Below are 57,671 nucleotides of genomic sequence, written 5' to 3' on the forward strand. Positions count from 1 at the left end.
TGAAATATCAAAACTAATGGTGATTGAAAGATATGAACATGTCATGCATATCGTTAGTGAAGTAAAAGGAAAAATTAGAAAAGATATATCTCCAATGACTACTATAGCAAGTCTTTTACCAACTGGGACAGTATCAGGAGCACCTAAACTAAGAGCTATTCAACGCATATATGAATCCTATAAATATAAAAGAGGCGTATATAGCGGTGGCGTTGGTTATATCAATTGTAATCAAAATTTAGATTTTGCATTGGCAATACGAACCATGTTGATTGATGACGACACTGTTAATGTCGAGGCAGGCTGTGGTGTTGTGTACGATTCTATACCTGAAAAGGAACTTGAAGAAACACGACTTAAAGCAAAAAGCTTATTGGAGGTAACACCATGATATTAATTATAGATAATTACGATTCGTTTACGTATAACTTGGTTGATATAGTTAGTCAAATTGATGAAGTGATTATTAAATATCCAGATGATAAAGATGTATTGAACTATTTAGAGAAAATTGATGGGGTAATCATTTCTCCGGGTCCTGGTCATCCTTTAGATGGCGATGAATTGGTAAAAATTATCGATAAATATCATACTTTACCAATTTTAGGTATTTGTTTAGGTGCTCAAGCATTAACGTGCTACTACGGTGGCAAAGTTATTCAAGGAGAGAAAGTCATGCATGGAAAGGTAGATACACTTGAAGTTAAAAACGAGTCAGAACTCTATTTGACGATACCACACCAATTCAAAATTATGAGATATCATTCACTTGTAAGTGAGATAAAATCTTTTCCTAAGAATTTAATCATTACGGGGAGTACATCAGATTCAATACAATCCTTCGAGGACAAACAACATCTTCATTTCGGTATACAATATCATCCAGAATCATTTGCTACTGAGTTTGGTTCACAAATTATTAACAACTTCATTCGTATTGTAAAAGAAAGGGTGAATTTGAGTGGGATTACTAAAACAATTGGATAATGACATAACTTTAACGCAATCAGAGACAACACAATTCATAACCTATCTAACTAATCCTGAAATTGATGTGGAAGACAAGGTCGACTTATTAACGCGATTTACGAAAAAGGAAATTAAACAACAAGAATTAACCTATGTCGTCAATAGTTTAATTCAAACCATGTATCCTAATCAACCAACATATGAAGGAAGTATGTGTGTATGCGGTACAGGAGGGGATAAGTCAAACAGTTTCAATATTTCTACAACAGTGTCTTTTGTAGTAGCAAGTGCTGGTATTCCAGTCATTAAACACGGAAATAGAAGTATAACATCCCATTCAGGAAGTACTGATTTGTTAAGTCAATTGGGAATAAAGACGACAAAAGTTTCAGAAGTCCCATTACAAATTGAAGAACAGGGATTGGCATTTATTAGTGCAATGGAATCTTATCCAATAATGAAATATATCCAACCTGTTAGAAAAATGATTTCTATACCGACCATTTTTAATATAGTTGGGCCAATTATCAATCCATTTAAATTGACCTATCAAGTGTTAGGAGTGTACGACCCAAGTCGATTGTACATGATAGCACAAACATTGAAAGATTTAGGGCGACGGAGAGCAATAGTGTTACATGGAGCAAATGGTATGGATGAGGCTACGCTTTCAGGAGACAATGAAATTTATGAATTAAATGAAAATGGAGACATAACGCATTATTTTGTAAATGCTAAAGATTATGGTTTAAAGATTGCAAGTAATCAGGATTTACAAGGAGGCAGTCCAAGAGAAAACAAAATGATTACATTAGATATTTTAAGTGGAGATGATAAAACTTGTAGAAGAGATGTTGTTTTGTTAAATACTGCACTTGCGTTATATGTTTCTGAAAAAGTAAATACGATAGCATCTGGAATAAGTTTAGCTACGTTCTTAATTGATAGTGGTAGAGCGATGGAACAATTTATGAGGATGAGAGGTGATATCTGTGACGATATTAAGTGAAATAGTGGATTATAAAGAGCAATTATTAAAAGACGGCTATTATCATGATAAATTACAAAATTTGAAAGAGGTTAAACATAAAAATAAATCACGATTAAAGGATGCTTTAATTAATAATGACAATTTAACATTAATTGCTGAAATCAAATCGAAGAGTCCATCTGTAAAAGCTTTTCAACAAACGAATATAATTAAACAAGTAATTGATTATGAACGTTATGGAGCAAATGCTATCTCCGTATTAACAGACGAACGTTATTTCGGTGGTAGCTTTGAAAGATTACAGCAAATATCAGAAAAAACACAATTACCTGTTTTATGTAAAGATTTCATCATTGATCCGCTTCAAATTGATGTTGCACAAAAAGCAGGTGCTTCAATTATTTTACTCATTGTAAATATACTTACCGATGAAAAGTTACGACAACTCTATCAATATGCAAGTTCTAAAGGACTAGAAGTGTTAGTAGAGGTACATGATGGTATTGAATTACAACGTGCCTATCAATTAAATCCACAAATCATTGGGGTAAACAATCGTGATTTAAAATCATTCAACACCGATGTTAAACATACTAATCAAATACTTAAGTGTAAGAAAGAGAACTATTTATATATATCTGAAAGTGGAATTCATTCACAACAAGAGGTTAAGCAAATAGTAAAAAGTGGGATCGATGGCTTATTAGTTGGTGGAGCCTTAATGAATTGTAATGAGTTAGAACATTTTATACCCTTACTCAAATTAAAAAAGGTGAAACAATGATTTTAAAATTTTGCGGTATAAAAACTAAAGTAGAAGCATTAAGCATTCGACCACTCAATATAAACATGGTGGGATTTATACACTATCCCAAAAGTAAACGACATTTGGATATTGAACAAATAAATAAACTATCTAGATTGTTGCCAGACGAAATAGATAGAGTAGTCGTATTAGTCAATCCAACATTGAAATTAATAAAGAAAATTATTAATGTTACTAATATTAATGCTATCCAACTCCATGGTGAAGAGACGATTGATTTTATCAAACAATTCCGTTTAAATTTTAAGAATATTAAGATAATTAAAGCTTTACCAGCTACTCAAAATATAATAAATGATATCGATCAATTCAAAGAGCATGTTGACTTATTTATTATAGATACGCCATCAGAGCAATATGGTGGGACTGGACAATCTTTTGATTGGACATTGCTTAAGGGATTAGATCAATCTATACCGTTTTTAATTGCTGGAGGTATTGACGTTGATAAGATAAAACAAATTGAAACAATGAAGTTGAATCACTTAGGTTATGACATTTCAAGCGGCATTGAAACGGATGGTATGAAAGACAAAAATAAAATGTTAACTGTGATACAACAAGTGAAGGGAGAATCATAATATGTATAATATACAAACTGAAGCAGATGAATTAGGTTTTTTCGGAGAATATGGTGGGAAATATGTTCCAGAGACATTAATGCCAGCAATTATTGAATTAAAACAAGCGTATAACAAGGCTAAACAAGATCAATCATTTCAAGATGAATTAACTTATTATTTGAAAGAATATGTAGGTAGAGAAACCCCATTGACTTATGCAAAATCATTTAGTGAAGCGTTGGGTGGAGCTCAAATATATTTAAAACGTGAGGATTTGAATCATACCGGCGCACATAAAATTAATAATGCGATAGGGCAAGCTTTATTAGCAAAACGTATGGGCAAAAATAAACTAGTTGCTGAAACGGGCGCGGGTCAGCATGGTGTAGCAAGTGCCACAGTAGCTGCGTTATTTGATATGGAATTAATCGTATTTATGGGAAGAGAAGATATCAAACGTCAACAGCTTAATGTATTTCGTATGGAATTATTAGGAGCTAAAGTTGAAGCAGTGGATGAAGGTCAAGGAACACTTTCTAATGCGGTAAACAAGGCATTACAGTATTGGGTAAGTCATGTTGCAGATACACACTATTTACTAGGTTCGGCATTAGGACCTGATCCTTTTCCAACGATGGTCAGAGATTTTCAAAGTGTTATAGGTCAAGAAATTAAAGAACAATTACTTCAAAAAACTGGTCGATTACCAGATGCAGTTGTTGCATGTATAGGTGGAGGGTCTAATGCAATAGGGACTTTTTATCCTTTTATTAAAGATAAGGTCAAATTATATGGTGTAGAGGCTGCAGGACAAGGGATTGATACTGCTAAGCACGCACTTGCAATTGGAAAAGGACGTCCGGGCGTACTTCATGGTTCAAAAATGTACTTAATTCAAGATGAATATGGACAAGTAGAATTAGCACACTCTATATCTGCAGGTTTAGATTATCCAGGTATAGGTCCTGAACATTCATATTATCACGATATTGGACGTGTGCAATATAAACATGCCACTGATACAGAAGCAATGGAGGTGCTCATCCGGTTCAGCAAAATGGAAGGAATCATACCTGCCATTGAAAGTGCACATGCACTTAGTTATGTTGAAAAGATAGCACCTAAAATGAATAAAGATGAAATTTTAGTAGTTACTATTTCAGGTCGCGGTGACAAGGATATGGAAACAATTAGACACTATATGCAAACAAGAGGTGAATCACATGACTAAATTATTTATTCCATACATTATGGGAAATAAGTTATTTATTAAAAATATGAAAATCTTAGATGAGAATGGTGCTGATATAATAGAAATTGGTATACCATTCTCTGACCCAGTAGCTGATGGTCCCATAATAATGGAAGCAGGCAACCGAGCTATCAAGCAAGGCGTGACAATTAATTACATTTTTAATGAATTATCCAAAAATAAAGATGAAATTAATTGCAAATATGTACTAATGACTTATTTCAATATCATTGTTTCTTATGGAGAAGAAGCTTTTTTTAAAGAATGTGAAAAAGTAGGTGTTTACGGCGTAATTATTCCGGATTTGCCTAACGAATTAACTCAAAAATTAAAGCATAAAATATCCAAATTTGATGTTAAAGTAATATCTCGCATATCAATGACTGCAAATGATGACCGTATAAAAGAAATCGTTAAGCATGCTGAAGGGTTTATATACACTGTAACTATGAATGCAACAACAGGCAAAAATGGAACGTTTCATCCTCAATTAAAAGATAAACTAAAACATCTAAAAGCACATACGGATATACCTGTAGTTGCAGGTTTTGGCATCAGAACTAAAGAACATATAAAGGATTTAGCTACTTTTGCTGACGGCGTAGTCATTGGTAGTGAAATTGTAAAACGCTTTTGTCAAGATAATAAAGAGGATACGATTCACTATTTGAAACAAGTAAGAGAAACGCTAGATACACTTTAGGTATAAGATGTACCTTGGTGGATATGTAATTTATAAAGGAAGTTCACTAGAGATTAAGACAATGTTTGATGTCTTAATCTCTATTTATTTATTTTGCAAAATATTTCAAACTAACAAATGGTTTGTATTTTAGTTTTGTTAATATCTATTGTATACTTAATGAAACTGGATAAATAAATTTTTGGTTGAAGATAAAGATATTATTGAAAATTATAATTTAAATTTTGAACTAAAAAGTAGATAAAGATTCTTTGAAGTAGGAGCAATAAATAATGAAGTTTACAAATTTAACAGCTGCAGAGTTTGGCAATTATACAGATAAGATGCCATATAGTCATTTCACACAAATGACTGAAAACTATGAGATGAAAGTTGCAAATAAAACAGAAACTCACTTAGTTGGTATAAAAAATAAAGAAAATGAGGTCATTGCAGCCTGCATGTTGATAGCAGTACCAGTCATGAGATTTTTCAAGTACTTTTATTCTAACCGAGGACCTGTAATTGATTATGATAATAGAGAGCTCGTTCACTTTTTCTTTAATGAGTTAACAAAGTATTTAAAACAGCATAATTGTCTTTATGTTCGAGTTGACCCTTATTTACCATACCAATACTTAAATCATAATGGTGAAATTACAGGTAATGCTGGTAATGATTGGTTCTTTGATAAGATGAAGCATCTCGGATTTGAACATGAAGGCTTTAATAAAGGTTTTGATCCGATTAAACAAATCCGATATCATTCTGTTTTAGATTTAAAAAATAAAACATCTAAAGATATATTAAATGGAATGGATAGTCTACGTAAACGTAATACTAAAAAAGTTCAAAAAAATGGTGTGAAAGTTAAGTTCTTATCAGAAGAAGAACTTCCAATCTTCCGTTCATTTATGGAAGATACAACCGAAACGAAAGAATTCCAAGATAGAGATGATAGTTTCTATTATAATCGCTATAGACATTTCAAAGATCGCGTGCTTGTACCACTAGCTTATATTAAGTTTGATGAGTACATCGAAGAATTACAAAATGAACGTGAAACTTTAAATAAAGATGTTAATAAAGCTTTAAAAGATATTGAAAAACGACCAGACAATAAAAAGGCATTTAATAAAAAAGAAAATCTTGAAAAACAATTAGATGCCAATCAACAAAAATTAGACGAGGCTAAAAAATTACAAGCCAAACATGGTAATGAATTACCAATTTCAGCAGGTTTCTTCTTTATTAATCCATTTGAAGTTGTTTATTATGCAGGTGGAACTTCTAATAAATATAGACATTTTGCAGGCAGTTATGCTGTTCAATGGACAATGATTAACTATGCAATTGATCATGGTATTGATAGATACAATTTCTATGGTATTAGCGGTGATTTCAGTGAAGACGCTGAAGATGTTGGAGTCATTAAATTTAAAAAAGGTTTCAATGCAGACGTAATTGAGTATGTTGGAGACTTTGTGAAACCTATTAACAAACCTATGTATTCAGTGTATAAGACACTCAAAAAGATTAAAAAATAGATTTAATTAAGAGGGGAATAGACGAATATGAAATTTACAGAGTTAACAGTTAAAGAATTCGAAAACTTTGTACAAAACCCATCATTAGAAAGCCATTACTTCCAAATGAAAGAGAATATTCAAACACGTGAAAATGATGGCTTTGAAGTAGTGTTACTAGGTGTAAAAGATGAAAGCAATAAAGTACTAGCTGCTAGTCTTTTCTCTAAAATTCCGACCATGGGAAGCTATGTATATTACTCAAATCGAGGCCCAGTAATGGATTATTCTGATTTAGGCTTAGTTGATTTTTATTTACGTGAATTAGAAAAGTATTTACATCAACACCAATGCTTATACGTTAAAATTGATCCATATTGGATTTATCAAATTTATGATAAAGATATTAATCCACTTGAAGATAGAGAGAAAAATGATGCTGTAGTTAATTTATTTAAATCACATGGATATGAACACCATGGATTCACTACTGAATATGACACATCAAGTCAAGCAAGATGGATGGGTGTTAGCTTTCTAAAAGGGGAAACACCTGCATCATTAAGAAAACAATTTGATAGCCAACGTAAAAGAAATATTAATAAAGCGATAAACTACGGGGTAAAAGTAAGATTCCTTGGTAGAGATGAGTTTCATATATTCTTAGATTTATACCGTGAAACAGAAGCAAGAACAGGTTTCGTATCAAAAACAGACGAATATTTCTATAACTTCTTTGATACTTATGGAGATAAAGTGCTTGTTCCACTTGCATATATTGATTTAGATGAATACATAAAATCATTGCAAGACGCTTTAAATGATAAAGAAAACCGTCGTGATCAAATGATGGCAAAAGAAAATAAAAATGATAAACAACTTAGAAAAATTGCAGAATTAGATAAGCAAATTGAACACGATAAAAAAGAACTCTTACAAGCAAGCGAATTACGTCAGACAGATGGCCAAATCTTGAATTTGGCATCAGGAATTTTCTTTGCAAATTCATATGAAGTGAATTACTTCTCTGGAGGTTCATCTGAAAAATATAATAATTATATGGGACCATATATGATGCATTGGCATATGATGAACTATTGCTTCGAACATGGATATGATCGATATAATTTTTATGGTTTATCTGGTGATTTTACAGAGAACAGTGAAGATTATGGTGTTTATCGCTTTAAAAGAGGATTTAATGTTTACATTGAAGAGCTAATCGGAGACTTCTATAAACCTATAAACAAGGTTAAATATTGGTTGTTTAATACACTTAATACAATTCGCAAAAAAGTAAAAAAATAAATTGATGTTATTAAAGGCTGTGACATGGTGGATGTCACAGCCTTTTTTTATCGTAACTCGTGATAGAGACAAGTTACAATACAGTGTAGGTAAATTCTAAGTTGATTTTCATGTTGCCCCCTACAATTTAATATTACCACACGTCTGATTTTTAGCAATAATATTACAAAATAAATTTATTTTGTTAAATTTAAAATGTTTACATTATTATTCTTTAGCAAATTTAGTTAAGACTAACAATTTATATAAATAGATACCAAGATTAATACGAAAAAGTTACGATTCATTCAAATGTAATAACTAAACCTAATATCTAAAATTGAGATTATTACATTTACTTAAGTCTATATAATAAGAGTTCTTGATGACTCGCTTTATGTAGATGATATTAATAATTGTTGTAGTACTTAAATTAGTTAACAATTAGATTTGACAAAGATTAAACACATTATTATAGGATTAATATCTCTAAACGTATAGACATATATATAACCATGTGTATTTATGGGTTTTAAATTAATTAACTTAGGATGAACAAATTATTTAAGCTAAATATTGTAAGATAACAATCAATCATACGTAACAATAATAAAACATGTTCAGAAATCGTCCTGACAGCGTATTAATTTAAAGGTTTTATGTAGATAATTATTTGTGCTTCATTTTAGTTTACATAATATATATTATAGGAAGTTATCCATGGTAACTCAGGGGACCTATCTTACTACCTACTATGTCTGATTATATATACATTTACTATCTATTCAGCAGCAATAATTCATTTAAATATCTGGCTATATATAGTTATTTATGCTTAACTCTAAATATACTAATATATAAAGGAGTTAGGTATGAATATCGTGTTGGATATTGATGGAATAATTTGCTTTGATGGTCGTCAAATTGACTGTAAAATTACCGACCAACTTTTTAGTTTACATAATATAGGACATAAAATTATTTTTGCTTCAGCTAGACCAATTCGTGATTTATTACCTGTACTACCTAATAAATTTCATAAATTTGTACTTATTGGTGGTAATGGTTCCATTATCTCAATTAATGGTCGTATAAAGACACTTGCAACTATTTAGTCTGAATCATTTAATGTGATAAAATATGTCATTAATCAATATAACTTGAATCACATTGTTGATGATGATTGGAATTATGCAGCACGTGTTGATGCTACAAATACAATTTATAAACGCCTAGATCCTCAACTATTAGCACAAAAATTAACTATTAATGAGATTACTTCACCTATTAAGACGATTTTATTGAACATAGATGAAAAAGACTTTGACGAAGTTGTAACATATCTAGCTATCAATGCACCTAGTCTTCAGTTGGTTATTTTGTAAATAATGAATCAATGGATGCATCTATTTTAAAAAATAATAAAAATATCCGTTGTATTTATGCAAATACGGAAGCGCTATGTTTATCTTTAGATGAATTAAGCAAAGATTACTAAAATAGCTACATTTATAATGAAAGCTAGTTCTGCTGGAAATTCTATTACTTATGAGTATTTAAACAAAGTAAACCCAGATAAACTATTTGTAATTGATCGTATTCAAAAAGTAAATGATAAGTCGTTACCTTCTACATTAAATAACGACCTTATAAAAAATTTAAAAGCTATTAAGAACAAACAAGTATATCAATTTGAATCTAACGCATGATATTTTTCTGAGGGTGGAATTGAAACTACCATTGAGCAATTAGACAAAATTGAAAAAGCTTTTAAAAATAATTAGTGAAGTGCTTTTAATCCCCTCACTTTAGAATAGAAAAAAGCGTTTGAAACATTTTAACATGCAAGTATGCATATACGTTTCAAATGCTTTTTTTATTATCTTCTACGACGACGGATTGTTTCGTCATCATCTTCATATTTACGAATTTCTTTTTCTAGTTGTTTCTTTTTACGTTCACGACGCCAATTTCTTGTGAAATACCATAATAAAAAGCTGATAATTAAACTGATAATGGCTAGAAAAGCAGCATATCCTAGTAATGGTTGAAATGAGATGTCATAAAAATTAGGAATAAAAAATGCTAAGACAGCTAACGCAACAAATGTAATTACTGCGGATACAAACCATTTCTTAAGTACTAAAGCACAGAAGACAGTTAAAATTATCATTGCAACTATTGTAATCCATAAATAGTTCGGCATATCAAAAATAGTCATGTATATCTCCTATCATAATAAAGATCTTTCTTTTAAATACTATACAATAATATGTAATTAAATTATACCCCTTTGCCTATAAGCATAACTCGACCTTGAGGCTTAATAATGAGTTTGAAAATGATATTGTGTATAATGATTGTGAAATGATTTTTAAGGGAGTGGAATTTATGACGTCAGGTTTACCATTTAGAAAAGATGTTCCAGAACTAGAAAAATGGAATTTAAATGATTTGTTTGATAGTGATGAACAATTTTATGACGCTTTAGATAATGTACTAAATCAAGCGAAGTCAATTAATCAACAATATAAAGGGAAAATTTCAGATGCTAAGATGATAAAAAAAGTATTATCAGAATTTGAAAATATTCTTATTCAACTTGATCGTCTTGGTAATTATGTGGAACTAAGACTAAGTGTTGATACTTCTAATACTGATGCACAAACATTAAGCGCAAAGTTATCGACAAATTATGGTAAGATTTCAAGTCAGTTATCCTTTGTAGAATCTGAAATATTAATGTTATCTGAAGAGATTATTAAAGAAGCAATAGAAGAATCTGATGTGCCTCACTACTTAGAGAAATTAATTGAAAGTAAGCCATATCAATTGTCACCTGAAGTGGAACAAGTAATGGCGAGTTTATCGCCTACTTTTCAAAGTGCATATGAATTATATGGCACAACGAAAATGCTTGATATTGTCTTCGAATCATTTGAACATAACAATGTGACATACCCTATGGATTACGCAACATTTGAAAATGAATACGAGGATAATGCTGATCCAGAATTTAGACAAAAAAGTTTTAAAAGCTTTAGTGATGCTCTGAAAAAATATCAACATACTACTGCTGCGACTTACAATCAACATGTGCAACAAGAAAAAATTGAGGCTGACTTAAGAGGATATGATTCTGTCATAGACTATTTATTACATGATCAAGAAGTTACACGAGAAATGTATGACAGACAAATCGACGTAATTATGAGTGATTTAGCACCTGTAATGCAAAAATATGCTAAATTATTACAACGTATACACGGTTTAAATAAAATGCGCTTTGAGGATTTAAAGGTTTCTGTTGATCCAAGCTATGAACCTGAAATATCAATCGAAGATTCTAAACAATATATTCATGGTGCTTTAAATGTACTGGGCGAAGATTATATACAAATGATTGAGCAAGCATATAGTGATCGTTGGATAGATTTTGCACAAAATAAAGGAAAAGACACAGGTGCTTACTGTGCTAGTCCTTATTATACACATTCATATGTATTCATTTCATGGACTGGAAAGATGACTGAAACGTTTGTACTAGCACACGAATTGGGACATGCAGGTCATTTTACATTGGCACAACAACATCAAAATTTATTAGATTCTGAAGCTTCAATGTACTTTGTAGAAGCACCATCTACCATGAATGAAATGTTAATGGCAAATTATCTATTCAGTAACAGTAAAGATCCTAAATTTAAACGTTGGGTAATTGGATCTATTTTATCACGCACATATTATCATAATATGGTAACTCACTTGTTAGAAGCTGCTTACCAACGTGAAGTATATCGCAAAGTTGATAATGGTGAGTCACTTACAGCACCCGTGCTTAATAAGATTATGAGAGACGTTTATGAACAATTCTTTGGCGATGCTGTTGAATTAACAGATGGAACTGAATTAACATGGATGCGTCAACCACATTACTATATGGGATTATACCCTTACACTTATTCTGCTGGTTTAACAATTGGTACGGTCGTTTCACAAAAAATTAAACAAGAAGGACAACCAGCTGTAGATGCATGGCTTGAAACTTTAAAAGCAGGTGGAAGTCAATCTCCTATTGAATTAGCAAAAATTGCAGGAGTTGATATTACTACTGATGCACCACTTAAAGCTACTATTAAATATATCTCTGATTTAGTTAATGAAGCGGAACAATTAACAGATGAAATTGAGCAACAAGACTAATTAAACTATGTATATATATTTTGATTAATAGTAAAACCCTGATAATAACTGATTTAATCAGTCTTATCAGGGTTTAATTGTTTGATTTTGGGTTATTTAGGATTTGATACTATATTATTTTTCATAATGTTCACCAGTATAGAAATAATAAACGCTCTCTGCAATATTTCTAACATGGTCTCCAACTCTTTCAAGATTTCGTGCAGCTAAATGTGCTTGGCCAGCTACAAAAGGGTCATTATCTATTAAATATGTTGTGTTAACTATATTTGCATAAAGATCATCAATATCTTTATCACGCTCAATAATTTCTTTAATTAACGTTATATCCTCTTGTTTCGTAGCTGTATTAAGATCTTGCAACATTAGCATTGCTAATTTCCCCATCGTTTTTAATCGAGTCAATACATAGTGATCTGTAATCTTTACTCGAAGACGAATATGCGCTATATGTGCTGCGTTATCTCCCATGCGTTCAAAGTCTGTGGAAATTTTTAAAGCTGCCATCATCATTCTTAAATCTGTAGCAATAGGTTGTTGCTTTGTAATTAACATAATAACTTTTTCATTAATATCATAATCTAAGTTATTGATTATTTTATCATTCTCAATGACTTGTCTTGCGAAATTTTTATCCTCTTCACTTAACGACACTAATGCATGTTCGAGATTAAAATAAACACGAAGACCAAGGTGACGAATATCCTTAATTAATTCACCTAATTGACCTTCGTATTTATGTCTAATAATGGTCATCATTATAGAATATTAACCAAAACGTCCTGAGATGTAGTCTTCTGTTTGTTTATCAGAAGGATTAGAGAAGATTTTATCAGTGTCGTCGTATTCGTTAACATAACCATTAAGGAAGAATGCAGTTTTATCAGATACACGTGCAGCTTGTTGCATGTTGTGTGTAACCATAATAATAGAGTAATTTTCTTTTAATTCTTGAACAAGTTCTTCAACTCTTAATGTAGAGATTGGGTCTAAAGCTGATGTAGGCTCGTCCATTAAAATAACATCTGGTTCAATAGCTAAACATCTAGCAATACAAACACGTTGTTGTTGCCCACCAGATAAACCGTAAGCGTTTGTGTGTAATCTATCTTTTAATTCATCCCAAATTGCCGCGCCACGTAATGATTTTTCTACGATTTCATCTAATAATTTTTTATCTTTAATACCGTGAGTTTTAGGACCATAAGTGATATTATCGTAAATTGATTTTGGGAATGGGTTTGGTTGTTGGAATACCATACCTACATTTGTTCTTAATTTTTCTTTAGAATAGTTTTCATCAAAAATATTTTGGTCACGGTATAGAATTTTACCAGCAGTTTTTACTGAAGGTACTAATTCTACCATACGATTTAATGTTTTAATATAAGTTGATTTACCACAACCAGATGGTCCAATAATAGCAGTTACATTATTTTCTAAAATATCTAAATTAATGTTTTGTAACGCATGTGTATCTCCGTACCATAAATCTAAGTTTTGTGTTGAATAAACTACTTTTTTATTGCTATCTGATTCTTTATTGTGTTTAACTTCATTTGATGAAACTACTGTTGAAATTGATTCTTGAGATTGATCAGTATGTTTTGCTAACTCTTTATCTTTAACATTTGTATTTGCCATAATTAAAACTCCTTTATATCTGTAGGATTGAAACGATAGTTATGCTCTATTAAAAACATGATATTATCGATTCAACCTTCACTCCCTAAATTATGTTGTATTTGATTGGATTAATATTTTCTAGAGAACTTGTTACGTAAGAAAATGGCTACTGCGTTCATTAGTAATAAGATTACAAGTAATATAATAATTGCTGCTGATGCAACATTTTGGAATTCAGCTTGAGGCATTTTAGCCCAAGTGTAAATTTGAGTTGGTAATGCTGTGAACATAGACATAATGCTTGTTGGTGTTGCTAATAGAATAGTTGGTATACCAATTAAGATTAATGGTGCTGTTTCTCCTAATGCGCGTGATAGTGATAAGATGAATCCAGTCAAAATACCAGGTAAAGCAGCCGGTAATACGACACGACGAATAGTTTGCCATTTATTTGCACCTAAGCCATAAGAAGCTTCGCGAACAGAATTAGGAACTGCTCTGATTGCCTCCTGACTTGATACGATAATAATCGGTAGAATTAACAATGACATTGTTAAAGCGGCAGCAATAACGCTATTTCCTAATGCTAATGCTTGAATACCGCCACCACGAACGAATAATGTTAATCCAAGTAAACCGAATACGATAGAAGGTACACCAGCTAAGTTAGAAATACTAATTTTAACGAAACTAGTAAAGAAATTGTCTTTAGCGTATTCTTCTAAATAAATCGCTGTACCTACACCAAGAACGATAGAGATTGGGATAATACTTATCATTAACCAAATTGTCCCTGCTAACGCACCTTTAATACCTGCTTGTGAAGGTGTAGAAGAAGAGAAATTTGTAAAGAAATCTGGTGTAAGATAGCCAACACCTTTAACAAATGTTTGTATCAATAATGCTGCAAGTACTAATAAAGCTATTACAATACATGTAAAGAATAACCATTTATTTAATTTATTTGTTTTACCACGATTTGAGATATTTTTTTCTACTTTGTTTTGGTCAATTAGTGATTTAGCTTTAGGATTTGTAGTAGCTGTCATATTAATACTCCTCTCTGAAGCGTTTCGAAATCCAATAAGAAATTAAGTTCATTATCAATGTGAAAATAAATAATGTGAAACCTACTGCATAAATACTGTAGTACATATCAGAACCGAATGTAGCATCTCCAGTTGCAACTTCAACAATATAACCAGTCATAGTTTGAATTGAATTCGTTAAGTTTAATGAAGCTGTTGGTGAACTACCTGCAGCTAATGAAACAATCATAGTTTCACCGATCGCTCTTGAAATACCTAATACGATTGAAGCTACAACACCTGAAGCTGCGGCTGGTAATACTACTTTAGTAGCAACTTCAAATTTTGTTGAACCTAAACCATAAGCACCCTCACGAATTTTGTTAGGAACAGATGCCATTGCATCTTCACTCATACTTGTAATTACTGGAACAATCATGATACCTACTACAATTCCTGGACTGACAGAGTTGAAACTATCAAGTGCTGGAATTATTGTTCTTAATACAGGTGTTACAAAAGTTAAAGCAAAGAAACCAAATACAATTGTTGGAATACCTGCTAAAATTTCAAGAATTGGTTTAATAATACGTCTTGCTTTGTCACTTGCGTATTCACTTAAGTAAATTGCAGCACCTAATCCAATTGGAACTGCGACGATAGTTGCAATTACTGTAATTTTCAACGTACCAATAACTAAAGCCCAAATACCATATTTAGGATCAGAACCAGTTGGGTTCCAGTCTTTAGTGAATAAAAATTCAACAATAGATACGCGTGTGAAGAATGTTATTGTCTCAGTTATCAAAGTGAAAAGAATACCAATTGTAGTTAAAATTGAGATTGCAGCTATAATTCCTAAAATAATAGGTACGATTTTATCACTGAAACCGCCCTTTTTAGCGTTATTTTTAGCTATCAAGTCTCTAACATTAGTTTCCGATGCCATATATAACCCTCTCTTTTTCTCCCAATAAATTTAAAAAAGCGCTAGAAATTATCAGGTAAACAATGAGTTCAAATTAACCTAAAACATTTTAACAATCACCCATATATTCGAGAACAAGGTAGCAGAGTTGCTACCTTGTAATACCCCTTGAATAATTCCCAGCCCTTTGATATTAATAATGATTATTATTTATCTGATTTTTTATCGTATTTTTTTAATTCTTTAAGTTCATCTTTGTAAGTTTTTTCTGGAGAAGCTACATAACCAGCATCTTCAGCAGATTTACCTTTGTCTTCTAATGTGAATTTGATGAATTCTTTCATAACATCATTATCTTTTAATGATTTTTCTTTAACATATAAGAATAATGGTCTACTTAAAGCATATGAACCGTCTTTGATTGTTTTCTTAGTTGGTTCAGTTGTTTTACCTTTATCGTCTTTGATTTTAACTTCTTTTAATTTATCTTTGTTTTGTTCGTAGAAGTTATAACCGAAGTAACCGATACCTTCTTTGTTTTTCTCTACTGATTGAACAATTACGTTAGTGTCTCCATTTTTCTCAGCTTTGATATCTTCTTTATTCATTACTTCTTCTTCAAAGAAATCATAAGTACCGTGACTTGAGTTTGGAGAGAAAGCTTTGATTTTTTTGTCAGGCCAGCTAGAGTTTACATCTTTCCAAGTTTTAGCTTCGCCGTTGTAGATTTTTTTTAATTGATCTTTAGATAATTCTTTAACAAAGTCGTTGTCTTTGTTAACTGCAACAGTTACACCATCTTGTGCAATTTTGAGTTCTTTATATTTAATGTCTTTATCTTCTAATTTTTGTTTTTCTTCATCTTTAATAGGTCTAGAAGCTTGTGAGAAATCAGTTTCGCCAGCGATGAATTTTTCAAAACCAGCACCAGTACCTGCTTGACCAGATGAAATAGTAGCGTTTGGATGATCTTTAGCCCATTTTTCGTTTAATTTCTCAACGATAGGAGCTACTGTTGATGAACCTTCACCTTTTGCTTCACCTTTAAGGTCTTTGCCATCTCCAGAACCACTTCCACTGCTATCTCCACCACCACATGCGCCTAATAATACTGAAGCGCCTAAAACAGTTGTACCAACTAATTGCCATTTTTTCATTAAAATATCCTCCTAATAGATAACCCAAAATGTTATATGTATTTCTTACAATGTTTATGATACATACTTTTTGTTAATATAAAATAGTTTAAATGTAAAGGTTTTGTTAAGATTGCAGGAAAATCAATATTTTTCATAAAAATTATCTATAAAAAAGACGGGAGTGATACAGAATTCATAATGAAATGCTGTATCACTCCCGTAAAGGTGACTGAAAGCGTAAAATATATTGTTAGTGTTGTATTTTACTTTGAATAAGTAATATGACTTTAAATTAATTTTTGACTTAATATTATTTAATTTTTAACGTTATTATTTTGTACTATTTAAACAACTATTTTAATAGAAGGAAAATGTTGATATTTATGATTATTTATCTTCTACTCGACTCCAACCCTTTTTGGTTAAAGAGATCTTGCCTGTTTCAATATTAATAATTTTATGTTTGTATAAATGACCTATTGCGCGTTTAAAAGAGCCTTTACTCATATTGAACACCTCTTTAATTGTTTCTGGGCTTGATTTATCCCAAAAAGGTAATTCACCTTCATATTCTACTAATAAATCGAATATTACTTGACCATCATCATCAAGACGTTCATGAGCTAAAGGTAAAAATGAACCATTGAGTTCCCCTTTGTTATTATGACCAATAACACGTACTTCTACTTCTTCACCTAATCGGGGTTCTTCTTTACGCTCTGATTCATGCACAAAGATTTTATAGCCTTCCTTCGATAATAAGAAACTACCAATTCTTAATAGTCGATATGGTCTAGCTTTAATCAGTTCATTCTGTTTTTCATCATCATATACAGGTGTAAACATTTTTTCTACAATTGTTTCACTAGCAAGACGAGCAAACATTTGATTTTCTCTATCTATACGTAATGTTACTAATACATAATCTCCAGTTTGTGGCCATAGTGATTTTACTTTTGGTAAATCTTCCCATGGGATTAGCACTTCTCTTGGTAAACCTACATCTACACGTGCACCATCTCGGTCTGTTTTTAACACTTTTGCAAAATCATATTTATCTTTTGTAATGTCAGGCATGTTTTGAGTAGCAAATAATTCGCCTGAGCGATTTGGATATATGAAGAAACTATATTCTTCACCTGTTTCTAATTCATCTTCATCATTGATTTCTGATTGATTTAATTTTACTTGTTCACCATTAGGACCTTTTAAAAGGTATGTAGAACCTTCTAAGCCAATGACTTCTAAAAATTCAATTGAACCAACAATATCTTTATCTAATGCCATAATATTCTCCTTCGAGGGTTTGTATTCTTCATTATTATAACATGCATACTAAAAACTATCATTCACGTGTTTAGTTTTGCATTAGGTCGAAACTATATAAAGAATATGATATAATTTTTCCGTTAGATAAACGATAAATAAAGGAGTAAATGCATGCTACAAGTAACTGATGTAAGTTTACGTTTTGGCGATCGTAAATTATTTGAAGATGTAAATATTAAGTTTACTGAAGGAAATTGTTATGGGCTTATCGGTGCTAATGGTGCTGGTAAATCAACGTTTTTAAAAATTTTATCAGGAGAAATTGATTCTCAAACAGGGCATGTTTCAATGGGTAAAGATGAACGTTTAGCTGTTTTGAAACAAGATCACTTCGCCTATGAAGAAGAACGTGTATTAGATGTTGTTATCAAAGGACACGAACACTTATATGAAGTCATGAAAGAAAAAGATGAAATTTATATGAAACCTGATTTCAGTGATGAGGATGGTATACGTGCCGCTGAACTAGAAGGTGAATTCGCCGAAATGAATGGTTGGAACGCAGAGGCTGACGCTGCTTCTTTACTTTCAGGTTTAGGCATATCTGCTGATTTACATGATAAGCAAATGTCAGAATTGGAAAATAATCAAAAAGTGAAAGTCTTATTAGCTCAAAGTTTATTTGGTGAGCCTGATGTACTTTTACTTGATGAGCCTACCAATGGTTTAGATATTCCTGCCATTAGTTGGTTAGAGGATTTCTTAATTAACTTCGATAATACTGTCATCGTGGTATCTCATGACCGTCACTTTTTAAACAATGTATGTACACATATTGCTGATTTAGATTTCGGTAAGATTAAATTATATGTAGGTAACTATGATTTCTGGTATCAATCTAGTCAATTAGCTCAAAAAATGGCTCAAGAACAAAATAAGAAAAAAGAAGAAAAAATTAAAGAGTTACAAGACTTTATTGCACGTTTCTCAGCTAATGCCTCTAAATCTAAACAGGCAACAAGTCGTAAGAAACAATTAGAAAAAATTGAATTAGATGATATACAACCATCTTCAAGACGTTATCCATATGTTAAATTCACACCAGAACGTGAAATCGGTAATGATTTATTAACTGTTCAAGGACTTTCTAAAACAATTGATGGTGAAAAAGTACTTGATAACATTTCATTCACTATGAATCCTAATGATAAAGCAATTTTGATTGGAGATAGTGAAATTGCAAAAACTACATTATTGAAAATTTTAGCTGGTGAAATGGAGCCTGATGAAGGTACATTTAAATGGGGTGTAACGACTTCATTAAGTTACTTCCCTAAAGATAACTCAGAGTTCTTTGAAGGCGTAGACATGAATTTAGTAGATTGGTTACGTCAATATGCACCTGAAGATGAACAAACAGAAACTTTCTTACGTGGTTTCTTAGGACGAATGTTATTTAGTGGTGAAGAAGTTAAAAAGAAAGCTAGTGTACTTTCTGGTGGTGAAAAAGTTCGCTGTATGTTAAGTAAAATGATGCTATCAAGTGCCAATGTTTTACTATTAGACGAACCTACTAACCATCTTGACTTAGAAAGTATTACAGCAGTAAATGATGGATTAGCTTCTTTCAAAGGATCAATCATCTTTACATCTTATGACTTTGAATTTATCAATACTATTGCAAATCGTGTGATTGATCTAAATCAATCAGGTGGTTTATCTAAAGAAGTTCCTTATGAAGAATATTTACAAGAGATTGGCGTATTACAAAAATAATCTATAAGTACATACGCACTTCCCTATTACTAAATTGGGGAGTGCGTATTTTACTATCTTTTTACCCATTTCATAAACCTTTGCTTACATATGGTAAAAGTACTTTCTAATTTTTCAGTCTATTTCAAAAAATCACAATTATCGGTTTACAGACACAATTGCCATATGTATAATATAAAACATAGCAATTGAATAAGAAATTGATGAGGCGCATCAATCATCAGTATATATTAGATAAACTGTCTGCAACAGCTAATATAGAAAGGGTGCGATGCCGAAATGAATCATAATCGCAGCTATGATTTGTTGGACTTTGTGGTTAAGAGCTGAAAGTTTGTCATTATTATTTAATAATGGAGTGCATCACTTGTATATAAATCACGAACAAGTTCGCACTTCCGAACTTGTTCTTTTTTATAGCGTGTGCCTCCCTATATTTTAGGAGGTAAAGTTTTGAAGCGAAGTGTTTTGAAGTTCGGTGGTTCATCCGTCGCTGATTTTACAAAGATAAAAAATATTGCAGAAATGCTTAAGAACCGTGTGGATGACGGTGAACAATTAATTGTAGTTGTTAGTGCTATGGGTAAAACAACAGATCAATTAATGGATAATGTATCAAATCTTACTGCTACACCTAAAGATGAGGAACTCGCCCTACTTTTAACGACCGGTGAACAACAGACGGTATCATATTTATCCATGGTGTTAAATGATATCGGTGTTAATGCTAGAGCAATGACTGGTTATCAAGCAGGTATTAAAACGATTGGCCATCATTTAAAAAGCAGAATTGCTGAAATCAATCCAGAAACATTTGATAAAGCATTCACCGACAAAGATGTGTTAGTCGTTGCTGGTTTCCAAGGTATTAATGATGCATTTGAACTTACAACGTTAGGACGTGGAGGATCAGATACAACGGCAGTTGCAATTGCTGCAAGTAATCAAATTCCATGTGAAATATATACTGACGTTGATGGCGTTTATGCCACTGACCCTCGAATATTAAGTAAGGCAAAACGTTTAGATTATGTTTCTTATGAAGAAATGATGGAAATGAGTGCATTAGGTGCAGGCGTACTTGAAACTCGAAGCGTAGAACTTGCTAAGAACTATGATATCCCATTGTATCTCGGTAGAACTTTATCAAATGAGAAAGGAACATGGATTATGTCAAGAGCAGACTTATTAGAGAAAAAAGCTGTAACAGGTGTAGCATTAGATAAACATATGATGCACGTTACAATTAGTTATCCCCTACCTGATAATCGTCTTTTAACGCAATTGTTCACAGCATTAGAAGAAGGTTCAGTAAATGTGGATATGATATCCCAAATAGTTAACGTTGAAGGATTGCAGCTATCATTCTCTATTAAAGATAGTGATGTACAACAAATTTCAACTATTTTGAGTAACCTTTCTTCTTCATTTAACGCATTGGATTATAAAATTAATGAAGAATACGTTAAAATTTCGCTTATTGGTTCGGGTATGAGAGATATGTCGGGCGTTGCATCAAAGGCTTTCATTACTTTAATTAATGCAAATATCCCATTCTATCAAACTACAACATCTGAAATTAGTATTTCTTATGTGATAGATGCTGATAATGGGGAAAAAGCGGTTGAAGTATTATACAATGCATTTGATATTTAAACATCAACATGCTACTTATAAATAATTTTTTTAAAATTCAAACAAATGATATTGGAGTGACTTTTATGACAAGATTAGCAGTAGTCGGAGCAACAGGTTTAGTTGGAACAAAAATGTTAGAAACAATTGATCGCAAAAACATCAAGTTCGATGAGTTAGTATTATTCTCATCAGCTAGATCAGCAGGAAAAGAAGTTCAATTTCAAGGCCAAACGTATGTTGTACAAGAATTAACAGAAGAAGCAGCAAGTGAAAAATTTGACTACGTTCTAATGAGTGCCGGTGGTGGCACAAGTGCACAATTCGCCCCAATCTTTGAAAAGGCAGGTGCAATTGTCATCGATAACTCTAGTCAATGGCGCATGACTGAAGATATTGACTTAATTGTGCCTGAAGTAAATCAACCTGAATTTAAGCGCGGCATTATTGCCAACCCTAACTGTTCTACAATTCAATCAGTAGTACCATTAAAAGTATTACAAGATCAATTTGGTTTAAAACGTGTTGCATATACAACTTATCAAGCTGTTTCAGGTTCAGGTATTAAAGGTAAAAGAGATTTAGCTGAAGGTGCAAATGGTAAAGAACCAGAAGCGTATCCTCACCCTATTTATAATAATGTATTACCACATATTGATGTATTCTTAGAGGATGGATATACAAAAGAAGAACAAAAAATGATTGATGAAACACGCAAGATTTTACATGAGCCTGAATTAAAAGTAACTGCAACATGTGCACGTGTTCCAGTACAAGATAGTCATAGTGTTGAAATTGACGTTACTTTAGATAAGGAAGCAACTGTACAGGAAATTAAAGATTTATTTGATAAAGACGAACGTGTTGTATTAGTTGATAACCCTGAAAAAAATGAATATCCTCAGGCGCTTAACTCTACTGGTAGAGATGAAGTATTTGTAGGCCGTATCCGTAGAGATGACTCATTAGATAATACATTCCACGTTTGGTGCACATCTGACAATTTATTGAAAGGTGCAGCATTGAATGCAGTACAAGTATTAGAGCAAGTAATCAATTTAAAAGGAGCTAGATAATATGCCACATTTATTCGAAGGTGTGGGAGTAGCACTTGCTACCCCATTCACAAATAATGAAGTTGATTATAATGCATTAGAGAGACATGTAGATTTCCTATTAGACAATGGTGTAAAAGCAATTATCGTTAATGGAACTACAGCTGAGAGCCCTACTTTAACTGAAGAAGAAAAAGAACAAGTATTGGAATCAGTTATAAAGCAAGTTAATCATCGTGTGAATATTATTGCAGGTACAGGTACGAATAATACTGCCAAATCAATTCAAGCATCTCAACGCGCTAAAGCACTTGGTGCAGATGCAATTATGTTAATTACCCCCTACTACAATAAAACAAATCAACGTGGCTTAGTTAAACACTTCGAAACGATTGCGAATGAAGTTGAATTGCCAGTTGTACTATATAATGTACCTTCTCGTACAAATATGACAATTGAACCAGAGACAGTTGAAACATTAAGTCATAACCAATATATTGTTGCAATCAAAGATGCCACAAATGACTTTGAATATTATGAAGACGTTAAAAGTCGTATCAATCAAGAAGAATTCGCTTTATATAGTGGTAATGATGATAATGTTGTCGAATTTTATCAAAGAGGTGGCAATGGTGTTATCTCAGTTATTGCAAATGCAATTCCTAAAGAATTCCAAGCTTTATATGATGCTAAACAAAGTGGACAAGATATTTCAAACGATTTCGAACCAATTAGTAAATTATTAGATGCCCTTTCTGTAGATGTTAATCCTATTCCAATTAAAACGTTAACAAGTCATTTAGGTTTTGGTAATTATGAATTGCGTTTACCACTTCTTCCGTTAGAAGATGCAGATGCCAAAGTCTTAATCAATGCATTTGAACAGTTTAAAGCAGGTGAACTTTAATGAAAATTTTACTTATTGGTTACGGTGCAATGAATCAAAGAGTAGCTCGCTTAGCAGAGGAAAAAGGTCATGAAATTATAGGTGTTATTGAACCTCAAAAAAATGAGACAACACCATATACACACTATGATCACATTGCTGATGCACAAAATGAAGCGGATGTAGCGATTGATTTTTCAAATCCTAATCTATTGTTACCACTTCTTGAAGAAGAGTTTCAATTACCTTTAGTTATAGCTACTACAGGTGAAAAAGAAAAATTAGTTGAAAAGTTAAATGAATTAAGCCATAACATGCCCATATTCTTTAGTGCAAATATGAGTTATGGTGTACATGCTTTAACTAAAATATTAGAAGCAGCTGTACCACTTCTTCAAGATTATGATATCGAGTTGACTGAAGCACATCATAATAAAAAAGTAGATGCTCCTAGTGGTACATTAGTAAAAATATATGATGTTATTAAAGACTTACGCCAAAATATCACACCAGTTTATGATCGACATGAACATACAGAACAACGCACTAAAGATGAAGTTGGCATTCACTCTATTCGAGGTGGGACTATTGTAGGTGAACATGATGTATTATTTGCAGGAACAGATGAAACCATTACAATCTCACATAAAGCACAGTCTAAAGATATTTTTGCAAATGGAGCAATCACTGCTGCTGAAAAATTAATAAACCAATCTAGCGGTTATTACACGTTTGACAACTTATAAGATATAAAATCTAGAAAATATTAAGGAGAGACTTAAATTATGGTACAACATTTATCAGCTGAGGAAATTATTCAATATATTAGTGACGCCAAAAAATCTACACCATTAAAAGTATATGTTAATGGCAATTTTGATGGTGTTACCTTCCCTGATTCTTTTAAAGTATTTGGTTCCGACAATTCTAAAGTAATCTTTTGTGAAGCCGATGATTGGAAATCATTCTATGAATCAAATCAAAATACAATTACTGAGTTAGAAATTGAAATGGATCGTCGTAATTCAGCAATTCCACTTAAAGACTTAACAAATACAAATGCGCGTATTGAACCAGGTGCATTTATACGTGAACAAGCTATTATTGAAGACGGTGCTGTCGTTATGATGGGCGCAACAATCAATATTGGTGCTGTAGTTGGTGAAGGAACTATGATTGATATGAATGCTACATTAGGCGGTCGTGCGACAACTGGTAAGAATGTGCATGTAGGTGCTGGCGCCGTTCTAGCTGGCGTAATTGAGCCTCCTAGTGCTTCACCAGTAGTCATAGATGATAATGTATTAATTGGTGCTAATGCAGTTATTTTAGAAGGTGTTCATGTTGGTGAAGGCGCGATTGTCGCTGCAGGTGCTATTGTTACTCAAGATGTTCCAGCTGGTGCAGTTGTAGCTGGTACCCCTGCTAAAGTGATTAAACAAACTTCGGAAGTTGAAGACTCTAAACGTGAAATTGTTTCAGCATTAAGAAAATTAAATGACTAATGATATGAGTATTTGATAAGTGGCAATGACAAAAGACTATTTTATAGCTGTATTGCATAATCACAATGGCCTTATTGAACTGAGAAGGCGCTTAACTGAGCCCTTCTCAGTTTTAGTTATTCTTATGAAGAGTGGATTTGGCATAATAAAGCGTATTTATTTAGAATTTTTACCAATAGACCCAAGCAGTGGACAAAAAAACCATGCGACTCTATTTCAAAATTAATACTATTTTAAATTAATATCACCTCATACATAAAAAGATGAAATAAGTTACAATATTAATAAGACAAATTAAGTTAATAAAGGAATGATATGATGAGTGAATTAGAGTTTGTAACTAAACATAGAAGACATTTACATCAACATCCAGAATTAAGTTTACATGAATTCGAGACGACAAATTACATCACACAGTTTTTAGACGAATTAGGAGTGTCATATGAGCGCCCTCTTGAAACTGGTGCAATAGCATACTTAAACGGTAATAGTGATCATACCATTGCATTTCGTGCGGATATCGATGCGTTACCAATTTTTGAAGAAAATGATGTCGATTATCGAAGTCAAACGGATAATGTAATGCATGCATGTGGTCACGACGGACATACAACGGCATTAATGTTATTTGTTAAACGCTGCAAAGAAATGTTCGATAAAGGAACGCTTCCACACAACGTTGTATTCATCTTCCAACCTGCCGAAGAAACTGGTGGCGGAGCGAATCGTCTAATTAAAGCAGGTGCGTTTAATAACTATCCAATAGAAGCTGTTTTTGGAATCCATGTTAATCCATTTGCCGATGAAGGACAAGTTGTTATCCGTGATGAAGAAATTACAGCAAGTGCAACTGAATATCGCTTCTTCTTAAAAGGATTATCAAGTCATGTTGCAGATAAAGAGCAAGGTCATTCCTGTGGTGAAGCCCTTCTACACGTTCTAAATCAAGTAGGACAAATACAACAGTATCATCTTAATGGCTTAAAACGAAATATTGTTCATATGGGTCATTTTGAAGCTGGAGAAGCTATTAACACTGTAGCTAGCCATGGATATTTAGAAGGAACGATTCGAACTTATGATCCAAATGATTTAAATGTAGTAAAAACGCAAATGCATAAAATTGCTGAGAGTGTAAGCTTATTATTTAATGTGGATTGTGAAGTGAAATTTGAAGAAGGCTACCCACCTACTATGAACAGTCCTAAATTGCGTGCGAGTGTAGAACAAGCAATTAATGCTGCAAATCTAGAAGTTATAGATAAACCCCTACCATTTTTATTTGGTGAAGACTTTAGCTTCTATGGTCAACAGTTAGCCCCTGCCTACTTTGCATTCGTTGGTACGCGTAATGAAGACAAAGGTTATGTGACTGGACTTCATACGTCTCATCTTAATTTTGATGAGAAAGTATTAATCTATGTAGCAAATTATTATGAACAATTATTAATGCATTATGGAGAGGAGTAATTCACATTGACAGCAATATGGTCCGTCGATAAAGAAGCGTTTTTACAAAATGCTATTAAAGTTAAAAATGATAATTCAATTATGGCTGTGGTGAAGAACAACGCTTATCATTATGGTTTGGAGTTTGCTGTTACTACTTTTTTAAAAGCTAGAATTAATACATTCAGCACTACCTCTTTAAAAGAAGCCATTAAAGTACGAGAAATAGCACCTGATGCCACTATATTCTTAATGAACGCTGTTTATGATTTTGAAAAAGTAAGAAAATATCAAATACAAATGACTTTACCGTCATTAGCCTATTATTACAAATATAAGAATGATTTGAATGGTGTCAAAGTGCACTTAGAATTTGAAAATTTACTTCATCGTTCAGGATTTAAAACATTAGAAGAAATTAGAGAAGTACTCAATGATCATTATATTAACTCAAATGAAGACAAAATGATTATTAGTGGATTGTGGACGCACTTTGGTTATGCAGATGAATTTGATGTGCCTGAGTATAGTATAGAACGTGAAGCATGGTTAAATATAGTCGATACCTTATTAGATGAGGGTTATCAATTTGATTTAATTCATGCGCAAAATAGTGCAAGTTACTATCGTGAAGGTCAGAAACTTTTACCCTATCATACACATGCGCGTGTAGGCATTGCATTGTATGGTTCTCGACCATATAGTGATTTAGATGAGTATAGTATTAAACAATCTCTTACTGTAAAAGGTAATGTGATACAAGTGCGTGAAGTGAATGCTGGAGATAATTGTGGGTATAGTTTTGCATTTGAAGCTACAAGAGATCATACACGATTAGCAGTTGTAGATGTAGGCTATGGAGATGGTATTCTTAAATCGAGAGCTAAACATGAAGCTTTAATTAAAGGTAAACGCTACCCTATTCGCGCATTAATGATGAGTCACATGTTTGTAGAAGTTGATGATGAAGTCCATGCACAAGATGAAGTGATATTATATAATAACGATATACGCATTGATGAATATACATTCAAAGGTGTAGGCGCTAACTCAGAACAACTTAGTGCGATGAATCATGATTCTCTCATAAAGGAGTATAGATAAAAATGGCATTAAAATATAATGAATATGGTGAATTAACTATGGCAGGTACAAGTTTAAAAACACTTGCTCAAAGTTTTGGTACCCCTACTATTGTTTATGACGAAGATGAAATTCGCAATCAAATGCGTAGATACCATAAAGCTTTTCAAAAAAGCGGTTTAAAATATAATATTTCATATGCTTCGAAAGCATTTACATGTATCCAAATGGTCAAATTAGTACAAGAAGAAGACTTACAATTAGATGTAGTTTCTGAAGGTGAATTATATACTGCATTAGAAGCAAAGTTTGACCCAAGTAAGATCCACTTTCATGGAAATAACAAAACTAAACGTGAAATACAATACGCTTTAGAAAGTGGCGTTGGTTATTTTGTTATCGATTCACTTGAGGAAATTGATTTAATCGACAGATATGCGAGCGACACTGTAAATGTAGTATTACGCGTAAATCCTGGTGTTGAAGCACATACGCATGAGTTTATTCAAACTGGCCAAGAAGATAGTAAATTCGGTTTATCAATTCGCCATGGCTTAGCGATTGAAGCGGTTAATAAAGTGAGCGACTCTAAACGTTTACATCTAAAAGGTATTCACTTCCATATTGGTTCTCAAATCGAAGGAACTGAAGCGATGATTGAAACTGCTAAGATTGTGCTTAACTGGCTTTCTGAAAATGATATCAAAGTTGAATTACTTAATCTAGGTGGAGGTTTCGGTATCAAATACGTTGAAGGAGATGTAAGCTTCCCTATTGAAGAAGGTATTGCAGAAATTACAGATGCAATCAAAGCTGAAACTGAACGTCTAAATTATGAAGTACCGGAAATTGGTATTGAACCAGGCCGTTCTATTGTTGGAGAAGCTGGAATTACTTTATACGAAGTAGGTACAATTAAAGAAATTCCTGAAGTAAACAAATATGTTTCAATTGATGGTGGCATGAGCGATCACATTAGAACTGCATTATATGGTGCCAAATATCAAGCATTATTAGTAAACCGTCATGAAGAAGCTGATGAAACAGTAACAATTGCTGGTAAATTATGTGAATCAGGTGACATCATTATTCGTGATGCAAAACTCCCTTCTTCTGTTCAACGTGGTGATTACCTAGCGATTCTTTCTACAGGAGCATATCATTACTCAATGGCTTCTAATTACAACCAAATGCAGAAACCACCTGTATTTTTCTTAAAAGATGGTAAAGCACGTGAAGTTATTAAACGCCAATCCTTACGTCAATTGATTATTAACGACACTAAATAAAAATTAACAATTAAAAAATAATTCTTAAGAATGTTAAAAGAGAAGTTTAAACTTAAAACCTACGTAGACTTTATAAATTTTGCTACGTAGGTTTTTAATATCTTAATAATTAATTTTATTATTAAGATATATGATTACTAATATTGTAATTTTTTAAAAATAAGTTTTGATACAAGATATATAACTACTATGTATAATAAAGTAATAACACTCATTATTAATAAATTTTTTGGAAAGCTAATATTACTATCGAATTTGATAAAATTAGATAGTAAAAGCTTAATTTTATCAATACTGTCTGTAACTTTTATGAGAATATATCCTGTAATTAAAGTAATAATAGTTACTCCAGTATTGAAACGTATAGATGCAATAAGTGAAAAAATATTAAAATAGCATCGGTAAAAAATAAGACTATCAAATTTGTCATTAAATAATGAGTATATTTAGTATCTTTTAATAATTTCGTTTGTCAAAATAAACTAGACAATTTCTCATCTTCGATAAAAGTCATAAATACTTCCAATGGTGTTTTATAGCCCAGCGATTTTCTGGGACGATGATTAATATTTTGAGCAACACTAATGATAAGATGATCAGTGACTGAATTAAAGTCTAATTCTTTATCTAATCCATTGCGTCTAAGTATCCCGTTAGAATGTTCATTCAATCCACATTGCGACGGAGTGTCGGGGTCAGCAAAGAATATCGAGATATCGTGTCGGTTACAGATAGTTTTCCAGTTGGAGAGCTCCTTACCACAATCGAAAGTAATCGATTTAAATATATGAGGAGGTAAAGCTGAAAACATAGAGTGAAGAGCATCTTCAATATCATCTGCCTTGCGGCTTTGAGGTCGTATAGTGAAAATCATCTTAGAGATTCTTTCTACTAAGGTTATGACAGCACTCCCATGATTACGGCCAATGATAGTGTCACCTTCAAGATGACCAAATTCTTGCATAATCACTTCTCCTTTCTCCTACTTATCGGTATAATAATATATATAATAAAAATTATATTGTATTTTGTACTATTGAATTAAAGACAAACTTTCTTTATAAAAAATGAGATTAATGAAACAAATTGATAGTTTCATTAATCTCATTTTTCGTAGAACTTTTTTCTTAAGCAATTTTAACTTAAAAATAAAAAAACACCCTACATCTTGGTAAGGTGTTACTAAAGTCAATATTTTACAATCTATTTATTATAGTTTAACAACGTTTGCAGCTTGAGGACCGCGATCGCCTTCAACTACTTCAAATTCAACTGATTGACCTTCTTCTAATGATTTGTAACCATCTTGGTTAATTGCTGAAAAGTGTACGAATACGTCGTTTTCACCTTCAACTTCGATAAAACCAAAACCTTTTTCAGCGTTAAACCATTTAACTGTACCTTGTTTCATAATTCTGAAACCTCCAAGACTAAATTCTTTCAATATGCATTATTCGCATATTACAAAAAATACATGTGACAATTATGTATTAATAACAAAACGCTATAAATAACTCTTACAGATATTCTTTGCAATATGGAATAAAACCATTGCTTAATAATAATTATATGTTAGTTCTTACCAAATTGCAATACAATTATAGAAAATTATCTTTTAATTAATTTTTGGTAGATTATAATATACTTCTTTATTATTTAATACAATAAAACTATAAAATATTTGTAAATCTTCTTCACAATCTTCACAAAAGTTTAAATCGCAATTGTTATAAAACGCATGAATATTGTATTTTCCAACAACATAATTATCGTAATAATCTTTACTTTTTGAAATTATGTTAATGTAGTAGTTTAGCATTTCATCATATGAAGTAAATTGATATTGCTCTATAATTTTATCTGTCCAGTCACTAAATAACCACCATCCCTCATAGTCAGCTCTAATTTTGGCAACTGTCCACATATATATTTCCCCTTTCAATTAGCCTATAATAATTATTTTAACTATTTTATATCTGAATTAAAAATATAATGTCTCATACTTTTGTCCGATAGCCTATTTATTCCATAGTAATTATTAGTTTTTTAGTATAAAACTTCGTATAATAAGTATAAGGAGTGATACTATGAAGCAAAAGCATTTACAAGTGTTTGGGACGGTTCAAGGTGTAGGCTTTCGATATTATACACAAAGATTAGCGAATAAGTATCATATTCTAGGCACTGTCCAGAATGTAGATGATTATGTTGAAATATATGCAATAGGTAATGACGATGACATCCAACAGTTTATTAATGCTGTAACTGAGGGTGCATCACCTGCTTCACATGTTACACACTATGAGCTTGAAGATACTAATGTGAGTGAAGATTTTTCTGATTTTAAATCGATTTAAATATAAAAAGGAAGATGTAATTTGAGATATAATATTTCTCGACTTTTAGGCGTAATTGTAGGAATTCCAGTAGCTATGGTATCTTGGATGGTCAGCGTATTTAGCTTTGATCTTTCATTTATTATTGACGCTTTGGTTGGTATTGGGATGTTTTTTGTGTCCTACTTCCCTACTCAACGACTCACGTCTAGGAAGTATTTAACAGAAATTGGTCTTTCACGAAGAGACTATCATTACGTAAGCAACCATTTAAAGCAAACACAAGATAAGATACGAACAATATTAAAATCATTTGTTAATGTAAGATCTATTCAAGATTTCAGACAAATCAATGATATATATAGGATTTCAAAATCAATTCATTTTGCTGTTAAACAAAGGCCAGCAATGTTTTTTAAAGTAGAGAGTTTCTTTTATTCGCATATAGATAATGCGCTAAATTTAATAGAGTCATATACTCGATTAGCAAAAATGCCGAAAAAAACTATTGAAGAAAAACAAAAATTAGAACATACTCGTATAACTTTAGATGAAGTTAAACGTACGTTGATTGCTGATCTGAAGAGAATCAATGAAGATGATTACGAGCGTCTAGATGTTGAAATGGAAATTAACAAATTAGAACAAAAACGTCATAAAGATAACTAGAATAAAGAAATGGAGCGATTTTTTAAATGCCTCGAAATGATCAATTTAACAACTCACATCCATTAGATGATTATATAGTACAACAACAACTAAAAAAACTAGATAATAATAGCAATGTCAGTCTAGCGAATCAAAATACAGTTTTAGATGATTTTCAGCAACAATTCAGTGATAAAGAAATGCAAAAAATTGAAAGTATTAGTCAACAAATTAAACCTTTAGACAATGATGGTCTATTATCATATGGCTCACATTTGCAAGAAAATATGTCTCAATTCTCACATAAAATGCTGGATGAAGTGCAGACTAAAGATATTGGACCTGTTGGAGATTCACTTAATCAATTAATGACTAAGTTAAAAGCTGTAAATCCTGATGAGTTAAATCCAGAGAAACAATCCAAACTTAAGCGCTTTTTTAAACGTACCAAAGCTTCAATTAATGAAGTGTTTTCTAGGATGCAATCAGTAAGTTCCCAAATTGATAGAATTACAATTCAGCTTGATAAACACAAAAATAATCTATCAAAAGATATCAAATTATTAGACGGATTATATCAACAAAATAAAGATTACTTTGATGATGTTAATTTATATATCGCCGCCGCTAAAAGAAAAAAACATGAAATACAAACGAACGACATTCCGAAACTACAAGAACATGCCAATCAAACTGGTAATCAAATGGATATACAAGCCGTAGCGGATATGGAGCAATTTGTTGATCGCTTAGATAAGCGTATTTATGATTTACAATTATCTCGTCAAATTGCAATACAAACTGCACCACAAATTCGCATGATTCAAAACGTTAATCAAGCATTGGCTGAGAAAATTCAAAGTTCTATTCTTACAAGTATTCCACTTTGGAAAAATCAGATGGCAATTGCCCTTACGTTAATGAGACAGCGTAATGCAGTGTCTGCCCAACGTGCCGTAACAGATACAACCAATGATTTACTTACTCAGAATGCGGCTATGTTAAAACAAAATGCCATTGAAACTGCTACGGAAAATGAGCGTGGCATTGTAGACATTGAAACACTTAAAACAACGCAAAGTGATATTATTGAAACAATTGAACAAACACTTCAAATCCAACAAAATGGTCGTCAAAAGCGTAAAGAGGCTGAGAAAGAACTTGTTGGCTTAGAAGATGAATTAAAACAACACTTACTTTCGATGAAGAAGGAATAGCTAAAATGATTAAAGCACATCACAACTCAAAATGAGTATGATGTGCTTTTTTATTATAATTAATTCGTTTAGATAGCTATTCTTTTTGATAAACAATATGGTCTTGGTTTACGAATTTAGCAACGACATATCCAATAATAGTTGCGACTACTGCTATTGGAAACCATTCTAAAGAATATTGCTTTAACGGTAAAGCATCTATAAATGACATCTTCACCCAACCATTAGTACTTATAACACTTAATATTGAAACAATACTAATAACTGCAATTGGTACTTGCTGTGCAACTGGTTTAGTTGGAATGAATCGTGCAAGTAAAATTAGTAATACAACAGTTATTGCTATAGGATAAATAACGCTCAATACTGGTACTGACATAGAAATTACAGCATTTAAACCTAAATTTGCCAGTATGAAACTAATCAAAGTAAAGAATATTGTATAAGCTTTGTATGAAACTTTAGGGAATATTCTATTAAAATATTGACTTACAGATACAATTAAGCCACAAGCAGTTGTTAAACAAGCGAGTGCAACGATAATACCCAATAAATATTTACCGAAGATACCAAAACCATTCGCCGCCATTGTTGTTAATAAATAAGCACCAACATTTTGATCTTTAGCTGTCAGATTTTTAAGTGTCGCGCTGTCAACGTTCATATGATTGCCTATAAATCCTAATGAAACATATATAAATACAAGCGCTATGGCTGCAATTAAGCCTGACATAACTGTTTGTTTAAATATTTGATTTGCATGTTTAACCCCTGTAGCTTTTATCGCGTTAACTACTATCATTGAAAAAGCAATTGCTGCGATTGCATCCATAGTTAAATACCCTTCTGTAAAGCCTTTTGAGAAACTTCCAATAGCTGAATTGTAATCAACCTTGTTTCCATGAGATGGTGCATTACCATTATAATCAACAAATCCTTTAATAATCATTGCTAAAATTGTTATTAATAATAATGGTGTTAATAAAGATCCTATACGATCTACAATTTTACCTGGATTTATACATAGGTAAAGAACGACTAGGAAATAGATAAGAGTGAATATAAATAACACTAAATTACTATTCGTATGAGCAATTGGTGTCACAGTCATCTCAAATGAAGTCGAAGCTGTACGCGGAATTGCAAACAGAGGCCCTATTGTTAAATATATAATAATTAAAAATATTACAGAAAATTTAGGTGATATTTTATTTAATGAACCAACATAGCCTTGCTTATCTAATGCGCCAACGATAACGCCTAACAATGGTAAGCCGATTCCTGTTAAACAAAATGCGATAACTGCTGGCCAAAAGAAATGACCACTATCTTGGCCTAAATTTGGTGGGAAAATAAGATTACCTGCGCCAAAAAACATAGCGAATAATGTAAATCCTACTATCCAAGTATTCTTATTCATAGAATTGCTCCTTTTTATGTGTATGTTTGCAATATTAAACATTCTAGCATAAAAAGGATTTACAAGTCTATGTGATTTCAGAAAATTTGAAAAGTTAATAAATATTTAAAATAGAAATCATATATCTATTAAAATGATTTTAGAAGTAATTTTTTTAGTAATGGCGATAAATGACTCGGCAAATTTTCTACACCTTCTACAAATAATGCGTATTGACCATAAATGTTATGAATGGTTTGTTCAATATCTTCTGTTATAACATCTTGACTCAAAAACACATTAAATACTTCAATACCATATTTGCGGGCCATTTCTACACCTTCATAAGTGTCTAAAATACCATCTTGTGCATAATTGTAGGCTGAAGGCTCACCATCGGAAAATACTATCAAGAAACGTTGATTATGACTTCTTCTTAGCAAGCGTTCGCTAGCAATACGTATAGCTACGCCATCACGGTTATCATCTTGTGGGTGTAAAGACATGATTCGAGGGCCACTTTTTTCCATGGTTGAATAATCATAATGAACAATTTCATCAATGATGTTAGGCTGTTTACGATCATCAGAATCAAATGCATCTTCATTGAACGCAAGTATTTCATGTTTAACATTTAATGCTTTCAATGTTTCGTGGAAAAGAACAACCCCTTTGATTGTCTCTTCCATCTTATCGAACATACTTGCAGATGCATCAATTAATAAAGTAAAAGTGGCATCAAACGTTTTACTTAAATCTTGTTTTTTATAAAATAATTTATATTGATCATCGATAAACCAATTTGTTAAATCTCTTTGCAAACGACCTTTAGTAAGGTTATGTCGCTCATCAACATGTTCGCGATCAATAGTTTTCTTGATAATTTGAATTAAATCCTTAGTTTCAAATTGAACATCGTTTTTAACATTTTGATACTCTAATAAGTAATCCGGTTCGATATCGGGAACATTCCATTTAACTTCTACATTTTCATTAATCCCTTTAAGTGCGAATGATGCATTCTCTCCTATAGAGCCACCTTCATCATTATTTAATGTATTGTCAGAACCGCGACCCTTTTTGGTCATCATGTCTGTCATATCGTCTGTAGAATCACCTTCACGAGCAGTATCATTATCACTTATTACCTCACTATTCTCGCCCTCATGAAGTTCCATTTCAAGGTAAGCACCGCCTTCTGATTTACTATCTTGGGCATTCGTTTCAGCTTCAGCAGTCTCAGAGTCAGTATCCTCAGAGGTATTGTCTTTTCCATCTACATTACTCGCATCTGTACGTTTTAACTCATCAAACGTCATTTCATGGATTGCCTCATATACACGACGAGGGAGATGATAATATTCATTTAACATATCTTTGGTTAACATATCATCAATTTGGAACATGATACGTTGAGCTAAGTACATATTATCTTCTGATGTTTCATTTTGGAAAAAGTTAGGCAGATATTGAAACATAGAATTCAAAATATCGTCTAATTGTGAATGCATCATTGGAATATCAAAGAAATTCTGACTAAGAAATGCTTTTTCTAAATATAAAAATAGTAAATCAGTATACACAGTTTTAGTTTTATAGAATTTAATTTGAGATTCAGTATAAGACAATCTCGTTTGTAAACGTAAATCTATTAATTTAGAAGTACTTGGGCGTTCATTACGAATATGATTAAACACGCGCATATCTTCTAGTAATCTAAAAATTTGCTGATAAAACTTAGGGTGTTCAAACTCATTATCATGTAATACTTCATTCACAATAGATTCATCCATCATTTGATACCCATAAGCTGCGAGCATCACGTCAGTTTTAAGTCCGGCTTTCTCTATATGCTCGGGACGGTGCGACCAGAACCAACTTGTGATCAATATGTTATTAATTGGATCATAGTAAGGGAATTTTTGAATTTTAACTTGTGTTTGCTCATTTTTAAGAAGTAAGCGCGCTAAGTCCTGTAGCATCATAACTTGCTTAGCATCTAATTGCTCATCATTAAATTTGATAAAACGATCGCTCATAATAATCCCTCTCTAAAAGTTTAATTCAATCGCATTTTTTATTGCTTGTTGTTCACGCTCATCTTCTAATTTATCGATAATTGTGCGTTGAATAGCACGCTCAATTGGCATTACAGTAATTAAGTCACTTAAATCTATTAATGCTCTGATACTAGCTGCTTCTTCAGAAATTTGTCCTTGTTTAGACATTGTACGTAAATCTTCATTGAATTTGATAATTTGTTCAATAATAGCATCATCTTGAAGTTGACTTTGTTGCTTAATAACATCTTTTAATATTTCACCGTCTATATAATCTACTTGAATAACAACAAAACGGTTTTTCAAAGCTTCGTTCATAGGAAGTGTACCTACATAGCCTTCATTAATTGCGGCAATAACGTTGAATCCTGGCGCCGCTTTTATCACTTCTCCAGTGAATGGGTTTGTAAGTTGACGACGATAATCTAGAACACCATTTAGTATTGGTAAGGTTTCAGGTTTGGCCATATTTATTTCATCAATATAAAGGATATGTCCTTCACGCATTGCTTTAATTACAGGACCATCTATAAAAACAATTTCTTGTTGACCTTGTTCGTTTGTTTTAATTGTCTTAAAACCAAGTAGACTTTCAGCGTCTAAATCTACTGAACAGTTAACTTGATGCATTGGTGTATTAACAGCTGCACTAAGTGTTTCCGCTAATTTGGTTTTACCAGAACCTGTTGGCCCTTTAAGTAATATATTTTTATTTAAATTAAATAATGCTTTAGCATCGTTAAATACGGATTCATCTGAATTAATATATTGATTCTTAATCATTTTTGTAGTTTACTCTCCTTCTTTAAAATGAAAAATAGACTAAGAAGTTGCATTGAAAAAGTAATGTTGAGTATATTTCAACGGTTACATCACTTTTTCAAAATAACCCCCAAGTCTTGATTAAATCATGAACATGCTTAATTATTGATACTAAACTTCTTTAAAGTACGTTTTATAATAACCACCGACTAAACCAGAATTATCAATAATTTGATAGTATTCCTCAGTTTCATTAATAACATCATATTGCTTTCCAACAGTTAACATATCAGAAACTGTAAATTTCTTAGCATCTGTATTAATTACTTCAACTTTTTTAATAGGTGTACGTGTTTTCCATGTTTCATGTAACATTGCCATAAATTTCATGCCTCCATATAATTATTGTTTTACTTTTCTAATGTATAAATAAATGAGATGCCACTATTCTCAGTAATACGTAGTGATTGAGCATCGCCTTGATTTAATGTCTGATAAGGAATGCCAATGTCATCTAATTCCTTTTGTGCATTGTTGAATGCTTCAACTGAATTTGCACTAAATTCAATTTGCTCAACGATGCCTTCTTCTTTTAATTCAATAGGTTCATTAGGCTGATATAAATGAAGTTCACCACCTAAACCACCTTCGCCAATTTGAAATACTTGTATCACTTGGTCAGGAAACTCTGTTGATTCGTACTCAGCATAATGAGTTAAGTTAAATACATTCTTTAGGATAGATGCTGTAACTGGCAATTCATTAACTTTAATAATGATAGGACCAAGTCCCTGAATTTGGTGTAGCGGATTTACTGTACTATCAAAAGTGGGTGTGCCTAGTCCGACGCCCGTATTATGTTCATTCGAATAAATATCAAAAATTTGATGGTTGCTATCTTCGAAATTAAAATGCTTATTACCGTTTAACTCAGTAATTTCACTTGCTTGAATTTGATTATCTTTAAAAATCGTTTGATACTCATCCAATCCTGAATCTGTCGGCGTTCTCAAACCAACACTAGCGATATGTTGATTTTCATATTCAGAATTTGGCACTTCAACAAAATGTATTCGTGTACCTGGACTTAAATCTGCATCACCAAAACGTAAAGCTTGATTTTTAGATGCTACATTTAGTCCTAAAATATCTTTAAATAGTTTATTTGTTTTAGAAAGATCACTTGTCCCTAATGTGACACTTCTAAGTCCACTCATGCATGACACCCCTAATATTTGTCTTTTCTTAATTATTATAACGCATTTTAAATATGATTTATATCATGAACTATATAATGGACCGTTAATTTAATGAGTTCAAAAAATACATACGAAGAGAAATATAAATTTGATAAAATTCGTATAATGAATATAAATACAAATTTATAATAAATATTAACAAGTCCTCCCCTACCCTTATTCTATAAGGTAGGGGGTGATTTGAAATATGCCTTTTAACTAATGATTTAATTTTATATAATTAAAAATAGTTCGTTTTTTAGTCAATTAGTAATGACTATACTTATAATATAATAGTTGGATTATTTAAGAGATGTAATAATTATTATAAGAATTATCTATTCCATAATTAGTCAATAATATAAACGCTAATTACTTAAATACTTTATTTGCTGTTCTCTAAAAATCACAATCTGAATTTTCTATACAAATGTCTTATGAACTTTTATAAATGAGTGTTATTTATTTTCGGCCAAGTAATATATCTTCTAACTCTTCATCAGAGACTTATATGGCAATTTTAGATAAATCAGCTTCTTTTGTGATTGATTTATATATTCCAAGTAACTTATCCATTTCTTGTTTCTCTTTTCCATTTTTCCTTAATTATTCGTGCACTTGGCATTTTGTGAACTATAACTCTTAATTTTATTTGTTCTTCATTATAACACCTCGATTTATTTTAAGGGCATTGAATATAGTCTTAGCACTGCTTATATAATATTAATTGAATATCATCTTTGGTTTTTTTATGTATTTAATATAACTTACACATAGGCGCATTACCTTTCTTTTTTATTTTGTTTGGTAGCTAATAATTATAGAGGTAATTGCGCCATTTTTGTATTCAAACATAAAAATTGGACTGATGATTTTTAGTCATCAGTCCAATTTATTATAGAGTCAAAAAATACAACGACGATGTGACGCCGTTGTATCAATATTAGTTTGAGGTTATATTCCTTTGAGCTTAGCTTTCTAAAAGTAAATCTTCAGGGCTTTCGATTAATTCTTTAATCGTTTTTAAGAATCCTACTGCTTCTTTACCATCAATAATTCTATGGTCATAACTTAAAGCAATATACATCATTGGTCTATTCTCAATTGTATCTTTATCAATTGCAATTGGACGAGTAATGATTGAGTGCATACCTAGAATAGCTGCTTGGTTACCATTAATAATTGGTGTACTCATCATTGAACCAAATACACCACCATTAGTAATTGTAAATGATCCATTAACCATATCATCTAAACCAAGTTTTTTATCTCTTGCTTTAACTGCTAAGTCAGCAATAGCTCTTTCAAGTTCTGCAAAGTTCTTTTTATCACAATCTCGTACGAAAGGAACTAATAAACCGTCATCAGTAGAAACAGCTACACCTATATCATAATATTGTTTAGTAATCATATCATCGCCGTCGATTTCAGCATTGACTTCAGGATATTTTTTCAATGCAGCAACTGCAGCTTTTGTAAAGAATGACATGAAACCTAGTTTAGTACCATCATGATCTTTAATAAATTGTTCTTTTTTACGTTTACGTAATTCCATTACGTTTGTCATATCTACTTCATTGAATGTAGTTAACATTGCTGTATTATTAGAAACTTCTAATAATTTTTTAGCAGCTGTTTTCTTTCTACGAGACATTTTTTCTCTAATTACAGGTTTATTAGGTGAACCTGTAGATTTTTTAGGTTCTTCTTTTTTGCTTGCTTCTTGAGAAGATTGGGATTGAGCTGCTTTTTGGCTATTTTCGACATCATCTTTACGTACAACATCGTTTCCTTTTCCAGAAACAGTGCTTAAATCTACACCGTTTTCACGTGCATGACGACGAGCTGATGGCGTTGCATTAACACGTTGATTGTTAGGGTTGGATTGTGTTTCTTCATTATTTGATTGAGATTCTTTTGGTTGAGCTGATTGTTTAGTCGCTTCATCATTGTTCGCAGATTGAGATTGGTCTGAAGATTCATCTTTGCTTGAAGAAGCATTACCACTACCTTCGCCAACAGTTGCGATAACTTGGCCGACTTCCACAGTGTCGCCTTCAGAAGCCAATTGTTCTTGAAGTACACCTTCTTCTTCAGAAACAACTTCAACGTTTACTTTATCTGTCTCTAATTCTAGGATAGCTTCGCCTTTTTCAACGCTATCTCCCACATTTTTTAACCATTCTGCAATGGTACCCTCTGTTATAGATTCTGCTAATTCTGGAACTTTTACCTCTGGCATAATATTTCCCCCTAGTTATTTTTCAATACTACTTTCAATAATTTGATTTTGAACAAGTTTATGAATTTCTCCATCACCTTCAGCTGGCGCTGCACGTTGAATTCTACCGTGATAGCTTAAATTAAATTGGTTACCTACAAGTGATTTTAAATAAGGATAAACGAATAACCAAGCGCCTTGATTTTTAGGTTCTTCTTGAACCCAAGATACTGTTTCAAGATTAGGTAATTCATTTAATACTTCTTTAATTTCCCCTTCAGGGAATGGATATAAACGTTCAACTGCAACTAATAAAATTGAATTATCAGGATTTTTAGCTAAATGTTCTTTTAAATCTATGAACATTTTACCTGATGCTAATACAAGTTTAGTCACTTTCTCTTTATTTCCATCCTCGACAATAATAGGTTTGAAACCACCTGAAGTGAATTGATCTATTGGTTTAGCAACTGTTTTATTTCTTAATAAGCTTTTTGGAGACATTACAATTAATGGTCTCATAGCTTCAGTACCTAAACTCTTAGCTTGTGCTCTTAGTAAATGGAAATAGTTACTTGAACTAGATAAGTTAACAACTGTACTATTATTTTCAGCTGCTAGTTGTAAGAATCTTTCTAAACGTGCTGAAGAGTGTTCAGGTCCTTGCCCCTCAAATGCGTGAGGTAAGAATAGCGTTAAACCACTTCTTTCTCCCCACTTAGCACGTGCTGATGACATGAAATTATCGAACATCATTTGAGCCATATTAGAAAAGTCTCCGTATTGAGCTTCCCAAATATTCATGCTATTTTTATTTTCAACATTATAGCCATATTCAAAGCCAACGACAGCTGCTTCAGATAATGGACTATTGTGAACTTCAAATGTGGCTTTTTGATTAGGAACATGATGTAATGGTGTGAATGTATCACCATTTTCTTCATCGTGTAATACAGCATGTCTATGACTGAACGTACCACGCTCACTATCTTGTCCAGTTAATCGAACAGATATGCCATCTTGAACAATCGTTGCAAATGCAAGTTGCTCAGCTTGAGCCCAGTCTACTAAACCATTCTCATTTTCGAAAGGCTCTCTACGTTTTTCAAGAACTTTGTTTAGCTTTTTAAGTACATGGAAATCTTCAGGATATGAAAGCATAGCATCATTAATTTCTTTAAGATGATCTACTGAGAAATCCTTATCATCACTTTGTAAAGGTTCTTGCAATGACTCAGGTCCTTCCATATCTGGATTATCCATTTTATCTGATTTATCAATCTTGTCTTGAGCAGCACGCATTTCTTTTTGAACTTTATCCATTACGTCTTCCATTTGTTCCTTAGAAATAACGCCGTCTTCAACTAACTTATTACCATAAATAATTTCAACTGAATCATGTTTGCGAATATTATGATATGGAAGTGGATTTGTAATCGAAGGTTCGTCCATTTCATTATGCCCGTAACGACGATAGCCAACTAAATCAATTACAAAATCTTTATGAAATTCTTTTCGGAATTCCATTGCAATATCAATAGCTTCAATTGTTGCTTCAACATCATCTGCATTTACATGTAAAATTGGTACGTCATAACCTTTCGCAATATCAGTTGAATATGTTGTTGAACGTCCATCAACTGGTTCCGTAGTGAATCCAATTCTATTATTTGTGATGATGTGTAAGGCACCACCAGTTGAATAACCATCTAGGTTACTTAAATTCATTGTTTCAAAATTAATACCTTGTCCTGGGTATGCAGCATCCCCATGAATTATAATTGGCATACCTTTATGGAAATCTGTAGATGGTTTACCTGCGTGTTTTGTGTCATCTTGTGATGCACGTGTCTTACCAATTACCACTGGCGCAACAATTTCCAAGTGACTTGGGTTATTAGCTAATGAAATTCGTTGTGCAATACCATATGAAGAAGTTGTCTTCACACCACCTAAGTGATACTTCACATCTCCTGTCCATCCAGCAGTTAGTTCAAGACTACCATCTTCTGGTAAGAATTTCATAGGATCTGTGTGCATAAACTCAGAAATCATCATTTCATATGGTTTTTCTAGCACATGAGTTAAAACATTTAAACGACCTCTGTGTGCCATACCAATTTGAATATTGTTAATTTCAACTTCAGCAGCACGTTTTAATGTATGTTGTAACATTGGAACTAATGTATCAACACCCTCAATAGAGAATCGTTTAGCACCAACAAAGTTTTTGTGTAAATACTTTTCAAAGCCTTCTACATGCGCTAAAGTATCAAATAATTTTTTTCTTTCATCATTATTGATATTAGCTCTATATGGTGTTTCAATACGTCGTTTTAACCACGTACGTTCTTTATTATTATTAATATGATTATATTCAAAGGCTATCGGCCCTTTATAACGCCTCTCCATTCTTTCAATTGCCTCGTAAGCATTATCATATATATCTTTGAAATGATCAGATACAATTTCAGCTGAGACATTTTCTAATGTTTCTTTATCTAAGTTAAACTCTTCAATTTCTAACTTAGGAAGATTAGTTCTTTTAGGAGCATTAACAGGGTAAATATCAGCTTTAAGGTGACCGTATTGTCTTATATTGTCGATTAAGCGCATAATACGCTTAATTGTACCATCTCCCGCTGATGAACCACTCCCTTCAGTGGTTGACTTAGCTGCGACATGAGCTTCGCCATTTTTAATAGTGCTGAAAAGAACTTGTAAATCATCAGGCACTGAACTAGGGTCTTGTAGATAGTCATCGTATAAATCTAACATTAAACCTAGGTTAGCACCGAAGTTTACAGGAGCTTCTGTAACGTCCTTGTTATCCTTTGCCATAGTATTACCCTCCACAAAATAGTTAAACCGCTTACAGGTCAATAATAGCACTATTTGTGGCTTTGATAAAGTCCATTGACTGAATATTATGGAAAAAACAAAAATACTAAATCTAGTAATTTGAATTTATATGATTTTGTGTGAAAATTGATGGGAAATTTTTCTGAAAATGTGAAATAGAGATAGTTTGAATGAGTGTTTTAATTGTAGATGATTATTTGAAAGAAAGTTATGCATTAAAAAACCGGAACAACTTAATTGTCCCAGATTCGATGTAAATATTCATTTAAATATAATTTTAAACGTTGTATATTGGTTTACTTCGCTGTCAACAGTTATATATCCACCATATTGTTGTACTATTTTCTCAGCAATAGAGAGCCCTAAGCCATTACCACCCTGACTTCTTGCGCGGGATTTATCAACTCTATAAAAACGATCAAAAATAAACTCCTGATCTTCTTTAGGAATACCAAGACCATGGTCTGTAATTTCAATACTAATTTGTTTGTTTCTTAATTGAGTAGCTATCTCGATTTGCTTGTTATCTTTGTCATACTTCATTGCATTATCAATAAAAATAAGTAATAGCTGTTCAAATTGATGGCGATTAATCTGTAATGTTAATGGTTTCTTTGATAGATGCGTTTTAAATTGATAATCTGGATGTAATTGTTTTAAAGATTTAATACGTGAATGAATTTCTTCGTTAATATTTACTTCTTCAAATTCTAATGCCTGAATATTAACTTTGTCTTTAGTCAATAATAATAATTCTTCAACCAACTTCGTTATTCGATTCATTTCCTCTAATGAAATATTAAGAGACTCTTCAAGTACAGCTGGGTCTTTTTTACCCCAACGTTTAATTAAATTTAAATGACCTTGAATGATTTGTAGCGGCGTGCGTAACTCGTGAGAAGCATCTTCAACAAATTGACGTTGTTGGTTAAATGATTCCTCAATTTGGTACATCATATCATTAAAGGTATCGATTAAATTATCTGTTTCCTCATAGTTCGTCTTGAGTTCAAGTTTATTTTGAAATCCATCTCGTCGTATTTGAATCATCTTGTTCGACATGGTTACGAGTGGCTTAGTTAATTGCGTTGAAAAAATATAACTAATACCCGCCATAATGAAAGTTGCTAACAAACCAAATGCAATGGCTACAAAATATAGAGAACGAACTACATTGTTATATCCTTCAAGGGAGTGAATTAAAACACTATAGCCTTCAAAACGTTCACTATGTATTGGTTCTGTAATAATTAAGTAAGGGATTCCATTATGTTTTGAAATTTGAATCGTTTCAGGATCAACAAAATCAATATCAGGTTTAAAATTAATCATATTTTCATTTGAGGATTGCATTAATTGTTTACCATTTCGATCGTAAATGATGGCTTTTTCAAAATTCTCCAACATAGCAGTCAAATCTAATGTAGTAATATTATTCATAGATCGTGATTCTACTAAATTAACGATATCATTTGAACTGTGTTCAGCCTCATCAATCTCACCGTCTCTTAAGGTATCTTTTAAAAAGAAGATTATAACAAGACAGAAAAGAATAATTGTGCTAAACATGATTAACGTTGTAATCATCATCCACTTATATTTTAAAGTACCCTTTTTAATCATCTAATCACGTACCCAACACCACGAACGGTTTCAATCGTTTTATCTTTACCATAAGGTTTAAGTTTGTTGCGTAAATATCGAATATAAACATCTACGACATTCGTCTCAACTTCACTGTCATAGCCCCAAACATGATCTAAGATTTGTTCTCTTTGTAGTACACGGTTTCTGTTGGTTGCTAATAAATAAAGTAAGTCATATTCAGTTTTAGTGAAATCTAACTGTTCTCCATTAATTGTGACATTAAAAGCATCGACGTCTATTTTAATGCCATTGATATCAATGATATCCTTTTGAGGTTGACGACGGAGTACTGCACGAATGCGTGCAAATAGTTCTTCAATTTCAAAGGGTTTTACAATATAATCGTCAGCACCGTAATCTAAACCAGTCACTTTGTCATATGTATCGCTTTTAGCCGTAATAATAATGATAGGCGTTGATTGTTCTTGTCTGACACGGCGACATATTTCTAAGCCATTTATATTTGGTAACATTAAATCTAATATAATTAAATCGTAATTATTACTTAATGCTTTATCGAGCCCTGCTTGTCCTTCATATTCTATATCTACACTATAATTATCATGAGTTAGTTCTAGTTCTAAGAAGCGGGCTAAATTTTGTTCATCTTCCACAATAAGTATATTAGTCATTATTATTTTCACCTCTTTTATTATGTATTAATCATATTTTAAATAGCTAGAATGAGTTAAATCAATGATGCGTTTTCGAATGCATATTCTTATAATATAAACTATATTTTATCACAGTAAAGACTGAAATTAGAGAATGGATTTAAATTGTAATGATATAATCAAATTTAAATGAAAATTTTTCGCAATTATAATTGACAATGATTATCAACGATGTATAATAGTATTTGAAAATGATTATCAATACCGAATAAGACAATTCCCCCCACATATATTTCGTTCTTAAAGGATTGGTCATTTTCAAGTTATTCCCCTTTTATATGCCCGTAAAAGACTAACGTTAAAGTTTCAAACTTACTTTAAACGTTTTAATAAAAAGCAGTGAATCTAATGCCAAGGTTCACTGCTTTTTTATTTAGCTTATTTAGTTATTCTGATTTGATTAAATCTTTTGAGTATCCACCAATTCAAATAGCTTATATTTAATCCTTAAAAAAATTGAGACACAATCTCGCGTTTTAAGAATGTATATCGATATATTTTACGTAGCTGTTGGATATAAATGATTTTTAAGTATTAATGTTGATAGAACAATACAGAAAGCACCGCCAATTATACCAGCAATGATATCTGTAGGATAATGCACACCTAAATATACTCTTGAAATAGAAATCAGAAGAATAAATAATGCGCATAATCCTATAATAATTCCTTTATTATTACCTGATGCTTTTCTATTTACTATGAACATCGCACTACCAAAGAATGATGTTGACCCCATAGCATGGCCACTAGGAAAGCTAAATCCAGATATATCAATTAATCGTAATAATGTTGGACGCTCTCGGTCAAAAATATTCTTCAGTAATGGATTTAATATACTTGAAAGAGACATAACAATCACAAAGAATAGCGCTTCGATTTTAAAGCGTTTTAACATTAAATATGCGACTAACATTAAAGATAGACAGACCATTGCCCATACTTCTCCTAGCTTAGTGGCACCCAAAAGGATAGAAGTAGTGATGAAACTTTCAGATGAATAAATAAATTCATATACTTCAGTATCAATCCATTTACCCAGTCTAGACTCATGGAAGGATGCAATGATACCAAATATTAAGGTAAAAACGATTAGCAAAGTAATACGTTTCGTACGATTCATTGTCTGCACCTCCTGAGTTTATAGAGCGTCCTTTAAAATTTTATTAAATAGATCTTCTTTCGTATAACTTTCTGTGTAAGTCTCCATTTGTTTAATGATTGACTCTCGATCATTTTCAATTTCTTTAAGTTGTTCTAATAATTTAACCTGTGTAAGTTGATCTTCAAGGATGGTTCTACCATACCCTTTAGATTCAAAATTCTCTGCATTATCAATTTGATCACCACGTGATTGGTCAAGTCCTAAAGGTATTAATAACATAGGAATACGCAATGTTAAAAATTCATAAATAGCATTAGATCCTGCACGGCTAACTACAGTATTTGTAATAGCTAATAAATCTGTTAACTCTTCTTTAACAAATTCATACTGAACATAGCCTTTAGCATCAATACTAGAATCAACTAGTCCATGACCTGTTAAATGAATAATTTGATAGTCTTGAAGTAATGCTTCTAAATTTTCACGTATAGCTTGATTAAGCTTTTTACTACCTAAGCTACCACCCATGACGAGTAATACTTTTTTTGAGGCGTCGAAACCTGTTAACTGGTATCCACGTGATTGATTACCTTCTTTTAAGTCTTGTCGAATGGTAGCGCCAACGAAGTCTGCTTTATCTTTAGGTAAATATTTTAATGTATCTTCAAATGTTGTATAGATTTTTTTAGCAAATTTCAGTGAAATTTTATTAGCTAAGCCTGGTGTTAAATCCGATTCATGTATAATTGTTGGAATGTTTAGTGAGCGTGCAGCTATTACTACGGGAACTGAAACAAATCCTCCCTTAGAAAATAATAGGTCTGGTTTCTCTCTTTTTAATACTTTGCGTGCATCAATAACACCTTTTAAAACTTTAAATACGTCTTTCGCATTATCAACTGATAGATATCGACGTAATTTACCGCTAGATATTGGATAATATTTAATGTTAGGTAATTGTGATTCAATCATTTCACGTTCTATACCTGTTTTAGAACCAATATAAAATGCGTCGTGCCCTTTATCAATAGCTGTTGGAATTAAACTTAAATTGACCGATACATGTCCAACAGTACCGCCACCGGTAAATGCTATTTTAGACATAGTAATTAACCTCTATTCTTAAATGTTTTTATAATATGCGTAGAATGGTGCGCCTCTATCAAATGGATGATAGTCAATTTCTGCTTCACCGACTTTTATGAAACCAAATTTTTCAAATAATCCTTGTGCTGGCTTATTTAGAGCAAAAGTATCAGTTAAAAGAACATGGATATTATGTTCTTCAGCTAACTTAACTGCGAAATCAAATAACTCAGTAGCTGCTCCTTTATACTGTTGTGATCCAGCAAGTCTATGAATGACATAGGCGCCTTCACGATCGATTGGCCATTCTAACTCATCATACCATTCTGATTGTTGTTGGTCGACCACGATAAAGCCATAAATTGTGTCATTTTCTTCCAACACATATAGTGTTTCGGTATTGATGTCTTCTTCAAAGTGTTCTGTGACTGGATATTTATCATCCCATTGATTATTATTGAATTCTTTCATTAATTTTTTGGCTTCTTCAACTAAAGTTTTTATTTGTGAAATATCTTGCATATTACCTAGTCTTATCATTGTTTTTGACGCTCCTCTTTATTTTAGTTTATTAATTAATTCATCTAAAACTTTATCTTCTTTATTAGCTTTTTCAACTAATAACTGTGTAAATTTCTCATTAGTTTTTTTATCGAATTTACCATTTACTGATAATTCATGTTCTGATTGGAAGTTTTTAATAGCTGATTCCAACTGTGTATCAAATTGTTTAGAATCATTGTTAACGTCGTAGCCTAATGCATCTAAACCGATTTTGATAGATTTCACGTATTTTGTATTGTCACCAACAGAATAAGATTTATCAGTTGGAATGACACTGATAGATTGATATTTAGGTGAAGCTATTTTTGTATCAGGTTTTATACCTTTCCCATGAATATAATGACCATCAGGTGTTAACCACTTCATTTGTGTATATTTCAATAATGAGCCATCTTTAAATTCACGAGTTGTCTGTACTATTCCCTTACCAAAAGTTTTTGAACCGTAAACTTTAGCTTTTTTGTGGTCTCTCAGTGCACCAGTAAATACTTCTGATGCACTGGCAGAACCTTCATTTACTAAGATACTAACTTTCATGTCTTTAGCTTCTTTAGAAGCGTCATTTGACGTTTTGATTGATTCTGTGTCATCGCCTTTTTCAAGTTTTACAACTGTCTGATCTTTATCTATAAAGATATTAGCCATTTTTACGGCTTCATCAAGTAGACCACCAGGATTATTTCTTAAATCTAATACTATATTACGAACACCGTCTTTATGAGCTTTAATAATAGCAGATTTCAGTTCGCCTGCAGTATTATCTTGGAATTTATTTATAGTAAATACTCCAATGTTGTCTTTCTTCTTATATTCCACGCTTTTTACATGGATTTTACCACGTTTAATTTTAATTTCTTTTTCTTGAGAACCACGTTTTATTGTTAGTTTGACCGTTGTTCCCTCTTTACCACGTACTAATTTTACTACTTGATCTAAAGGTTTGCCTACTACGGATTTTCCATCCACTTTAGTAACAACATCTTTTGGTTGGATACCGGCTTTTTCAGCAGGAGAATCTTTCATTGGACTTGTAATCATAATTTGTTTATCTTTTTTTTGCATTTCTGCACCAATACCTACAAAGTCGCCTGAAACATCTTCATTAAAGCTTTTCGTTTCATCTTTAGTCATGTATTCTGAATAAGGATCTTTAAGTTCTTTAACCATGCCATCTATAGCAGCCTCAGATAAGTTACTAGCATTTTGTTTTTTGTAGTAATCATTATTCAGTGTCTTATAAGCATATTGAATTTTTTTAATTTCTTGACGTTCATCTTTAGTTAATCCGCTTATTTTGTGACTGATACCAATTGTAGCAGCAACTGTAATACCAGCTGTAATAATGATAACTCCTAATAAAAGTACTATAAATTGCCAAGTTTTAAAATTGATTCTTTGATTAGAAGATGTTTCATTTTTATGTTTGGAGTCTATACTACTTTGTTTTTCCTCAGAATGTTGACTCATAAAACCACTTCCTCATATAACATCTTATGTATTTATAATTTCATCTATAAAGATAATATAAGTATGTCGTTATTTAGACACAAACGCAACTTTTAAGAAATAAGTTGAATAAAAAGCACAAAAGGAGTGGGACAGAATTCATAATGAATTCGTTCCACCCCCGAAAAGATGACTAGAATTGAGAAAGGCTTGATATACTTCTCATTTAGCTAGCTGTTATGAAATTTTTAATGCAATTTTAATATGATACATGTGCTAATCACATTACTGAGTAAGTCAGAATTTTAACCATTCTGTATACTCTTCATATAAATCATCAAACACTGACATGGGTACTGATATGTCGCTTTGCATTTCAATATAGTCAGACAATTGATTGAAATCTTTTTCATGTTTTGGAAAAGACAAATCATTAAATATTTCTTCAGCTAAGTCTCCCTTGCTATCTTTACGCCCTCTAACCGTTAGAGCAAATTGATAGAATGAATGTTCTTTCATTAGCTCATTGTCACATCAACAACTTTAGTTTCACCTTTAATGATTGCTTTAACATCATTAACATGAATTGATTCAGTTTGATCTGAATTTGTAATAATAATTGGTGAAATAACATCTTTAGCATTATTACTAATATATTCTAGATCAAATTTAAGTAATGGATCACCAACTTGAACAGTGTCGCCACTACTTACTAAGATTTCGAAACCTTGACCATCTAATTGAACAGTGTCTAATCCAATATGAACTAATATTTCTAAACCATTATCTGCTTTAAGTCCTATTGCGTGTTTAGTTGGAAATACATTGTCCACTTTACCTTCAATTGGAGAAACAACTTCTCCTTCAGTTGGGTTAATACCAAAGCCTTCGCCCATCATTTTTTGTGCAAATACTGGATCTGGAATATCCTCAATATTAATATATTCGCCAGTTAGTGGTGCATAGATTTCAATTTCTTTATTAACTTCTTTACCTTTACCAAATAATTTTTTAAACATAATTAGTCACTCCTATTTTTCAAAATGCGGAATTAAATCTCCATATCCAAGTTCTTCTAACTTATCATAAGGGATAAATTGAATCGCTGCGGAATTAATACAATAACGTAGTCCACCACTTTCTTTCGGACCATCGTTGAATACATGACCTAAATGACTGTTAGCATCTTCCGATCTAACTTCTGTTCTAATCATACCAAATGTTTTATCTACGAGTTCAATGATTTCATTGTCATCAATTGATTTAGAGAAACTTGGCCAACCACAATTAGATTCAAACTTTTCCTCAGAAGTAAACAATGGTTTGCCTGAAATTTTATCTACATAAATACCCTTATCAAAATGATTCCAATATTCATTTTGAAATGGAGGTTCAGTACCATTTTCTTGAGTAACTAAATATTCCATTTCATTTAATTCATTTTTAGCTTTTTTAATCATTTTGAGACCCCCAATGTGTTTCGATAAATGATTTTCTTCCTGATCCACGTTGATATTGCTCATAATGAGCAGGGTTTTTCTTGTAATAATCTTGATGATAGTCTTCAGCAGGATAAAAGTTTTTGTATGGAAGAATTGGCGTTATAACAGGTTTTTTAAAAATACCTTCTTCATTTAATTGTTGTATTTTAAGTTCAGCTGCTTTCTTTTGCTCTTCATCATGATAAAAGATAGCCGGTTCATAGCTTTCTCCTCTATCAAAGAATTGACCACCGCCGTCTGTAGGGTCAAAAGTTTTAAAATATACATCTAAGATGTTTTCAAAGGACGTAATGTCTGAGTTGAACTGAATTTGAACAGCTTCCCTATGTCCAGTTTGATTAGTACAAACTTGTTCATACGTTGGATTTTCAATATGACCTCCACTATATCCAGATACTACCTCTTCAATACCGGGATATGATGTAAAAGGCTTAACCATACACCAGAAACATCCTCCAGCTAAAGTTGCATATGCCATATTATTACCTCCTCTGTCATTATTTAAATTTACGATATATATACTATTATTTAAAGTAATCTACTCACATTGATGAATTTTATTAAAAGAACAATAAGAAGTAAACAATGAGATTAATTTGATTCACGAACAACAACCAAGCCGATTGCTCCTTGACCAGTATGAGTTGAAATAACTGGTGTCGTTACATTAACATCATATTTCTGTTGTCCGAATGCTTCATCAAATTGCAACTTGAGCTTGTTAACAAAGTCAAGAACGTTTGCGTGAGCAACACCAATCGATTTAATTTTATTTTTATCGATAAATTCTGAAATTTCTTTTTTTAGATATTGAATACTAGAATTTTGTGTACGTGCATTATGTACGATTTCTAAATATCCATCTTCTAAAGTGCCGACGGGTTTAATTTTCATTATATTACCAATAAAACCTTTTGTCTTACTTATGCGTCCACCTTTAATTAATTGATTTAATTGTCCAATTACAACAAAGAGTTTAATGTTCTTTTGTAATTCTTTGAGTTTGTCTACGATTTGATTAGACGAAAGATTCGTATTAATTAATTCAACAAGTCGTTGGATTTGGTAGCCGAGTCCGAATGAAATAGATTTGGAATCAATTACGGTTACTTTAGTGTCAACCATATCACTGGCTTGCAAAGCAGTTTGGTATGTACCGCTTAGACCTGATGACATATGGATACTAAAGATTTCAACATCCTCTTTACCAAGTTCTTCGTATAGTTCAATAAATTTCCCGATTGGTGGTTGGCTTGTTTTTACGTCGGCATCTTCCTCAATTCGTTGAATATAAGCCTCAGATGTAATATCTATTTGATCAACAAATGATTTTCCGTCAATCGTTAAGCTTAAAGGTACTACGTGTATATTATTTTGTTTTAGATATTCATGTGATAAATCTGATGTAGAATCCGTCACGATAATTTGTTTAGTCATAAATGCCTCCGGTATATCAATTTAATTTAATGTTTACGTACTAAATGTAAAAACGTATGTGGAATTGTATTTTTCTCATCTAACTCTCCGTCTACCGATGACTCTACTTCCCATTCTTCAAAAGTATAAGGTGGGAAAAATGTATCGCCCTGATGTTTACCATCAACAACAGTAATGTACATATCATCTACTTTATCAATCATTTCTTCAAATAATGACTGACCACCAAAGATGAAAATGTGACCTTCTAATTTGTAAATATCATCTATAGAATGAATCACATCTACACCATCAACGTTAAACGTTGTGTCACTCGTTAACACTACATTTCTTCTGTTAGGAAGCGGTTTACCAATTGACTCAAATGTTCTTCTCCCCATCACTAGTGTATTTCCAGTTGATAATTTTTTAACATGTTTCAAATCATTAGGTAAATGCCACGGTAAATCATTATTATATCCAATAACGCGTTGTTCATCATGTGCTACTAAAATTGATAAAGTCATATTTCCCCTCCGTATGAAAAAATTGTTTATATTAATAACCGCAAAATTTCAGCCTATTATACTGCAATAGGTGCCTTAATTGCAGGGTGTGAGTTATATCCAATTAATTCTAAATCTTCGTAATTGATATCGAAAATGGATGCATTTGAATTAATTTTTAAAGTTGGCGGATCAAAACTGTTTCTAGACAATTGTGTTTTTATTGCTTCAATATGATTAGAGTAAATATGTGCGTCACCAAAAGTATGCACAAATTCTCCAACTTCAAGATCACATTCTTTTGCTATTAAATGTGTTAATAATGCATAGCTAGCAATATTAAATGGTACACCTAAGAAAATATCTGCACTTCGTTGATACAATTGACAACTTAATCTGCCATCTTGAACATAAAATTGGAACATAGTATGACATGGTGGCAAAGCCATGCTATCTATTTCTGTTGGATTCCATGCTGAGACAATATGTCGGCGAGAATTTGGACTATTTTTAATTTGTTCAATAACTGTTTTAAGTTGATCAAAGTGGTTACCTTCTTTATCTACCCAATCTCTCCATTGTTTACCATATACATTACCTAAATCTCCGTATTTTTTTGCAAATGAGTTATCATTTAAAATGTGTTGTTTGAATTTAGACATTTCTTCTTTATACAGTTCATTAAATTTATCATCTTGTAGTGCTTTATGACCAAAATTGGTCATATCAGGACCATGATAATCATTAGATTGCACATATTTTTCGAAGGCCCACTCATTCCAAATATTATTATTATATTTTAGTAAGTATTGTATATTTGTATCGCCTTTAATAAACCATAATAATTCTGTAGCGATAAGTTTGAAAGATACTTTTTTTGTTGTAAGTAATGGGAAACCCTTAGATAAATCAAATCGTAACTGATGACCAAATTTAGAAATAGTACCGGTATGAGTACGATCATCCCGTTGATTACCAATTTCTAATATTTCTTCGCATAAAGCATGATAAGCTGAATCAAAGGAATTTAACATTTTGCTCATCTCCTAGAATTGTTTATATTACTGAATATTATACTAGATAATGCGTATTTATAAAATTAAAATAAAAAAATCCCAAATATAAAATTAGTTTTTAATTTTATATTTGGGATTGAAAAGAGAGTCCTTATTTATTCAATTCAAGTTTATACCCTTAATTTAGGATTACAATAGTAACTCTGAGTGTATGCTTTGATATGGATGACTCAAATTATTTAAAATTATACTGCTTAACAGTTTTCGTCAAATGCATCTTTAATATCCATACAGATATCTTGAATGTCACGACCTTCGATATGTTCTCTAGGGATAAAATGTTTTAATTCTGTTCCTTTAAATAAAGCGTAGGACGGACTTGATGGAACTTGTTGGATGTACTCTCGCATCGCTTGAGTTGCTTCTTTATCCTGTCCAGCAAATACAGTGATTTTATTTGTTGGTTTTTTGTCATTTTGCTCTGCTACGGCAACAGCTGCAGGTCTGGCTAAGCCAGCAGCACAACCACATGTAGAGTTAATTACTACAAATGTTGTATCTTCTTCGTTAACATTTTTCATATAATTTGATACATCTTCACTTGTTTCTAAACTTTCAAAACCATTTTCAGTGAGTTCAGCTCTCATTTGTTGTGCTAATTCTTGCATATATTGTTCATAAGGATTCATAATTTTCACTCCTAATTTAGTTTTACTTTAACATAATTATTTATTTCGATTAGCTATTTGTTTCCATACAGAACCTAGTGCCTCATTACCATTTTCAATTCTAGAAATTGCCATCTCAATTTGAAGTTTGACTTCATAAGCAGGATCATTAGCGTGTGACTTTAGACTAGGTAATTGTTCAGGTCCGCCTTCATCAAATAGAAACATAGCAGCTCTCCAACGTACAATTTTTTGCGGATCATTTAAGGCTTTTTCCATTTCAGGCAGAGCCTCTTTAAAACCTAAATCACTTAAGCAATCTCCAGCAGTGCGTCTAACAGCTGGACTCTTATCATGCAAGCCTTTATATAAGTATGGAAGAATTTCTTTATCTTCAATCATGCCTATTAATACTATAGCTTGTCGTCTTAGGGGTGCTTTATCTTCTTGTAAAGCTTCATCTAATAAGTCAATATTTTGAAATGTAGGTGTTGGAAATTCTTTTAACATTCTTAATTTATCTTTCCAATCAGTAGCCTCTTTATATTCATTTAAAGTTACATGATGATATTGTTGCTGAGGAATAACAATATCAGTTTCTAATGCAGTTTGAACTAGAGATGCTAACTTTTCAGATGGATATAAAGCAATAATTTCTTCGTACACTTCATTCATAACTTCTTCTAAATCACCGTATCTAACTCCCAAATCATGCCATTTACGTAAAAACACAACATTGTCTCCATCTTTTTGAGCTTTTAACATACTCTCAACAAAATAGTCCGGCAACTGCTTACGACTTTCATCTGAAGTCGTAGTGAGTTTAATTTGATATGGAATACCTTTAAACATAAGTGCTTCAGCTTTAATCTCTCCATAGTGTTCATCGGGCTTTTGTGATGAATCTATAAATGACTCACTATTTAAAGTTGAAGTGATTTGAGGTAAGACCACTTCCCAATCGGATTTAGGCCCTTTATCAATAGCTAAGAAGTCCATCACATAAAATATAGATTTGACACCGTCAATTGCTAATAAATCATTAATAAATTGTGGTTGGTGTTCTTCTATGTATGTGAATGTATTAGATTTATTATCTTCCCTTTTGTTAGATAATACGATTTTCATAGTATTAGGGCTTGGCGTCGGCTCTACTCTTAATATTTCCATAAGTGCATGTCCCCTTGTAAATATTTATTCAAAAGTAGATTGAATTTGAGGGAGAATATTATTCCAATCTGCATTATCTTCTTTATCGACAGAAATAAAATCCATAACATAGAATATTGATTTTACACCATCAATCTCGAACAGTTTATTTATGAAATCAGGTTGTCCTTCTTGTGCAGAAGTAAATGTATTAGATTTGTTATCTTCTCTTTTTTCACTTAGGTTAATTTTCATAGTGTTATGATTTGGTGTTTCTTCAATTGAAACAATTTGCATAGTCCTTACCTCCTATTGAAGTTCATTACCTAATTGTTTGATTTGTTTACCTATTGAACACTCAGATATACAAAAATGGTGTGCTTGTGTCTTACCTTCCGTCTTTCTGATATGTGTTTTTAGTAAACATTTTTCACAATAAGTATTCATTAATTCATCAATTTTATCAATTGCTTCTTGTTCGGAATGTGTAAGTATAACAGTCACTCCTTAAATACAGTATTGTCTTAATATAAGCATGGAATAAGTATAACTTAATTTGTATTTATTTTGAAATAATCGATTTAATAAATAATAAGTGTTGATGAAAATGGTAAGTCTTATTGCATTTATGTAGTAATTACTATAAAATAATTAAGTTGTTTTTTGCGGTTTCTAAACACCCGCATCATCAAAATTTAGGAGGATATTTATGTATAATGAAATTTTCGGTGTAACAACATTTCTTGTTACATTTATATTAATGGTTATAATGTTTCGATGTTTTGGCAAACAAGGCTTAATTGCTTGGGTAGCAATTGGTACAATTATTGCTAATATTCAAGTAATCAAAACAGTTCATATTTTTGGTATTTCTGCTACTTTGGGTAATGTAATGTTTGCGTCTATTTATTTAGCTACAGATATACTTAATGACATTTATGGTCGCAAAGTTGCGAAAAGAGCTGTATGGTTAGGATTTTCTTCTACATTAGTTATGATTATTGTTATGCAAATGTCACTACATTTTATACCTGCACCTGAGGATATGGCTCAAAAATCTTTATCAACAATATTTGATTTAGTGCCAAGAATTGCATTAGGTTCAATTATTGCGTATATTATTGGACAACACGTTGATGTATTTATTTTCTCCGCAATTAAAAAAGTATTTAGCTCAGATAA

The 57,671-nt window shown here is 32.0% G+C and carries 59 protein-coding genes, 3 pseudogenes and 1 riboswitch (2 of these 63 cut by a window edge); of the genes and pseudogenes, 27 read left to right on the top strand and 35 right to left on the bottom strand.

Annotated elements, in window-relative coordinates; genetic code table 11:
- From HMPREF2737_RS02120 to HMPREF2737_RS02170, 12 genes and pseudogenes are all read left to right on the top strand, one after another.
- Positions 1-391 carry the final stretch of an anthranilate synthase component I gene (locus HMPREF2737_RS02120; RefSeq protein ID WP_037551373.1) on the top strand. 1,019 nt of this gene lie to the left of the window's left edge, so 391 of the gene's 1,410 nt are visible here — the last part of the coding sequence; the start codon falls outside the window, past its left edge; the stop codon is at positions 389-391.
- Complete coding sequence (locus tag HMPREF2737_RS02125) at positions 388-987, top strand: anthranilate synthase component II (protein ID WP_037551374.1); 600 nt, start codon at positions 388-390, stop codon at positions 985-987. Before HMPREF2737_RS02120 ends, HMPREF2737_RS02125 begins: the two co-directional genes overlap by 4 nt.
- Complete coding sequence (trpD, locus tag HMPREF2737_RS02130; RefSeq protein ID WP_037551376.1) at positions 962-1,978, top strand: anthranilate phosphoribosyltransferase; 1,017 nt, start codon at positions 962-964, stop codon at positions 1,976-1,978. Before HMPREF2737_RS02125 ends, trpD begins: the two co-directional genes overlap by 26 nt.
- Positions 1,962-2,744 carry an indole-3-glycerol phosphate synthase TrpC gene (trpC, locus tag HMPREF2737_RS02135; protein WP_037551380.1) on the top strand — a complete coding sequence of 261 codons (783 nt, stop codon included), beginning with the start codon at positions 1,962-1,964 and terminating at the stop codon, positions 2,742-2,744. The genes trpD and trpC overlap by 17 nt, the downstream gene beginning before the upstream one ends.
- On the top strand, positions 2,741-3,367 hold the full coding sequence (locus tag HMPREF2737_RS02140; RefSeq protein WP_037551382.1) for a phosphoribosylanthranilate isomerase: 627 nt from the start codon (positions 2,741-2,743) through the stop codon (positions 3,365-3,367). The genes trpC and HMPREF2737_RS02140 overlap by 4 nt, the downstream gene beginning before the upstream one ends.
- Position 3,368: 1 nt before the next feature.
- Entirely contained in the window at positions 3,369-4,580 is a 1,212-nt protein-coding gene (trpB, locus tag HMPREF2737_RS02145) for a tryptophan synthase subunit beta (protein ID WP_037551384.1), read from the top strand.
- Positions 4,573-5,304 (top strand): tryptophan synthase subunit alpha, encoded by a 732-nt coding sequence (gene trpA / locus HMPREF2737_RS02150; protein WP_037551385.1) that lies wholly within the window; start codon positions 4,573-4,575, stop codon positions 5,302-5,304. The genes trpB and trpA overlap by 8 nt, the downstream gene beginning before the upstream one ends.
- A gap of 272 nt (positions 5,305-5,576) precedes the next feature.
- Positions 5,577-6,830: an aminoacyltransferase gene (locus tag HMPREF2737_RS02155; protein WP_037551389.1), complete on the top strand. Its 1,254-nt coding sequence runs from the start codon at positions 5,577-5,579 to the stop codon at positions 6,828-6,830.
- Between the two features lie 27 nt (positions 6,831-6,857).
- Complete coding sequence (locus HMPREF2737_RS02160) at positions 6,858-8,117, top strand: aminoacyltransferase (RefSeq protein WP_037551390.1); 1,260 nt, start codon at positions 6,858-6,860, stop codon at positions 8,115-8,117.
- A gap of 851 nt (positions 8,118-8,968) precedes the next feature.
- Entirely contained in the window at positions 8,969-9,211 is a 243-nt protein-coding gene (locus HMPREF2737_RS11710) for an HAD hydrolase family protein (protein ID WP_229664815.1), read from the top strand.
- A gap of 15 nt (positions 9,212-9,226) precedes the next feature.
- Positions 9,227-9,481 (top strand): hypothetical protein, encoded by a 255-nt coding sequence (locus tag HMPREF2737_RS11715; RefSeq protein WP_226955319.1) that lies wholly within the window; start codon positions 9,227-9,229, stop codon positions 9,479-9,481.
- 129 nt (positions 9,482-9,610) lie between these two features.
- Positions 9,611-9,880, top strand: a pseudogene (locus tag HMPREF2737_RS02170) (transferrin-binding protein); the annotation flags it as partial.
- 95 nt (positions 9,881-9,975) lie between these two features.
- Here HMPREF2737_RS02170 and HMPREF2737_RS02175 read toward each other — a convergent pair.
- Positions 9,976-10,317 carry a membrane protein gene (locus HMPREF2737_RS02175; RefSeq protein WP_037537113.1) on the bottom strand — a complete coding sequence of 114 codons (342 nt, stop codon included), beginning with the start codon at positions 10,315-10,317 and terminating at the stop codon, positions 9,976-9,978.
- 170 nt (positions 10,318-10,487) lie between these two features.
- Here HMPREF2737_RS02175 and pepF point away from each other — a divergent pair, with 170 nt between their 5' ends.
- Positions 10,488-12,299 carry an oligoendopeptidase F gene (gene pepF, locus HMPREF2737_RS02180; protein WP_037551392.1) on the top strand — a complete coding sequence of 604 codons (1,812 nt, stop codon included), beginning with the start codon at positions 10,488-10,490 and terminating at the stop codon, positions 12,297-12,299.
- Between the two features lie 114 nt (positions 12,300-12,413).
- Here the strand turns inward: pepF and phoU are convergent, their stop codons facing one another.
- From phoU to cvfB, 6 genes are all read right to left on the bottom strand, one after another.
- Positions 12,414-13,055: a phosphate signaling complex protein PhoU gene (gene phoU, locus HMPREF2737_RS02185; RefSeq protein WP_037551427.1), complete on the bottom strand. Its 642-nt coding sequence runs from the start codon at positions 13,053-13,055 to the stop codon at positions 12,414-12,416.
- A gap of 12 nt (positions 13,056-13,067) precedes the next feature.
- Positions 13,068-13,943, bottom strand: coding sequence for a phosphate ABC transporter ATP-binding protein PstB (gene pstB / locus HMPREF2737_RS02190; protein ID WP_037551394.1), 876 nt, complete (start codon positions 13,941-13,943; stop codon positions 13,068-13,070).
- A 110-nt stretch (positions 13,944-14,053) separates the two neighbouring features.
- Positions 14,054-14,974, bottom strand: coding sequence for a phosphate ABC transporter permease PstA (pstA, locus tag HMPREF2737_RS02195; RefSeq protein ID WP_037551395.1), 921 nt, complete (start codon positions 14,972-14,974; stop codon positions 14,054-14,056).
- Between the two features lies 1 nt (position 14,975).
- Positions 14,976-15,902, bottom strand: a complete 927-nt coding sequence (pstC, locus tag HMPREF2737_RS02200; RefSeq protein ID WP_011275815.1) for a phosphate ABC transporter permease subunit PstC — start codon at positions 15,900-15,902, stop codon at positions 14,976-14,978.
- Positions 15,903-16,087: 185 nt separating this feature from the next.
- Positions 16,088-17,038, bottom strand: a complete 951-nt coding sequence (locus HMPREF2737_RS02205; RefSeq protein WP_037551398.1) for a PstS family phosphate ABC transporter substrate-binding protein — start codon at positions 17,036-17,038, stop codon at positions 16,088-16,090.
- 369 nt (positions 17,039-17,407) lie between these two features.
- Positions 17,408-18,307, bottom strand: coding sequence for an RNA-binding virulence regulatory protein CvfB (gene cvfB, locus HMPREF2737_RS02210; RefSeq protein ID WP_037551402.1), 900 nt, complete (start codon positions 18,305-18,307; stop codon positions 17,408-17,410).
- A gap of 153 nt (positions 18,308-18,460) precedes the next feature.
- On the opposite strand from cvfB, the gene HMPREF2737_RS02215 reads away from it, so the two are divergent.
- The 10 genes from HMPREF2737_RS02215 to lysA all read left to right on the top strand — a co-directional run bounded on the left by HMPREF2737_RS02215 (position 18,461) and on the right by lysA (position 28,967).
- Positions 18,461-20,065, top strand: coding sequence for an ABC-F family ATP-binding cassette domain-containing protein (locus tag HMPREF2737_RS02215; RefSeq protein ID WP_037551403.1), 1,605 nt, complete (start codon positions 18,461-18,463; stop codon positions 20,063-20,065).
- 195 nt (positions 20,066-20,260) lie between these two features.
- Positions 20,261-20,437: riboswitch (Lysine riboswitch) on the top strand.
- Positions 20,438-20,518: 81 nt separating this feature from the next.
- The gene (locus tag HMPREF2737_RS02220) at positions 20,519-21,721 is read left to right on the top strand and encodes an aspartate kinase (RefSeq protein ID WP_037551404.1); all 1,203 of its coding nucleotides are present in this window, start codon (positions 20,519-20,521) and stop codon (positions 21,719-21,721) included.
- 65 nt (positions 21,722-21,786) lie between these two features.
- A complete protein-coding gene (locus HMPREF2737_RS02225) occupies positions 21,787-22,776 on the top strand; it encodes an aspartate-semialdehyde dehydrogenase (RefSeq protein WP_011275809.1) in 990 nt (329 codons plus the stop codon).
- 1 nt (position 22,777) lies between these two features.
- The gene (dapA, locus tag HMPREF2737_RS02230) at positions 22,778-23,662 is read left to right on the top strand and encodes a 4-hydroxy-tetrahydrodipicolinate synthase (RefSeq protein WP_037551405.1); all 885 of its coding nucleotides are present in this window, start codon (positions 22,778-22,780) and stop codon (positions 23,660-23,662) included.
- Entirely contained in the window at positions 23,662-24,387 is a 726-nt protein-coding gene (gene dapB, locus HMPREF2737_RS02235) for a 4-hydroxy-tetrahydrodipicolinate reductase (protein ID WP_037551407.1), read from the top strand. Before dapA ends, dapB begins: the two co-directional genes overlap by 1 nt.
- 39 nt (positions 24,388-24,426) lie before the next feature.
- Positions 24,427-25,146, top strand: coding sequence for a 2,3,4,5-tetrahydropyridine-2,6-dicarboxylate N-acetyltransferase (dapD, locus tag HMPREF2737_RS02240; protein ID WP_037551410.1), 720 nt, complete (start codon positions 24,427-24,429; stop codon positions 25,144-25,146).
- A 19-nt stretch (positions 25,147-25,165) separates the two neighbouring features.
- Entirely contained in the window at positions 25,166-25,372 is a 207-nt protein-coding gene (locus HMPREF2737_RS02245) for a hypothetical protein (protein ID WP_037551412.1), read from the top strand.
- A gap of 92 nt (positions 25,373-25,464) precedes the next feature.
- Positions 25,465-26,616 carry an amidohydrolase gene (locus HMPREF2737_RS02250; protein ID WP_037551414.1) on the top strand — a complete coding sequence of 384 codons (1,152 nt, stop codon included), beginning with the start codon at positions 25,465-25,467 and terminating at the stop codon, positions 26,614-26,616.
- Between the two features lie 6 nt (positions 26,617-26,622).
- On the top strand, positions 26,623-27,699 hold the full coding sequence (locus tag HMPREF2737_RS02255) for an alanine racemase (protein WP_037551415.1): 1,077 nt from the start codon (positions 26,623-26,625) through the stop codon (positions 27,697-27,699).
- Positions 27,700-27,701: 2 nt separating this feature from the next.
- Positions 27,702-28,967: a diaminopimelate decarboxylase gene (lysA, locus tag HMPREF2737_RS02260; RefSeq protein WP_037551416.1), complete on the top strand. Its 1,266-nt coding sequence runs from the start codon at positions 27,702-27,704 to the stop codon at positions 28,965-28,967.
- A gap of 472 nt (positions 28,968-29,439) precedes the next feature.
- On the opposite strand, the pseudogene HMPREF2737_RS02265 reads toward lysA, so the two are convergent.
- From HMPREF2737_RS02265 to msaA, 3 genes and pseudogenes are all read right to left on the bottom strand, one after another.
- Positions 29,440-29,928: pseudogene (locus HMPREF2737_RS02265) on the bottom strand (IS30 family transposase); the annotation flags it as partial.
- A gap of 249 nt (positions 29,929-30,177) precedes the next feature.
- Complete coding sequence (gene cspA, locus HMPREF2737_RS02270) at positions 30,178-30,378, bottom strand: cold shock protein CspA (RefSeq protein WP_002433901.1); 201 nt, start codon at positions 30,376-30,378, stop codon at positions 30,178-30,180.
- 204 nt (positions 30,379-30,582) lie between these two features.
- Complete coding sequence (gene msaA, locus HMPREF2737_RS02275) at positions 30,583-30,891, bottom strand: regulatory protein MsaA (RefSeq protein WP_037551417.1); 309 nt, start codon at positions 30,889-30,891, stop codon at positions 30,583-30,585.
- A gap of 163 nt (positions 30,892-31,054) precedes the next feature.
- On the opposite strand from msaA, the gene HMPREF2737_RS02280 reads away from it, so the two are divergent.
- The 3 genes from HMPREF2737_RS02280 to HMPREF2737_RS02290 are packed head-to-tail and all read left to right on the top strand — an operon-like array spanning position 31,055 to position 33,168.
- Positions 31,055-31,324 carry an acylphosphatase gene (locus HMPREF2737_RS02280; protein ID WP_037551418.1) on the top strand — a complete coding sequence of 90 codons (270 nt, stop codon included), beginning with the start codon at positions 31,055-31,057 and terminating at the stop codon, positions 31,322-31,324.
- A gap of 21 nt (positions 31,325-31,345) precedes the next feature.
- Positions 31,346-31,972, top strand: coding sequence for a 5-bromo-4-chloroindolyl phosphate hydrolysis family protein (locus tag HMPREF2737_RS02285; RefSeq protein ID WP_037551419.1), 627 nt, complete (start codon positions 31,346-31,348; stop codon positions 31,970-31,972).
- A gap of 26 nt (positions 31,973-31,998) precedes the next feature.
- Complete coding sequence (locus HMPREF2737_RS02290) at positions 31,999-33,168, top strand: toxic anion resistance protein (RefSeq protein ID WP_037551421.1); 1,170 nt, start codon at positions 31,999-32,001, stop codon at positions 33,166-33,168.
- A 76-nt stretch (positions 33,169-33,244) separates the two neighbouring features.
- On the opposite strand, the gene brnQ is transcribed toward HMPREF2737_RS02290, so the two are convergent.
- The 25 genes and pseudogenes from brnQ to HMPREF2737_RS11165 all read right to left on the bottom strand — a co-directional run bounded on the left by brnQ (position 33,245) and on the right by HMPREF2737_RS11165 (position 56,993).
- On the bottom strand, positions 33,245-34,588 hold the full coding sequence (brnQ, locus tag HMPREF2737_RS02295) for a branched-chain amino acid-like transporter carrier protein BrnQ3 (RefSeq protein ID WP_037551423.1): 1,344 nt from the start codon (positions 34,586-34,588) through the stop codon (positions 33,245-33,247).
- Positions 34,589-34,716: 128 nt separating this feature from the next.
- Complete coding sequence (locus HMPREF2737_RS02300; RefSeq protein ID WP_037551424.1) at positions 34,717-36,606, bottom strand: vWA domain-containing protein; 1,890 nt, start codon at positions 36,604-36,606, stop codon at positions 34,717-34,719.
- Positions 36,607-36,618: 12 nt separating this feature from the next.
- A complete protein-coding gene (locus HMPREF2737_RS02305; RefSeq protein ID WP_037551425.1) occupies positions 36,619-37,410 on the bottom strand; it encodes an ATP-binding protein in 792 nt (263 codons plus the stop codon).
- A gap of 150 nt (positions 37,411-37,560) precedes the next feature.
- A complete protein-coding gene (locus tag HMPREF2737_RS02310) occupies positions 37,561-37,764 on the bottom strand; it encodes a DUF6501 family protein (RefSeq protein ID WP_029376685.1) in 204 nt (67 codons plus the stop codon).
- 35 nt (positions 37,765-37,799) lie between these two features.
- On the bottom strand, positions 37,800-38,606 hold the full coding sequence (locus tag HMPREF2737_RS02315) for a VOC family protein (RefSeq protein ID WP_037551426.1): 807 nt from the start codon (positions 38,604-38,606) through the stop codon (positions 37,800-37,802).
- A 991-nt stretch (positions 38,607-39,597) separates the two neighbouring features.
- Positions 39,598-40,869 carry a dihydrolipoyllysine-residue succinyltransferase gene (gene sucB / locus HMPREF2737_RS02320; protein WP_037551432.1) on the bottom strand — a complete coding sequence of 424 codons (1,272 nt, stop codon included), beginning with the start codon at positions 40,867-40,869 and terminating at the stop codon, positions 39,598-39,600.
- Positions 40,870-40,884: 15 nt separating this feature from the next.
- The gene (locus HMPREF2737_RS02325; protein ID WP_037551433.1) at positions 40,885-43,689 is read right to left on the bottom strand and encodes a 2-oxoglutarate dehydrogenase E1 component; all 2,805 of its coding nucleotides are present in this window, start codon (positions 43,687-43,689) and stop codon (positions 40,885-40,887) included.
- 282 nt (positions 43,690-43,971) lie between these two features.
- Positions 43,972-45,333, bottom strand: a complete 1,362-nt coding sequence (locus HMPREF2737_RS02330; RefSeq protein WP_037551434.1) for a HAMP domain-containing sensor histidine kinase — start codon at positions 45,331-45,333, stop codon at positions 43,972-43,974.
- The gene (locus HMPREF2737_RS02335; RefSeq protein WP_011275785.1) at positions 45,330-45,989 is read right to left on the bottom strand and encodes a response regulator transcription factor; all 660 of its coding nucleotides are present in this window, start codon (positions 45,987-45,989) and stop codon (positions 45,330-45,332) included. The genes HMPREF2737_RS02330 and HMPREF2737_RS02335 overlap by 4 nt, the downstream gene beginning before the upstream one ends.
- A 191-nt stretch (positions 45,990-46,180) precedes the next feature.
- A pseudogene (locus HMPREF2737_RS11720) lies at positions 46,181-46,287 on the bottom strand (hypothetical protein); the annotation flags it as partial.
- Positions 46,288-46,530: 243 nt separating this feature from the next.
- On the bottom strand, positions 46,531-47,154 hold the full coding sequence (locus HMPREF2737_RS02340) for a phosphatase PAP2 family protein (protein ID WP_037551436.1): 624 nt from the start codon (positions 47,152-47,154) through the stop codon (positions 46,531-46,533).
- An 18-nt stretch (positions 47,155-47,172) separates the two neighbouring features.
- Positions 47,173-48,240 (bottom strand): undecaprenyldiphospho-muramoylpentapeptide beta-N-acetylglucosaminyltransferase, encoded by a 1,068-nt coding sequence (locus HMPREF2737_RS02345; protein WP_037551438.1) that lies wholly within the window; start codon positions 48,238-48,240, stop codon positions 47,173-47,175.
- A gap of 18 nt (positions 48,241-48,258) precedes the next feature.
- Positions 48,259-48,762 carry a GNAT family N-acetyltransferase gene (locus HMPREF2737_RS02350; protein WP_037551439.1) on the bottom strand — a complete coding sequence of 168 codons (504 nt, stop codon included), beginning with the start codon at positions 48,760-48,762 and terminating at the stop codon, positions 48,259-48,261.
- A gap of 18 nt (positions 48,763-48,780) precedes the next feature.
- A complete protein-coding gene (locus tag HMPREF2737_RS02355) occupies positions 48,781-50,253 on the bottom strand; it encodes a S41 family peptidase (protein WP_037551440.1) in 1,473 nt (490 codons plus the stop codon).
- 276 nt (positions 50,254-50,529) lie between these two features.
- Positions 50,530-50,751 carry a YozE family protein gene (locus tag HMPREF2737_RS02360; RefSeq protein ID WP_037551441.1) on the bottom strand — a complete coding sequence of 74 codons (222 nt, stop codon included), beginning with the start codon at positions 50,749-50,751 and terminating at the stop codon, positions 50,530-50,532.
- On the bottom strand, positions 50,751-51,251 hold the full coding sequence (locus HMPREF2737_RS02365; protein ID WP_037551442.1) for a PTS sugar transporter subunit IIA: 501 nt from the start codon (positions 51,249-51,251) through the stop codon (positions 50,751-50,753). The genes HMPREF2737_RS02360 and HMPREF2737_RS02365 overlap by 1 nt, the downstream gene beginning before the upstream one ends.
- A gap of 12 nt (positions 51,252-51,263) precedes the next feature.
- Positions 51,264-51,692 carry a peptide-methionine (R)-S-oxide reductase MsrB gene (gene msrB / locus HMPREF2737_RS02370; protein WP_037551444.1) on the bottom strand — a complete coding sequence of 143 codons (429 nt, stop codon included), beginning with the start codon at positions 51,690-51,692 and terminating at the stop codon, positions 51,264-51,266.
- A complete protein-coding gene (gene msrA, locus HMPREF2737_RS02375; protein ID WP_037551447.1) occupies positions 51,685-52,212 on the bottom strand; it encodes a peptide-methionine (S)-S-oxide reductase MsrA in 528 nt (175 codons plus the stop codon). Before msrA ends, msrB begins: the two co-directional genes overlap by 8 nt.
- A 113-nt stretch (positions 52,213-52,325) precedes the next feature.
- Positions 52,326-53,171 carry a fatty acid kinase binding subunit FakB2 gene (gene fakB2 / locus HMPREF2737_RS02380; RefSeq protein ID WP_037551449.1) on the bottom strand — a complete coding sequence of 282 codons (846 nt, stop codon included), beginning with the start codon at positions 53,169-53,171 and terminating at the stop codon, positions 52,326-52,328.
- A 26-nt stretch (positions 53,172-53,197) separates the two neighbouring features.
- Positions 53,198-53,677, bottom strand: a complete 480-nt coding sequence (locus HMPREF2737_RS02385) for a dihydrofolate reductase (protein WP_037537083.1) — start codon at positions 53,675-53,677, stop codon at positions 53,198-53,200.
- 56 nt (positions 53,678-53,733) lie between these two features.
- On the bottom strand, positions 53,734-54,690 hold the full coding sequence (locus HMPREF2737_RS02390; protein WP_037551451.1) for a thymidylate synthase: 957 nt from the start codon (positions 54,688-54,690) through the stop codon (positions 53,734-53,736).
- 236 nt (positions 54,691-54,926) lie between these two features.
- A complete protein-coding gene (gene brxA / locus HMPREF2737_RS02395) occupies positions 54,927-55,361 on the bottom strand; it encodes a bacilliredoxin BrxA (protein WP_037551453.1) in 435 nt (144 codons plus the stop codon).
- 36 nt (positions 55,362-55,397) lie between these two features.
- Positions 55,398-56,510: a conserved virulence factor C family protein gene (locus HMPREF2737_RS02400; RefSeq protein ID WP_037551455.1), complete on the bottom strand. Its 1,113-nt coding sequence runs from the start codon at positions 56,508-56,510 to the stop codon at positions 55,398-55,400.
- Between the two features lie 24 nt (positions 56,511-56,534).
- Positions 56,535-56,786 (bottom strand): NifU N-terminal domain-containing protein, encoded by a 252-nt coding sequence (locus HMPREF2737_RS02405; RefSeq protein ID WP_037551457.1) that lies wholly within the window; start codon positions 56,784-56,786, stop codon positions 56,535-56,537.
- Between the two features lie 12 nt (positions 56,787-56,798).
- Positions 56,799-56,993 (bottom strand): zinc-finger domain-containing protein, encoded by a 195-nt coding sequence (locus HMPREF2737_RS11165; protein ID WP_075140546.1) that lies wholly within the window; start codon positions 56,991-56,993, stop codon positions 56,799-56,801.
- 205 nt (positions 56,994-57,198) lie between these two features.
- Between HMPREF2737_RS11165 and HMPREF2737_RS02410 the strand changes: the two genes are divergently transcribed.
- Positions 57,199-57,671, top strand: partial view of a queuosine precursor transporter gene (locus HMPREF2737_RS02410; RefSeq protein WP_037551459.1) — the 5' portion only. It continues 232 nt past the right edge of the window; 473 of the gene's 705 nt are visible here — the first part of the coding sequence; its start codon is at positions 57,199-57,201; its stop codon lies off the right edge, out of view.

The sequence above is a fragment of the Staphylococcus sp. HMSC069D12 genome (genome assembly GCF_001810405.1).
Taxonomy (GTDB): Bacteria; Bacillota; Bacilli; order Staphylococcales; family Staphylococcaceae; genus Staphylococcus; species Staphylococcus haemolyticus.

Bases quoted from the DNA above. Each gene is read 5' to 3' on its own strand.
- HMPREF2737_RS02125 (WP_037551374.1), top strand. From the start codon at position 388: ATGATATTAATTATAGATAATTACGATTCGTTTACGTATAACTTGGTT.
- HMPREF2737_RS02140 (WP_037551382.1), top strand. From the start codon at position 2,741: ATGATTTTAAAATTTTGCGGTATAAAAACTAAAGTAGAAGCATTAAGC.
- trpB (WP_037551384.1), top strand. From the start codon at position 3,369: ATGTATAATATACAAACTGAAGCAGATGAATTAGGTTTTTTCGGAGAA.
- trpA (WP_037551385.1), top strand. From the start codon at position 4,573: ATGACTAAATTATTTATTCCATACATTATGGGAAATAAGTTATTTATT.
- HMPREF2737_RS02155 (WP_037551389.1), top strand. From the start codon at position 5,577: ATGAAGTTTACAAATTTAACAGCTGCAGAGTTTGGCAATTATACAGAT.
- HMPREF2737_RS02160 (WP_037551390.1), top strand. From the start codon at position 6,858: ATGAAATTTACAGAGTTAACAGTTAAAGAATTCGAAAACTTTGTACAA.
- HMPREF2737_RS11710 (WP_229664815.1), top strand. From the start codon at position 8,969: ATGAATATCGTGTTGGATATTGATGGAATAATTTGCTTTGATGGTCGT.
- HMPREF2737_RS02175 (WP_037537113.1), bottom strand. From the start codon at position 10,317: ATGACTATTTTTGATATGCCGAACTATTTATGGATTACAATAGTTGCA.
- pepF (WP_037551392.1), top strand. From the start codon at position 10,488: ATGACGTCAGGTTTACCATTTAGAAAAGATGTTCCAGAACTAGAAAAA.
- phoU (WP_037551427.1), bottom strand. From the start codon at position 13,055: ATGACCATTATTAGACATAAATACGAAGGTCAATTAGGTGAATTAATT.
- pstB (WP_037551394.1), bottom strand. From the start codon at position 13,943: ATGGCAAATACAAATGTTAAAGATAAAGAGTTAGCAAAACATACTGAT.
- pstA (WP_037551395.1), bottom strand. From the start codon at position 14,974: ATGACAGCTACTACAAATCCTAAAGCTAAATCACTAATTGACCAAAAC.
- pstC (WP_011275815.1), bottom strand. From the start codon at position 15,902: ATGGCATCGGAAACTAATGTTAGAGACTTGATAGCTAAAAATAACGCT.
- HMPREF2737_RS02205 (WP_037551398.1), bottom strand. From the start codon at position 17,038: ATGAAAAAATGGCAATTAGTTGGTACAACTGTTTTAGGCGCTTCAGTA.
- cvfB (WP_037551402.1), bottom strand. From the start codon at position 18,307: ATGGCATTAGATAAAGATATTGTTGGTTCAATTGAATTTTTAGAAGTC.
- HMPREF2737_RS02215 (WP_037551403.1), top strand. From the start codon at position 18,461: ATGCTACAAGTAACTGATGTAAGTTTACGTTTTGGCGATCGTAAATTA.
- HMPREF2737_RS02225 (WP_011275809.1), top strand. From the start codon at position 21,787: ATGACAAGATTAGCAGTAGTCGGAGCAACAGGTTTAGTTGGAACAAAA.
- dapA (WP_037551405.1), top strand. From the start codon at position 22,778: ATGCCACATTTATTCGAAGGTGTGGGAGTAGCACTTGCTACCCCATTC.
- dapB (WP_037551407.1), top strand. From the start codon at position 23,662: ATGAAAATTTTACTTATTGGTTACGGTGCAATGAATCAAAGAGTAGCT.
- dapD (WP_037551410.1), top strand. From the start codon at position 24,427: ATGGTACAACATTTATCAGCTGAGGAAATTATTCAATATATTAGTGAC.
- HMPREF2737_RS02250 (WP_037551414.1), top strand. From the start codon at position 25,465: ATGAGTGAATTAGAGTTTGTAACTAAACATAGAAGACATTTACATCAA.
- lysA (WP_037551416.1), top strand. From the start codon at position 27,702: ATGGCATTAAAATATAATGAATATGGTGAATTAACTATGGCAGGTACA.
- cspA (WP_002433901.1), bottom strand. From the start codon at position 30,378: ATGAAACAAGGTACAGTTAAATGGTTTAACGCTGAAAAAGGTTTTGGT.
- msaA (WP_037551417.1), bottom strand. From the start codon at position 30,891: ATGTGGACAGTTGCCAAAATTAGAGCTGACTATGAGGGATGGTGGTTA.
- HMPREF2737_RS02280 (WP_037551418.1), top strand. From the start codon at position 31,055: ATGAAGCAAAAGCATTTACAAGTGTTTGGGACGGTTCAAGGTGTAGGC.
- HMPREF2737_RS02290 (WP_037551421.1), top strand. From the start codon at position 31,999: ATGCCTCGAAATGATCAATTTAACAACTCACATCCATTAGATGATTAT.
- brnQ (WP_037551423.1), bottom strand. From the start codon at position 34,588: ATGAATAAGAATACTTGGATAGTAGGATTTACATTATTCGCTATGTTT.
- HMPREF2737_RS02300 (WP_037551424.1), bottom strand. From the start codon at position 36,606: ATGAGCGATCGTTTTATCAAATTTAATGATGAGCAATTAGATGCTAAG.
- HMPREF2737_RS02305 (WP_037551425.1), bottom strand. From the start codon at position 37,410: ATGATTAAGAATCAATATATTAATTCAGATGAATCCGTATTTAACGAT.
- HMPREF2737_RS02310 (WP_029376685.1), bottom strand. From the start codon at position 37,764: ATGTTACATGAAACATGGAAAACACGTACACCTATTAAAAAAGTTGAA.
- HMPREF2737_RS02315 (WP_037551426.1), bottom strand. From the start codon at position 38,606: ATGAGTGGACTTAGAAGTGTCACATTAGGGACAAGTGATCTTTCTAAA.
- sucB (WP_037551432.1), bottom strand. From the start codon at position 40,869: ATGCCAGAGGTAAAAGTTCCAGAATTAGCAGAATCTATAACAGAGGGT.
- HMPREF2737_RS02325 (WP_037551433.1), bottom strand. From the start codon at position 43,689: ATGGCAAAGGATAACAAGGACGTTACAGAAGCTCCTGTAAACTTCGGT.
- HMPREF2737_RS02330 (WP_037551434.1), bottom strand. From the start codon at position 45,333: ATGATTAAAAAGGGTACTTTAAAATATAAGTGGATGATGATTACAACG.
- HMPREF2737_RS02335 (WP_011275785.1), bottom strand. From the start codon at position 45,989: ATGACTAATATACTTATTGTGGAAGATGAACAAAATTTAGCCCGCTTC.
- HMPREF2737_RS02340 (WP_037551436.1), bottom strand. From the start codon at position 47,154: ATGAATCGTACGAAACGTATTACTTTGCTAATCGTTTTTACCTTAATA.
- HMPREF2737_RS02345 (WP_037551438.1), bottom strand. From the start codon at position 48,240: ATGTCTAAAATAGCATTTACCGGTGGCGGTACTGTTGGACATGTATCG.
- HMPREF2737_RS02350 (WP_037551439.1), bottom strand. From the start codon at position 48,762: ATGATAAGACTAGGTAATATGCAAGATATTTCACAAATAAAAACTTTA.
- HMPREF2737_RS02355 (WP_037551440.1), bottom strand. From the start codon at position 50,253: ATGAGTCAACATTCTGAGGAAAAACAAAGTAGTATAGACTCCAAACAT.
- HMPREF2737_RS02360 (WP_037551441.1), bottom strand. From the start codon at position 50,751: ATGAAAGAACATTCATTCTATCAATTTGCTCTAACGGTTAGAGGGCGT.
- HMPREF2737_RS02365 (WP_037551442.1), bottom strand. From the start codon at position 51,251: ATGTTTAAAAAATTATTTGGTAAAGGTAAAGAAGTTAATAAAGAAATT.
- msrB (WP_037551444.1), bottom strand. From the start codon at position 51,692: ATGATTAAAAAAGCTAAAAATGAATTAAATGAAATGGAATATTTAGTT.
- msrA (WP_037551447.1), bottom strand. From the start codon at position 52,212: ATGGCATATGCAACTTTAGCTGGAGGATGTTTCTGGTGTATGGTTAAG.
- fakB2 (WP_037551449.1), bottom strand. From the start codon at position 53,171: ATGACTAAACAAATTATCGTGACGGATTCTACATCAGATTTATCACAT.
- HMPREF2737_RS02385 (WP_037537083.1), bottom strand. From the start codon at position 53,677: ATGACTTTATCAATTTTAGTAGCACATGATGAACAACGCGTTATTGGA.
- HMPREF2737_RS02390 (WP_037551451.1), bottom strand. From the start codon at position 54,690: ATGTTAAATTCCTTTGATTCAGCTTATCATGCTTTATGCGAAGAAATA.
- brxA (WP_037551453.1), bottom strand. From the start codon at position 55,361: ATGAATCCTTATGAACAATATATGCAAGAATTAGCACAACAAATGAGA.
- HMPREF2737_RS02400 (WP_037551455.1), bottom strand. From the start codon at position 56,510: ATGGAAATATTAAGAGTAGAGCCGACGCCAAGCCCTAATACTATGAAA.
- HMPREF2737_RS02405 (WP_037551457.1), bottom strand. From the start codon at position 56,786: ATGCAAATTGTTTCAATTGAAGAAACACCAAATCATAACACTATGAAA.